A 57,671-nucleotide genomic window follows, 5' to 3' on the forward strand; every position below is an offset into this window, starting at 1 on the left:
GATAAAACTGGTAGAAGATCACTGTTATTAGTGGGCACTTTTGGCATTGCTTTTAGTTTGATTTTATGTGCTTACGGATTTCAAAAAGCCACCTATCAATTGACCACAGAAAAAATAAATTCTTTGACTTTTGAAGATGCACCCAAATTGTTACCCTTAGCAAATACCGTTTTTACAAACGATTTGGATTTTAAAAACGCAGCAAAATCATACTTAGGAAATCGTATATATCAAAAAAATGATGGTGCTATTTTGGAAGTTGCCACAAATATCAATGCAACCTTGGTTTTAGTTGGAATTTTAGGATTTATTGCTTGTTTTGCCTTTTCATTGGGCCCTGTAATGTGGGTGTTATTATCCGAAATTTATCCTATCAAATATCGTGGTTTGGCAATTGGCATTATCGCATTTATCAACTCTTTAATCAGTTCTTTGGTGCAATTGGTTTTCCCTTGGGAATTGTCAAATTTTGGCAACGCATTGACCTTTTTTATCTTCGGATTTATCGCGTTGATTGGGTTTTTTGTGATGCTAAAAATCGTTCCAGAAACCAAAGGAAAATCGTTGGAAGAAATTGAAAGAGAGTTTGTGAAAGCGTAATTGTTCATGCTAAAAATAGCTTTTCATCCTATTTACAAACATTCGTTGCCTGAAGGTCATCGTTTTCCGATGGAAAAATACGACTTGCTTCCACAGCAATTATTGTATGAAGGAACGTGCACAGAAGACAATTTTTTTGAGCCAGAAATCCCAAATAACAAACATTTTTTCTCCGTTCACGACCCAGACTATTTTTTTGATTTGTTGAATCTCAGACTTTCTCAAAAAGCCGTAAGAAAGATAGGTTTTCCCCTTTCTGAAGCATTGATTGAACGTGAAATGATCATTGCTGATGGCACTATGAAAGCATCAGAATTTGCAGTACAATATGGCATTGCCATGAATATTGCAGGTGGCACACATCATGCTTTTTCAAATCGTGGTGAAGCTTTTTGCCTACTCAATGACCAAGCAATTGGCGCCAAATATTTGCAAAACAATCATTTGGCAAACAAAATTTTAATAGTTGATTTAGACGTTCATCAAGGAAATGGTACTGCAGAAATCTTTCAAAATGACTACACTGTCTTTACATTTTCTATGCATGGAAAAAGCAATTATCCGTTTCAAAAAGAAAAAAGTGATTTGGATATTCCGCTCGAAAATGACACAACAGATGAAACTTATTTACAAATTTTAAAAGACACGTTGCCAAAACTCATTCATCAAGAAAAACCCGATTTTATCTATTATTTGTGTGGTGTTGATGTGATTGAAACTGACAAACTAGGTAAACTTTCCTTGACCATGGAAGGCTGCAAAGAGCGTGACCAATTTGTGTTACAAACCTGTTTTGACCACAAAATTCCGGTGATGTGTTCTATGGGAGGTGGGTATTCTCCTGACATCAAAACCATTGTTGAAGCGCATGCCAATACATTTCGTTTGGCGCAAGAGATTTATTTTTAGAAATGATTGGATTGAAAAAAAAACTTTTCTTAAAATAATTTTTCTGCATACTATTGTAAAACGTTTTTTTATTCATTAAATAGTCCTCGAGAAGTTAATACTCCTTTTTTCTTTTCGTTAAAAAGCTTTTCAATACTTTCTCCATTCAGTCCTTTCCAAGTTCCGTTTTTTGTTTTCACTACTGGGTCGAATTGATATTTTTGATGATAGTAATGTCTTTTTTCTTTGTTTAAGGAAATGTATAAAATCACGTTTTTATAATTCTCAAATCCTGGTCGTCCATAATGGTCATATGCAACAAATTCAATCGTATCTGTTTTCAAGTCGTTAAATATATTTTTCACAACTATATATTTATTTTTGAATCCGTTATCCATAACGTAGTTTACTCTCCGAATTGTATCTCCAGTTATAGAGTCAATTTCAATTCGAATGTTATTTTTATTTGGGTCAAATTCAATCACGGATATTTTTTCTCCTATAAAAGCATAAAGGTTTACAGAGTCATCTTCCATTTTAAAATCCGATTCCTGTCCGACTTTAGTTGATTTACAACTAATCAGTATTATTAAAATTCCTAGAATTGAAAGTATGCGATTCATTTCGTCAAATGTTTTACAAGAAGTAATTATCCACAACTTCATATATCCCTTTTTCAATATTTTATTGCGCTCAGTCTTTGCCTAAAGTAGCTATTTTTTATAAAGTACCAAAATCACTTCGCAGAAGAAAGAAACTAAAAACCATTTCAATCAAATCATTGTTTTATTAGCTTTATTAACATAGCATTTTTTGTGTTGGAGTTCGTCTTTTAATTTGGGGATTTTTACTCTATTACTATGGTAATGCTTCTTGTCATTAATCAGTAGTTCATTGTCACTAATCAGTTGTACATTGTCATCAATCAGTTGTTCATTGTCATCAATCAGTTGTTCATTGTCATCAATCAGTAATACATTGTCATCGATTAGTTATACATTGTCATTAGTTAGCAGTACATTGTCATTGATTAGTTGTGCATTGTCATCAATTAGTTATATCTTGTCATTAATGACGAGCAACAACTAACTGATAACAAAAGATAACTAATTGGCGACAAGAAGTATCTACTTAGTTTTGTTCTTTAAATTAGGGGTAATGATTGGTGTTGGATAATAAAAAAACCTGAACGATGTTCAGGTTTTTTTGTTATTACTTATAGATTTTATCTTATAAAGCACTTTTTTAGTTTGTCTTCAATGGAAAAATCACCCCAAAACTGAACTCTTTTTCAATTCTTTTACAAAAGGTTGTTGATAGATTCTTTTCCCTAAAGCAGCATGGATGGCATTGGCAACTGCACCTCCTGCAGGTGGCAAACCAGGCTCGCCCAAACCTGTTGGAGACAAATCGTTTTGCAGAAAATGTACTTCTACTTTCGGAGTTTCTTGCATGCGAATCAATCTGTAAACATCAAAGTTTTTAGCAGTGGGTTTTCCGTTTTCAAAAGACATATCGCCAAACATAGCGTGCCCAATTCCGTCAATGACACCACCTTCTACTTGGTTTTTAGCTCCTGAAAGATTGATGACAACACCACAATCCACAGCAACTGTTACTTTTTTGATGATGGGAAAACCGTCTTTCAGCTCAATGTCTGCAACTTCTGCCACATGCGTATTGTGACTGTAATAGGCCGCAAAACCTTGGTAAATTCCATTTGAAACTTTTCCCCAATTGGACTTTTCTCTGACTAATTTGATGGTATTTTCCATTCGCTCACCAGAATATTGAATTTTTTTATCAGTAGTATTTTTCACTTTCTGTAATAAATCCAATCGCAATTGAATGGGGTCAATTTTGATTGCTGCTGCCAATTCATCAAAAAAACTTTGCTCTGCAAATGCTAAGAAATTGGTGTAAGGAGCTCTCCAAGCACCAGTGGTAATCTTACTATCAACACTTGCAGTGGCTACTTTATAATTCGGAATGCATCCTGCAGGAAAAAAGTGTGCAATAGCTCCATACATATTTCCGTTAAAGGCAGCTTCTTTTAACTGATAGCCAGAAATTTTTCCGTCTTTGATAGCCGCTTTTATTTGATATTTTACAGATGGTTTATACACTCCTGTGGTCATATCATCTTCTCTTGCAGAAACCATTTTTACTGGTTTTTGAATTTTAGCTCCTATTTCTGCTGCTTCTAAAGCGAAATCCGAATACAATCTTCTTCCAAAACCTCCACCCATTCTGGTCATTTCAACCGAAATTTCTTCCACTTTTCTACCTAACAAAACCGCAACTGCTTTCGAAACTTCTTCAGGTGTTTGAGTTGGGCCTACCAATTCTATTTTATCCGCAGTTACATTTGCATAAAAATTCATAGGTTCTAAACAATTGTGAGGCAAAAATGGAGAATGATAGGTTCTTTCAATAATGGTATCCGCTTGTTGAAATGCATCGTTGATATTGCCATCTTCTCTAACTACTTTGAGGGTATCTCCTTCTAAAAGCGACATTAATTTTTTATCATGAAATGCTGAACTTTCTAATTCCGTAGCTTGTTTCCATTGTGCTTTGATTGTTTTTTTTGCTTTCAAGGCTGCCCAAGTAGAAGTTGCGACGACTACAATTTTATCACTTTCGCTCAAAATTGCTGTCCAACTAACATATCCTTTGCTTAAAAAATTTCGTGCTTTTTCTCCAATGGTAAAAACATCAAGCACTCCTGAGATTGATTTGGCTTCAGAAGCATCAAACGAAACCAACGTTTGACCAAAAGCTGGAGGCCTTACTACAGCTGCATACAGCATTCCTTCCGTTTTGAAATCCAATCCAAAAAGTGGTTTTCCAGTGATGATTTTATCGATATCAACATTCACAATTTCTTTTCCAATGATGTGAAAATCTTTGATTTCTTTGAGGGTAACTTTTTCTGGAATTGGTAAAGTCGTAGCTAATTTTACGACATCTACATAATCCAAGGTTTCTCCTTTTGCATTGGAAATGATTCCTTTTGATGCTTTACAAGTGGATGCATCTACATTCCATTTTTGAGCAGCTGCATTGATCAATAGTTGTTTAGCAGTTGCACCTGTTTGACGCAATACATTCCAATTACTTCTGATAGATTGACTTCCGCCAGCAATTTGACCTTTAAAATTTTTGGTATCTAATCCTGCTTGCACAACAGTAACTTTATTCCAATCAACATCCAATTCTTCTGCAACAATCATTGGCATAGACGTTTTTACGCCTTGTCCAATTTCAGGATTTGGTGAAAAAATGGTCACAAAACCTTCATCTGAAATTTTAATGTAGGCATTAAAATTATTGAAATTTAAATTTTCAATTGATGTTGGCATAGCTGCTTTTGGTTTGTAAGCTGCCATAAAATTGAAACCAATCAGCATTCCTCCACTTGCCAAAAGAGACGTTTTTAAGAAATTTCTTCTACTAATATCGATGTTTGTTTGAGATTCCATGTGTTTCTTTTTTGGTGGATTAAGACATTTTTTCTGAAGCAACTTTCACTGCTTTTTCTATTCTGTTATAAGAAGCGCATCTGCAAATATTGCCATGCATTGCCTCTCTAATTTCTTCTTCTGTGGGATTTTTATTTTCAGCTAAAAAAGCTGCTGCTGTCATGATTTGACCCGCTTGACAATAGCCACATTGTGGTACATCAATTTCTTTCCATGCTTCTTGCACAGGATGTGTTCCATTTTCTGAAAGACCTTCAATAGTCGTAATCTTCACGTCTTCTAAATAAGAGATTTGCGTTTGACAACTTCTTGTTGCAATGCCATCTATATGCACTGTACAAGCACCACATTGCGCTATTCCACAGCCAAACTTGGTACCAACCAAATTGAGTTCATCTCTTAAAATCCATAACAAAGGTGTATCTGCATCAGCAGTTACTGTTTGTGTTTTTCCATTGATTGATAAGGTGTAGTTTGGCATAAAAAGAAGGTTTAATTTACCGCAACAAGTTACAAAAAATATTTTGATGATTTATACCTTCAAGGTTTATCAAAATCTTGCAGAAAAAAAAAGAAACAAAAAAAATCCGAACTTCAATTGAAATTCGGATTCTCACAACAAAGAACTATCAATTTACTTTCCCCCTAACATTAATAATTCGTTTACCAATATTTCTGTAATATATCTTTTTTCACCTTCTTTAGTGTCATATGATCTGTTGGTTAATTTGCCTTCAATGGCAATCTCTTGTCCTTTTTTTACATAATCTTCAACCACTTTTGCAAGAGGGCCTTTTACGATTAGATTGTGCCAATAAGCGCGCTCTACTTTATTGCCTGATTTGTCTTTATAGCTATCATCTGTAGCCAAAGAAAATTTTGCAATTTTGTTTCCATCAGGAAAAGTTACTACTTCTGGCTCTTGGCCTAATCTTCCAATCAACTGTACTGAGTTTCTTAACGTATTCATAAGATAAGTTTTTAAAAAATAATTAATTTGTTTTTGTCAATTCGTTTTGACACTGCAAAGATGCGACACTAAAAAAGCTGCATTCGGTTGAAAAACAATTACTTTCGATTGTAAACGTTTGTAGTCGTTTACAAATACATTTTTTTACTATCTTTCAAGCATGGAAAAAAAAGTGTGTTTAGAATGTCAAGAACCTATCAAAGGCAGAATTGATAAGAAATTCTGCTCAGATTATTGCAGAAATACCTACAACAATAGCGTTGCAAAAGACAGCAAAAATTTAGTTCGAAATATCAACAATCGACTGAAAAAAAATTATAAAATTTTATCAGAATTAAATACTACTGGAAAAACAAAAGTTTCCAGAACCAAATTGTATGATAAAGGTTTCGATTTTCAACTGTTTACTTCCATCTATCAAACCAAAACAGGAAACACCTACTTTTATGTATATGATGAAGGTTATTTAGCCTTGGAAAATGATTGGTTTTTGTTGATTAAAAAGGAAATGTAATCAACCAAAAATTATTGACTGATGAAAAAATCAAAAGAAAATATAACTTCCAAAAAGTCAATTATGAAAAATCAAATTGATAAACCAATAAAAAATTGGGAAAATCAATTTAAAAAAATGAATCAAAATAGTGATGATAAATTACTTATCAATGATGTTTTTGAAGATGAGAATTTTTAAGTTTTAAAAAAACCAACGTTGTTGTGTATTGAATGTTGCGGATTTGTGAACGAGGAATTTACTAGATAAATTTAGGAGTTTGCAAAGAAGTAACAAGTTTTAGTTTAGCCAAATATGGCAATATTTATTACACGATACCAGTATTTTTATCCTTCAATTCCAGTTTTTCTACTTTCCATTCACCATTTTCTTTTTTCAATTTTGATGATAAATTAAAAACTCCATTTTCAGAAACGAAAATTAATGATAATTCCGAACTTACAGTTTCAGGACTCCATTGAAAATTAACATTTCGCAAAATTCCATAATGATTTATTTTCCCCGTTATTTTATATATTTCAGAATTGTTTTCACAATAGTTCTGAACGGTTTTTACAGGCTCTGATTGTCCAATTGTTATAAATCCAATAAATACTAAAACCATTGAGAAAATAAGCACTAAAGTGTAAAATTTTAGTAAATTCCTTACCATAATGATAATTCCGTTAAATGGATTTTTTTTTATTTTATTGAGTAAGTCTCTATAAATTTCGAATATTTTCGGATAAAACCCTCTTTTCTCTTTGTAAGATTTCAACCAAAAATAAATTCCTATTCCAGTTAAAAGAAATGAAAAAAACATTCCAAATGTTGATAAAGGAAGTATTCCGTTCAAATCGCCAATCCAAGATAAAATCCATAAAATAAATCCGGTTGTTATAAATAATCGGAATATTGTCTTTGTATTCAAAGGTTCGATTTTATTGCCACCAACTACCAAGTATTCCCTTTCACTTTCAAAGCTGCTTTCAACACATCTTTTTGGCTCAATTGCCCTAAAAGAACACCATGTTCATCAACCACAGGAAAACGTCTTCTACGTGAAGCTAAAAACTTAAAAGCCGCATCAAAAATATTCATGTTTTTATCAATTGTATCAACATCTGTAACCATATTATTCCCCACAGTATTATTGGTGTCTGAAGGCATGTTATAATATTTACTCTCAGAAATATGTTTGATGCAATCTGTTTCTGAAATAATTCCAATCAATTCGTTTTTCTCATTCACAACAGGACCTCCAGAAATTTTGTGTTTGATTAACATGCTAATTACATGATCCAAAGAATCTGCTGCTTTGAAAGTAATTAATTTGGTTGTCATATAATCCGAAACCAAAATTTGTGCTTCTTCTTTATTATTTTGAGATGCGTCACGTTTTCCTTGAAAGCTTTTAATTCCCATATTAGATTGATTTTAAGTGGATTGAAAGTTACATTTTTTTTGAATTGAAGTCAACATTTCAACAAAGTTTTTTTTTCATACATTTATGCAGCCAAATTTCTCTGATGAAAAAAATTCTATCATTCATTCCAATCCTTATAGTTTTAGGGACAATTTACTGGAGTTTTTCCGATTTAAAGCCAAGTATTTCTACTCAAAAAGACTTACTTCAAACAGGTTTTTCATTGGATAATGCATTGATGCATTTAAAAAACATCAGTCAAAAACAACATTATGTAGGTTCTGAAGGTCATCAAGAGGTTCAAAAATACCTTGTGGGCGAACTTGAAAAATTGGGTTTTGAAGTTGAAATTCAACAAAAAGTAGCTGCCAATAAAAAATGGTTTGCAGCCACAACTACCGAAAATATCATTGCCAAACTGAAAGGAACTTCCTCTGGAAAATCATTATTATTACTTTCTCATTACGATGCTGCCATGTTTTCTGCTTTGGGTGCCAGTGATGCTGGCTCAGGAGTTGTTACTATTTTAGAGGGAATCAGAGCTTTTTTAGCAAAAAACACCGACCATAAAAACGATATCATCATCCTTTTTTCTGATGCTGAAGAATTAGGGTTATTAGGAGCACAAGCTTTTGTTGAGCATCATCCTTGGGCAAAAAACATAGGTTTAGTGCTTAATTTTGAAGCTCGTGGAAGTGGAGGTCCAAGTTATATGTTGCTAGAAACCAATGGTAAAAACAGCAAACTTTTGAGTGAGTTTTTAGCCGCAAAACCTAATTTTCCAGCCGCAAATTCATTGATGTATAGCATTTATAAAATGCTTCCTAATGATACTGATTTGACTGTTTTTAGAGCAAATGCAAACATCAATGGTTTTAATTTTGCGTTTATTGGTGATCATTTTGATTATCACACAGCACAAGATTCTTTTGAAAGATTGGATCATGAATCGCTATTGCATCAAGCAGATTATTTGATGTCTTTGCTTCCGTATTTTGCCAATTCTAATTTGGAAAATCTAAACTCAACTGAAGATTTTGTATATGTGAATTTTCCTTTTATAGGATTGTTAACATTCCCTTTTTCTTGGGTTTTACAATTCTGTTTGATAGCCACCTTTCTGTTTTTAATTGTTGTTTTCTTTGGCATTGGATTGCATAAAATTACCGTAAAAGGCTCTTTAAAAGGCTTTATTCCCTTTGTAGTTGCTACTATTTTGTCAGGAGGAATTTCTTATCTTTTATGGAAATTGATTGTTATTCTTCATCCACATTATAAAGATATTTTACATGGATTTACCTATAATGGATATCTATATATTGCTGGTTTTATGTTTTTGAATTTATTTATAATTCAAAAAATGTATCAATCTTTTTTCAAAGAAGAAAAACCTGCAAGTTTGTTGGTTGCTCCTTTGTTTTTCTGGTTGATTATCAGTTTTATAATTAGTGGGTATTTAAAAGGAGCTGGATTTTTTATCATTCCTGTTTTTTGTGCTTTACTCATTTTGACAATTGCTGTTTTCACAAATTTACAGAAACATACACTTCGCATTTTATTTGCAATTATTTCAATTCCAACAATTTACATTTTTTCGCCCTTGATTAAAATGTTTCCTGTAGGGTTAGGTCTTAAAAATATTTTTATCAGTGGAATACTTCTTTCTCTAGTTTTTGGATTGTTAGTACTTGTTTTTTATCAAAAAAAGAATCGATTTTTATTGAATCTTTCTGGAGTTTTAGCGCTTTTTTTCTTTGGATATGCCACTGTGAATAATGGTTTTTCAGATGAAAATAAAAAACCAAATAGTTTGGTTTATGTTCAAAATAACGATGAAAAAACAGCTTATTTTGGCACCTATAATCAAACCTTAGATGATTTTACAGCCCAAGTTTTCAATGAAGGATTTACAAAAGGCAGTTTGCAAAATGCAGAAACAAAAAGCAAATACAATACTCGTTTTCGCTTTTACAAAGCAACTGATTTTAAAGATATTGAATCTTCCAAAATTAGCATTTTAAAAGATTCTGTTCGTGGAGAAAATAGAATGATAGAATTTGTGATAAAGCCTAAAAGAAAAATCAATAAGTTAGAATTCATCACAAATCAAAAAATTTCTTTAACAAACTTTACAGTGAATGATGCATTGATTAATGAAGGTAAAAAATACACCGTTAAAAATGGGACTTTTTTGATTTATTATGTTGCAAATACGGATAAACAAATCACGTTGTCATTTACTATCGACAAAAAAGAAGCGATAGACATCATTGTAAATGAAATTTCATTTGATTTGCTGACACATCCTGAGTTTTCAATCAAACCAAGATCAGCTGCAATGATGCCTATGCCTTTTGTTACCAATGATGCAATCATCATCAGTAAAAAGATTTCTTTATAATTTATTTTATTTCAGAAACTCTTAAGGTATTTACCATTCCACGAGCTTCAGCAGGCATTGATGCTAGGTTGATCACAATATCTCCTGATTTTACAAAACCTTTTTCTTTGATGATGTTATTGATATCATCTACAGTATCATCTGTAGAAAGGTCTTTGTCATAATAGTAAGCTCTAACTCCCCAAAGCAAGTTCAATTTACCTAAAATACGTTTATCTGTAGAAAATGTCAACACGTGAGTTCTTGGTCTCCAAGCAGAAATTTGAAATGCAGTATAACCACTATTTGTCAACGTACAAATAGCTGCTGCATCTGTATTATTTGCCATTAAAGCAGCATGATGACAGATGGATTTTGTAATAAAACGATTGGTTCTAATTGTAGGAGCTTCGTGTGGAACTTTGATCATTTTTGAATGCTCAACACTCATAATAATCTCAGACATTTTTTGAATTACTTTTATAGGATGTTTTCCTACAGATGTTTCTCCAGAAAGCATTACAGCATCTGCACCATCCATGATTGAGTTTGCAACGTCATTTACTTCAGCTCTTGTAGGCACTGCGTTTTCAATCATTGTTTCCATCATTTGAGTAGCAATAATTACAGGAATTCTGGCTCTTTTTGCTCTTCTAACAATTTTTTTCTGAATCAAAGGCACTTCTTGCATTGGAATTTCAACTCCCAAATCACCACGAGCCACCATCAATCCATCACAATAAGGAATCAAGGCATCTAAATTTTTTACAGCTTCTGGCTTTTCAATTTTTGCAATAATCGGAATTCTATAATCAGAATGTTGTGCAATTAAATCGCGTAACATTCTCAAATCATCAGGAGTTCTTACGAAAGATAACGCAATCCAATCTACTTTTTGACCAATGGCAAAAACAGCATCTTCCATGTCTTTTTCGGTCAAAGCTGGTAATGAAACATCGGTATTAGGAAGATTTACTCCTTTTTTAGATTTTAATTCTCCACCAACAATTACTTTCACCACAACTTCATTTTCTTTGTTGGTTGAAATTACTTCAAACATTAATTTTCCATCATCAACCAAAATATTTTCACCAACTTTTACATCTTTTGGAAAACGTTGATACGTCATATAAGCCTTTTCTTTGGTTCCAATACATTTATCCGTTGTAAATGTAAATGTGTCTCCAGCAAATAATTCTACTCCATCTTCCATCACTCCAACACGTAATTTTGGTCCTTGTAAGTCTGCCAAAATTGCCACATTCCATCCGTTTTCTTCGTTGATTTCTCTAATAGTTTTGATTTTGCTTTCTACGTTTGCATAGTCTGCGTGTGAAAAATTTACTCGAAAAACATTTACTCCATTTCTGGCTAATTCTGTTAAAACTTCTTTTGTGTCAGTTGCAGGACCTAGTGTCGCAACGATTTTGGTTTTATTATAATTTGGCATAATTTTTAAAATATTAAAAAATCTTTTGATTTTAAACTGTCTTTATCAATTGAATAAGAAGTGATTACTTGTTCAATGTTTTTAATTTTTTTGATGGTTTTTGAGATGAAAGAAGGTGCTACTTCTCCAGAAATTTTGATGAAAAAATCAACATTTTTTTTCTCAGGTATCAGATATGTTTTGGTTTCTGTGGTTAATAAAAGCTGGTTTTCTGTAGTGCTATTTTCGGTTTTTGAACTGTTTGCAATCAAATGCCAATCATACTCATACGTGGTATTTTGATAATTATAGATTGAAAAAAACGCACTATTTTGATTGTTTTCAACAACTAATTCTTTCTTTGATTTAAAGAAATTGGTTGATAAATTTTTATTCAATAAATACGCTAACTTATAATCTTCTAATGTGGTATGAATCCCGATTAATGAGTATTCGTCTTCAAAATAAGAATCATGACCAAGCGAATGAATTTGCATAAAAATGAATCAATTAGACATTGGGTGCTAAATTACTAATAGTTTGTGAGTTTTGTAAGGATTTTCACGAAAATGATTTCGTAGTTTAGTTTGCTGAGATTTGTTTCTGTAAGGCAAAATAAACTCTTTTTGCGGCTAGCTCCTCCGCTTTTTTCTTGGAAGTTGCTCTTCCTTTGGCTACTTGAACACCATCAATACTAACTTTGACACTAAAATGTTTAATCAATTCATTTCCAGTATCTTCGTAGGTTTCAAACTTGTATTTTTTCTTTTGTTTTTGACACCATTCAATAATCAACCCTTTGTAGCTTGTAATTTTTCCTTCCAATTTTTCAATATCCACATGAGGTACAATCACATTTCTGTAAATAAATCTTTCACAGATATTATAGCCTTTGTCAAGATAAATAGCACCAATTAATGCTTCAAAAATATTTCCATGAATGTTTTCTCCAACATTTGCTTGATCAACATTGCTTTTTACAAATCGAATTAAATTCAATTCTTTACCTAATTCATTCAAATGCTCTCTACTTACAATTTTAGAACGCATTTGGGTCAAATATCCTTCTGAAGCTGTAGGTACTTTTTTATATAAATAAGCTGCAATTACAGAGCCTAAAATAGAATCACCCAAAAATTCAAGACGCTCATAATTCAAAGGATTTCCCTCTAAATCAAGCAATTGAATGGACCTATGTGTAAAGGCTTTTCTGTACTTTGAAAGGTTTTTTGGAGAAAAATTAAGTAATTTTTTTAATTCGTTATAAAATTGTTGATCCTCTTCAGAAAAAGAATGAACTATTTTACTGATAAAATTCATAAACTACTCATCAAGTTTCTTAAAAGCTACACAAGCATTGTGACCACCAAAACCAAAGGTATTGCTCATAGCCACTTTAACCTCTCTTTTTTGAGCTTTATTTAAGGTTAAATTCAATGCTGGATTGATGTTTTCATCAACCGTAGAATGGTTTATTGTTGGAGGAACAATTCCATGTTTGATCGTTAAAATCGCAGCAATAGCTTCAATGGCACCTGCAGCACCCAACAAATGTCCTGTCATGGATTTTGTTGAATTGATATTGATGTTTTTTGCATGCTCACCAAAAACTTCAGATATTGCTTTCAGTTCCGCAACATCTCCTAAAGGTGTAGAAGTTCCATGAGTATTGATGTGATCAACTTCTTCAGGTGTTAATCCAGAATTTTCTAAGCAGTTTTTCATTACTGCAATAACGCCAATACCATCAGGATGAGGTGCTGTCATGTGATATGCGTCAGAAGACATTCCTCCACCTACAACTTCGCAATAAATTTTTGCACCTCGTGCTTTGGCATGTTCATATTCTTCTAGCACAATAGCACCTGCGCCTTCTCCTAAAACGAACCCATCTCTTTCTGCATCAAAAGGTCTTGAAGCAGTTTCTGGACTTTCATTTCTGGTAGATAAAGCGTGCATTGCATTGAAACCTCCCATTCCTGCAATCGTTACAGCAGCTTCAGAACCTCCAGTAACAATGATGTCACAAGTTCCTAATCTGATGTAATTCAATGCATCTATCATGGCATTTGCGGAAGATGCACATGCAGAAACTGTGGTATAATTTGGACCCATAAATCCATTTTTGATGGAAATATTTCCAGGAGCAATATCTGCTATCATTTTTGGGATGAAAAAAGGGTTGAACCTTGGTGTTCCATCACCAGCTGCAAAATCGAGTACTTCGTTTTGGAAAGTTTCTAACCCTCCAATTCCTGCACCCCAAATAACGCCCACACGCAATTTATTGATTTTATCTAAATCCAATCCTGAATCTAAAATGGCTTCATCAGAAGCAACCAAAGCATATTGCGTAAAACGATCCATTTTACGCGCTTCTTTTCGGTCAATAAAATCGGTGACATTAAAGTTTTTTAATTCACATGCAAAACGAGTTTTGAACTTGGCAGCATCATAGTACGTTACAGGTGCAGCTCCACTAACTCCGTTAATTAAGCCATTCCAATATTCTTCTATAGTATTACCAATTGGCGTTAATGCGCCAAGTCCAGTGACTACAACTCGTTTTAATTGCATATAAATATTACTTTTTTGCGCTTTCTATGTAGCTAATTGCTTGACCAACAGTTCCAATATTTTCTGCTTGATCGTCTGGAATTTGAATATCGAATTCTTTTTCGAATTCCATAATCAATTCAACAGTATCCAATGAATCTGCTCCTAAATCGTTTGTGAAGCTAGCTTCTAATGTTACCTCGTTATCGTCAACACCTAACTTGTCTACAATAATCGCTTTTACTCTTGATGCAATGTCTGACATAATATTTTTGTTTTAAAATTTAAATCGGGGACAAAAATACAAATCTTATTAGTTTTATCTAATTTTTGTCCTAAAAATGATGTTTAAAAGTAAATAAAAAAATTTAATCTTTTTTAAAAAATATCTCTTTGTTCATAATTATTGCTTTTTTTTGTATTCTCTTACGATTTATATGATACGAATTGTTGTTTTTGCCTCTGGCTCTGGAACGAATGCTGAAAATATTATCAATCACTTTAACAAGACTGATAAAGTTGTTGTAACAAATGTTTTGTGCAATAATCCGACTGCCAAAGTTTTTGACCGTTGCGAAAAATTGGATGTGCCTTGTTCTTTGTTTGAAAAAACGGATTTTTTTAAAGAAAATACCGTGCTTCATTTTTTACAACAAGAACAAACGGACTTTATTATTTTAGCTGGTTTTTTATGGAAAATTCCTGCAAATTTACTAGCTGCTTTTCCAAACAAAATTATCAATATTCATCCGGCTTTGTTGCCTAAATACGGTGGAAAGGGCATGTATGGAATGCATGTTCACAAAGCTGTCAAAGCAAATAATGAAACCGAAACTGGCATCACTATTCATTATGTAAACGAAAATTATGATGAAGGCGCCATTATTTTTCAAGCTAAAACAGCACTTTCATCTGAAGATACTCCTGAAACGATTGCTGAAAAAATCCATGTTTTAGAGCAAACGCATTTTCCAAAAATAATCGAAAACGTTTTGCTAAGTAATGGCTAAATCTAAATTTTATGTGGTTTGGAAAGGCAGAAAAACAGGCGTTTTTACAAAATGGAACGTTTGCAAACAACAAATTGACGGATTTGAAGGTGCTCAATACAAATCATTTGGCAATTTAGAGGAAGCCGAAATCGCATCCAAAGGAAATTATAACGATTATAAAGGGAAAGACACTCAAAAACCAGTTTTATCAGCTTCAGAAAAACTTCAGTTTGGAACTCCCATTTTAGAAAGCATTGCTGTGGATGCTGCTTGTGCTGGAAATCCTGGAATCATGGAATATAGAGGGGTTTTGACACATAATAAACAAGAAATTTTCCGAAAAGGGCCTTTTAAAAACGGGACGAATAATGTGGGCGAATTTCTGGCTTTGGTGCACGGAATTGCATTACTCAAAAGTAAAAATCAAGAAAAACTTCCTATTTATTCGGATTCGAAAATTGCGATTAGTTGGATTCGTCAAAAAAAATGCAAAACCAAGTTGGATTTTGACCATTCAAACCAAGAATTGAAAATATTGATTGAAAGAGCCGAAAATTGGCTGCAACAAAACACTTTTAAAAATCCTATTTTAAAATGGGAAACCAAGGCTTGGGGAGAAATTCCTGCGGATTTTGGAAGAAAATAAAAAAAAGTTGTTAAAGTTTTCTTAATTTTTTTTAGATTTGGATTTTATAATCATTTATAGCATCGTAAATGTTTCAATCTAGATTTATAATTGTACTATTTTCTAGCTTTTTAATAACTTTTATAAGTTGTAATAAAAACAATGAAAATAAACCAAGCTATCTACTAACTGTTTTATCTCCTGAAAAAACAGGTATTTCTTTTCAAAACCAGCTTACAGAAGACGAAGCTCATAGTATTATCAACTATATTTATTTTTATAATGGTGGTGGTGTAAGTGTGGGAGATATCAATAATGATGGCTTGCCTGATGTATATTTTGTTGCCAATCAAGGGTATAATAAATTGTATCTCAACAAAGGAAATCTTCAATTTGAAGATATTACTGAAAAAGCCAACGTTGGTGGCTCTTCTGATTGGAACACTGGCGCCACAATGATTGACATCAATAATGATGGTTTGTTGGATATTTATGTATGTGCCGTTTCTGGTTTGTTAGATTTTAAAGGTCATAACGAATTATTTATCAATAATGGGGATGGTACTTTTTCTGAAAAATCAGCTGAATATGGACTCGATTTTGAGGGATATTCAACCCAAGCCTATTTTTTTGACTTCGATAAAGATGACGATTTAGATGTGTATATTGTAAATCATGCTGTGCACACCAATTTATCTCATGGTCCTGCATCTGAAAGAAACAACAGAAGCCCTTTTGTTGGTGACGTTTTACTCCAAAATAACGAAGGAAAATTTACGGATGTAAGTGAAAAAGCGGGAATTTTTGGAGGTGTAAATGGCTATGGGTTAAGTGCTTCCATTGCCGATTTTAACAATGATGGTTGGGATGATATTTATGTCTGCAATGATTTTCATGAAGATGATTATTATTACATCAACAATAAAAACGGAACTTTTACTGAAAAGTTGTCAACCGCATTTTCTACAATTAGCAGGTTTTCAATGGGAAGTGATGTTTCCGACATCAATGGAGATGGATTTCAAGATTTGATTGCACTGGATATGTTGCCCAATGACGAACGAATTTTGAAAGAAACAGAAGGTGATGATGTGATGCTAAACATGCAAATAAACCTGAAAAATCTTGGTTATAAAGACCAATATTCCAGAAATGTTTTGCAAATGAATGTGGATGGTGATTTCTTTTATGAAACTGCTTTTTTAAATGGAGTTGCTGATACAGATTGGAGTTGGTCTCCTCTTTTTGCAGATTATGATAATGATGCTCATCAAGATGTATTTATTGCAAATGGAATTCTGAGAAGACCCAATGACTTGGATTTTAAAAATTATGTTTCTAATACTTTCAAAAGATATGGACAAGCAAAAGGCTTGCAATGGCTTTACAAATCCATAGACCAAATGCCAAGTGGAAAAGTTCCGAATCAAATTTTTAGCGGAAATTCCAATCGCTTTTCAGAAAAAACAGGTTCTTGGATAGCAAAAAATCCTTCGCTTTCTAATGGGGCTGTGTATGTTGATTTGGATTTGGATGGTGATTTAGATATCATTACTAATAATGTCAATGATTTTGCTACGATTTATGAAAACACCACTAATGCATCCAAAAATTATATCGCTATAAAACTGAACTATATCAAAGAAAATAAAGAGGCAATTGGTGCAAAAGCATCACTTTATTTCAATCAAAAAAAACAATTGAAACAGGTTTTTAAATCACGTGGATTTTTATCCTCGGTGGAAAGTAAACTTCATTTTGGATTGGATACCATTGGCAAAATAGACTCTCTTGAAATTATTTGGCCCAACCAAAAACGACAAGTTGAAAAAAATCTTGCCATCAATCAATTGCATACCATTTCTTACAAACCAATAGAAAATGCAATCACTTTTCCTATTGAAAATACTAAAAAAGCCTATTTTTCCTCAGAAAATTTGATCAGTTTTATACATAAAGAAGATACATACAATGATTTTTTTGCTACAAAATTAACTCCCTACAAAGTGTCCACATTAGGTCCAGCAATTGCTGTTGGTGATGTTGATAAAAATGGATTTGAAGACGTGTATATAGGTGCTGCCTCTGGAAAAGCAAGTGAATTATACTTGAATACTGGCACAAAATTCATCAAATCTTCTCAAAAAGCATTTGAAATGGATGCCGAATTTGAAGACAATGATGCTGTCTTTTTTGATGCGGATGGTGATGGAGACTTGGATTTATATGTTGCTTCCGGAATTCATTCTCAAAGAGATAAAAACTTTGAAATAGACAGATTGTATATCAATTCAAATGGAAAATTCACAAAATCTTCAAAACAAATTCTGACAAATCCGTTAAATACCTCTTGCGTTATTGCATACGATTATGATGGTGATGGTGATGAAGATTTGTTTGTTGGAAACCTTTCCAATCCTGATTATTTTGGTGCTTTTGTAAATTCAACCATCCTGAAAAATAATGGAAAAGGTGTTTTTGAGGCTGATAAAAATTTTATCATTTCAGGAAAAATAACAGCCGCTGTTTGGATGGACATCAATAATGACAACCAAAAAGATTTGTTGATTGCCTCTGAATGGGATGCTCCAAAAATTTATATCAATAACAAAGGAACATTGACGTTGCAAAAACTTCCTAAAAATATAAACGGTCTTTGGCAATCCATTACTGCTTTTGACATCGATAATGATGGAGATTTGGATATTGTGTTAGGGAATTGGGGAGAAAATAACAAGTTTCAAAAGTTTCTGAACAAACCCATTCGAATGTATCATGGAGATTTAGATCAAAATAATTCCAAAGAAACCCTATTGGCGTATGCAATTGGCGAAGAATATTTTCCGGTAAACTCTAAAAGTGAATTGGTTTCTCAAATGAATTTTATCAGTAAAAAATTTGTAACACACAAAGATTTTGCTTCTCAAAACATCGAAAAAATATTTACAAAAGAAATGCTTGACAAAGCTCAAAAACACGAAATTCATACCTTAGCTTCTGGATATTTAGTGAATAATAATGGTAATTTTGACGCTTTTGTTCCCTTTGATATTGCCTTTCAATTAGCGCCTATACATTCGTTTACAAAGCTGGAAATTCAAGGAAAAAACCACTTATTGATTAGTGGAAACTCTGAAAAAACCAACAATTATCATGGAAATTATACTTCGCTAAAAGGCATTTTAGCGCGAACTAAAAAAGACTATGAATTTGTAAATCGTTTAGGAATAGAACCTTTTAAAAAGCAAATCAAAGAAACCACTGTTGTTCAAATGAAAGATAAAAATGTGCTCTTTGTGCTCGTGAATAATGACACGTTAAAAACCTATACTTTTAAGAATTAGACAATGCGATTTTTAAGAACCCTTTTCTTGTTTTTGAGTTTCCTTTTTATAGTTTCGTGCAAAAAAGAAGGAATTCAAATTGAAACAAACGACTTTCATTTTTTGGTGGATGAAGTCACTGAAGTCATGATTCATGATATTTTTTCACCTCCTGTGGCAAGCAGAATTTATGCTTATCCAAACATTGCAGCCTATGAAGTGTTGAATTCAGAAAACGGAAAATACCAATCACTTTCCCATCAATTGAATGATTTAACAGCTGTTGAATCACTCCCGAAAAATGAACAAACAAACAAAAGGTTAGCGGCATTAATCGCCTATTTGGATGTTGCCAAAGAACTCGTTTTCTCAAAAGAAGAGTTGATTTCTGTAAGAGATAGTTTGTATGAGCATTGGAAATCCATCAATTCCACCGAATTTTTAGCTGCAGAAAAATATGGATTGGCAGTTTCTTCACACATTATTGATTGGATGAAAAAAGACAATTATACAGAAACGCGCAGCATGCCAAATTTCAATGTGCATTCTGATGATCCTGGAAGATGGCAACCAACTCCACCTGCATATATGAACGGAATTGAGCCTCATTGGAGTAAAATTCGTCCTTTTGTATTGGAATCTTCCTCGCAATTCAAGCCTGTTCCACCACCAACATTTTCGATGGAAAAGAACTCCGAATTTTATAAAGAAGTTATGGATTTGTATGAAATGACGAACAAAATAAGAGAAAAAGGAGATGCTTCTGAAGAGGTTGCCATTGCACAATTTTGGGATTGCAACCCCTATGTTTCTGTGAACAAAGGACATTTTATGTTTGCATCCAAAAAGATTACACCTGGAGCTCATTGGATTGGAATTTGCAAAATTGCCACAAAGGAAAGTGCTTCCGATTTTGAAAAAACAATTTTTGCGTATACCAAAACTTCCATTGCTATTTTTGATGCATTTATCAGTTGTTGGGACGAAAAATATCGCAGTAATTTGATTCGGCCAGAAACGCTCATCAATAAATTGATAGACAATACCTGGACTCCTTTATTGCAAACGCCTCCATTTCCTGAATATACAAGCGGACATTCTGTGGTCTCAGGAGCAGCCTCAGAAGTTTTGACGAGTATTTTTGGTGATGATGTTGCTTTTGAAGACACTACCGAAATTCCTTATGGATTGCCAGTAAGAAATTTTACCTCCTTTAGAAATGCAGCCAAAGAAGCTGCCATTAGCAGAATGTATGGTGGAATTCACTACAGTTCCGCCATAAAAAACGGACTTACACAAGGGATTTCTTTGGGGAATTTTGTGAATGGGAAATTGGTTTTTGAAAAGTAGTTTTTAAAAACCAAAAACCCTGAACGATGTTCAGGGTTTTCTATAAAAGTTATAAAAGTTCTTTAAATAGACGCTTTCAATAATTCTCTATTCATACGTGCTATCACATCTAAGGAAATTCCTTTTGGGCATTCCACTTCGCAAGCACCTGTATTTGTACAGTTTCCAAAACCTTCTAAATCCATTTGCGCTACCATGTTTTTAACTCGGTCAGCCGCTTCTACTTGTCCTTGTGGCAACAACGCATATTGCGACACTTTTGCACCCACAAACAACATCGCTGAAGAGTTTTTACAAGTGGCTACACAAGCTCCACAACCAATACAAGTTGCTGCATCCATAGCTGTATCAGCTGCGTGTTTTGAAATTGGAATCGAGTTGGCATCTTGCGTATTTCCAGAGGTATTTACAGAAATATAACCACCTGCATGTTGAATTCTGTCAAAAGCACTTCTGTCAACAACCAAGTCTTTAATCACCGGAAATGCAGTGGCTCTCCAAGGTTCAATGGTAATGGTATCACCATCTTTGAACATTCGCATATGCAATTGACAGGTTGTAATGCCTCTATCAGGACCATGTGCTTCTCCATTGATAAACATGGAACACATTCCGCAAATTCCCTCTCTACAATCATGATCAAAAGCCACAGGTTCTTCACCTTTGTTGATGAGTTGTTCGTTCAAAACATCCATCATTTCCAAGAAAGACATGTGTTCTGAAATATCAGCAACTTTATAATCAACCATTTGACCCTTAGAACGAGTGTCTTTCTGTCTCCAAATTTTTAATGTTAAATTCATTTTTTTATGCTTTAAGCTGTTAGCTTTTGGCAATTAGCGAAAGGCTAATGGCGAAAGGCTAAAAGCGAATATTATTTATAACTTCTCTCTTTTACCTCAATATTCTCGTATTCCAAGATTTCTTTGTGAAGAACAGCGTCTTTTGGTTCGCCTTTGTATTCCCAAGCTGACACATATTGAAACTCTTTTCTTCTTTGTGCTTCACCTTCTGGAGTTTGGTATTCTTCTCTAAAATGTCCTCCTGCAGATTCTTCTCTTTGTAGAGCATCTTTTGCAAACAACTCTCCTAATTCAAGGAAGTCAGCAACTCTAGTTGCTTTTGCCAATTCTTCATTGTATTGTTTGTCAGAGCCTGGCACAGAGACATTTTGCCAAAAATCTTTTCTCAAAGCAGCAATTTCTTCAATAGCTTCTTTCAATCCTTGTTCGTTTCTAGACATTCCACATTTATCCCACATGATTTTTCCTAATTTTTTGTGGTAATAATCTACAGAATGTGTTCCTTTATTGTTGATGAAAAAATCAATAGTATCTTTTACTGATTTTTCAGCTTCGTCAAATTCTGGAGAATCAGTTGGGATTTTTCCAGTTCTGATGTCATCTGCCAAATAATCTCCAATAGTATATGGCAATACAAAATAGCCATCAGCCAAACCTTGCATCAACGCAGAAGCACCTAATCTGTTAGCTCCGTGTTCAGAGAAATTCGCTTCTCCAATAGCATAACATCCAGGAATGGTAGTCATCAAATTATAATCTACCCAAACACCACCCATGGTATAATGCACAGCTGGATAAATCATCATTGGTGTTTCGTATGGATTTTCATCGACGATTTTTTCATACATCTGGAATAAGTTTCCATATTTTGCAGCCACTATTTTTTGCCCTAATTCATATACTTTAGCCGCTGAAGGATTGTCAATGTTTTGAATTTTTGCTTGCTCTTTTCCATATCTTTCAATAGAGGCAGCAAAATCTAAAAACACAGCTTCTCCTGTAGCGTTTACACCAAAACCAGCATCACAACGCTCTTTTGCAGCTCTTGAAGCCACGTCTCTTGGTACCAAATTACCAAAAGCAGGATAACGTCTTTCTAAGAAATAATCTCTTTGATCTTCGGTCAATTGTGTTGGTTTTATCTTTCTTTCACGAATTAATTTTGCATCTTCCAAACTTTTTGGAACCCAAATTCTTCCATCATTTCTCAATGATTCAGACATCAATGTTAATTTTGATTGATAATCTCCTGAACGTGGAATACACGTTGGATGAATTTGTGTAAAACAAGGATTTGCAAAAAATGCTCCTTTTTTATGAATTTTCCAAGCAGCAGTTACGTTTGAACCCATCGCATTTGTAGAAAGGAAATATACGTTTCCATATCCACCAGAAGCAATCACAACTGCGTGTGCGGAATGACGCTCAATTTCACCAGTTACCAAATTACGAGCAATGATTCCTCTCGCTTTTCCACCAACCAGCACAACATCCAACATTTCGTGTCTGTTAAACATTTCAATTTTACCACGTGCAATTTGTCTGTTCATTGCAGAATAGGCACCTAATAATAATTGTTGTCCAGTTTGTCCTTTGGCATAAAATGTTCTTGAAACTAACACACCACCAAAAGAACGATTGTCTAACAATCCTCCATAATCACGCGCAAAAGGAACTCCTTGTGCCACACATTGGTCAATGATATTTGCAGAAACTTCTGCCAATCTATATACGTTTGCTTCTCTTGAACGATAATCTCCTCCTTTTACAGTATCGTAAAATAATCTGTAAGTTGAATCTCCATCACCTTGATAATTTTTGGCAGCGTTGATTCCTCCTTGCGCAGCAATGGAATGTGCTCTTCTTGGAGAATCTTGATAGCAAAATGCTTTTACGTTGTATCCTAATTCTGCCAACGTTGCAGCAGCAGAACCTCCAGCCAAACCTGTTCCAACCACAATAATATCAATATGACGTTTGTTTGCAGGATTTACTAAGTTGATTTTGTTTTTATAATCAGTCCATTTATCTTTTAATGGGCCTTTTGGAATTTTTGAATCTAAAGTCATAGTGTAAGATTAATGGTTAAAATGGTGAAACAATGCGATAAAAATAAACCCTAAAGGAACAATGATTGCGTAGGCTTTTCCAACGTTTTCCAATTTTTTACGCAAAGAAGCAGCTCCTACTGATTGAAAAGCAGACGTAAATCCATGTGCTAAATGCAATCCTAAGAAAACGAATGCTAAGGCGTAAGCAACCACTCGAATTGGACTTACAAATTTGTGTGTTAATTCTTCGTAATAACGCAAACCTTCTACACCTTCCATGGTTCCTGACCAATCGCCTTTGATGAATTTGGTATTGATTTCTGGAAACCAAAAATCGATAAAATGCAATACTATAAATGCTAGAATAACAACTCCACTCCAAATCATATTTCTACTCATCCAAGTAGCATTGGCAGCTCCATTGTTTTTAGCATATTTTGTTTGTCTTGCGTTGTTGTTTTTGATTTCAAGGATAAAACCCATCACAAAATGAAAAACAACTCCAAAAATCAATACGGGCTGTAAAGCAAATTGAACCAATGGATTTGTTCCCATAAAATGAGAAACTTCATTGAACAATTCAGGACTAAAAACCGATAAGGTATTGATAAATAAATGTTGCAATAAGAAAATCATTAAGAAGAAAGCCGAAAGTGCCATCGCTACTTTTCTTCCAATGGATGATTTGAAAAATCCGCTCATTGTAGTTTAGTTAAAAAATTTGACTACAAAAATACGGCGAAACGAATCGCTTTTCAAAGAAATTACAACGTTTTCGAGAGTATTTAGAACAATTTTAAATTAATTTTAAGGAATTTGATTTGAAGCAACCAAACACTTGTTGTTTTTCCATTTACCTTTTAAAGAATCTGGTGAAATTTTAGTACCATCGCAAGTTAAAAAACGGCCGTTTTTATCTTTTTTGATAATTTTCATTTTCCCCTCATGAATGGCATTGATGACTCTATATATCAAACCCGTTTTGGAAATATCGCTGTTTTTTGAAATCAATAACAATCCTTGAGTATTATTAAACAAATCCATTTCCGAAGAAATTTCGTCAGGAACAATTCCGTCTTCATTTTCGTTGTTTTTAAACATCAAATAATTTTCCTTTTCGTGCGCTTTTCCTAAGGATTTTGCAGCCGATTTTCCCATTTCTTGATGCAATCTTGCCATCCAATACGCATGTCTGAACGCATCTACTTGACCTCCAGAAGAATCACCATCTAACAAATTTGTTTTACTGATAGAATCCGAAATTCTTTGGACTTCCATTGATATTTCGTACGCTTTTTTTGCCTTAAATGGATGTGAAAGCACCCAACTTTTTTTGGGTCCTGAAAGCGCAAAAAAACTTTTTAAATCGGTTTGTGCGTTTAAAGAAATTGAAATAAAAAATAATAGTAGTGTCTTTTTCATGAAAATATTAAAAACCTCACAGTCCCGAATTTTCGGGATGAAAACCTGTGAGGTCTTTGTAATTATTTTATTTCAAACGTTGCTTTTTCGTCTCCAATTTTCACTGTGTATGTTCCTTTTGGCAAATAAAACTTTCCGTTTTTTGCTTTGTCTAGTTTTGCGTTTTTATGATTCTTTTCAAAATCATTTCTTCCTTCTTCAGAAAAAGAAAGATCAAATGTAAATTCATTGTAGCCATAAGATGCAAAGTATAATTTTGAATTTACACGAATATCGTTTGAATAAATTTGCACAAACATTTTTTGTAAAACCCCTTTTTTATTCAAACTTGCGTAAAAAGGAATCGTAATTTCTGGTTCAAATGCTTCAGACCAATCATTTCTTGGGGCACCCCAATTGTTTCTTTTTTGAATATCGTTAATTTTAAAAATATGTAATTTTTTGTTCATCAATTCTGATGTAACTAATTGTAAATTTCCAATGTCAGCTTTATACAAACTGCGTCCATGAGTTCCTAAAATCAAGTGTTTTGCTGTGGGCTGAATCACCAAATCATGCACTGCAACATTGGGTAAATTCTTACTGAAAATCTGCCAAGAGTTTCCACTATCAAACGAAACATATGCTCCATTATCTGTACCCACATACAACATATTTTCGTTTGATGGATCTTCTCTAATCACATTTACTGGCGAAGTTGGAATGGAATTTCCAATGTTTTTCCAGGTTTTGCCATAATCATCAGAAACATACACATACGAAGTAAAATCGTCAAATCTGTAGCCATTCAAAGTCACGTAAACACGCTCTTTTTGATGTGCAGAAGCGATCACTCGTGAAACCCATAATCCTTGAGGCAAATTGTCCGAAATTTTTTCCCAAGAACCTCCTCCGTTTTTGGTGACATGCACCAAACCATCATCTGAACCAACATACAGCAATCCAAATTGAAAAGGACTTTCGGAAATAGTCGTCAACGTTCCAAAAGCAACATTTCCTTTTTTCCCTCCCGTAGTTAAATCATCAGAAATGGTTTCCCAATCATCACCTTGATTCAAAGAGCGATGCAATTTATTACCTCCTAAATACAAAATATCTTGGTTGTGTTTTGAAAGTAAAATAGGCGTCTGCCAATTGAATCTGTAGGGAGTTTCTCCCAACGTGTGTTTTGGTTGGATGTAAGTATTTTTTCCAGATGTACGATCAATTCTAAAATAATTCCCAAATTGATATCCTGTATAGACAATATTCGGATTTCTGTCATCAACCTGAACCTGCATTCCATCTCCACCCATAATTGATTCGTAAGGATTTTGTCCTGATTGATGCCAGCTTTTATTGATTCTTGGATTGTTTGGGCCAACCCAAACTCCATTGTCTTGCAAACCTCCATAGACCAAATAATTTTTTTGATTGTCTGCATAGACTGCATAAAATTGACCCACTGAAGGCTCATTTAATTTCGACCAATTTTCCCCATCATCATAAGAAAGATTCAAACCACCATCATTTCCGTTCAATAAATGTCCTGCTTTTTTTGGATTGACCCACAACGCTTGATGGTCTGAGTGCACATTTTCTCTGCTGATAGAAGTGAACGTTTTTCCACCATCTTTTGATTTTAAAATAGGAACACCTAATACGTAAATTCCATTTTCATTTTGCAAATCCACACGAATTTCACCAAAATAATATCCGTAAGAAAAATACAATCCTTCAATATTGCCTGTGTGTGTTTTTTTCCAAGATTTTCCGCCATTGGTCGTTTTAAAAACCTCGGCACCAATTACTGGCGTATCAAAAAGCATGGCATTTGCATCTTCTAAATAATTTGCCAAATCAATTGGTTTTACAGTACCAACTCTCACCATTTGTTTCACATTTTCTGCTCGATATTTTTCTTGAAAACCATTTGTTTTTAAAAATGCATTCAAATCTTTATCAGTCAAATTCAAGAAAACTTCATTCGTCATCGTTTTGAAATCTTCTTTTGTCAAGCCTTTTGCATCCTCTTTTTTGTTGGATTTTTCTTCTCTAAACTGACTATCGTGCAAAGCATAAACTGTGTTTTCATCAAAAACTGCCAACCCAATTCTTCCCACTCCATCTCCATTTGGAAAACCATTATTTTCCGAAATTTTTGTCCAAGAATTTCCTGCATCTGTACTTTTATAAATGGCTGAATTTTTTCCATCTCCATCAAAATCCCAGGCTTTTCGTTCTCTTTCCCAAGAAGCAGCATAGATGATATTGAAATTTTTTGGAGCAAATTCCACATCTATAATTCCTGTATTTTCGTTGATGTATAGGGTTTTTTTCCATGTTTTTCCTCCATCAGTTGTTTTGAAAATTCCACGTTCTTCGTTGGAAGAATACAAATGTCCAATAACACACACAACAACTTCATTCGCATTGTTTGGATTGATGACGATTCTGCTAATGTGATGCGAATCTAACAAACCAACGTTTTGCCAAGATTTTCCTTTGTCTGTTGATTTTAGCAAACCAATTCCTGCATAGGAAGAACGTGAAGAATTTTTTTCTCCTGTTCCAACCCAAATCGTTCCTGATTTCCAATCAACAGCAATATCTCCAATATTTTGAGTAGGCGAATTGTCTAAAACTGGCGTAAAAGTGGTTCCATTATTATTGGTGTACCACAATCCTCCAGATGCATACCCAACATAAAATTCGGTGGTGTTTTCAGGATTTACATCCACATCAGAAACACGTCCACTCATGATGTTTGGGCCAATATTTGTAAACGAAACATTTTTAACAAGAGATGTTTTTTTCAACTCTTCTTGTTGCTGTAATGCTTGTTGAACTTGAGTGGCGCTTGTTGGTTTTTGTTGACTAAAAACGAGTGAAGAACTACATAAAACGAAATAAAATAAACTCTTTTTTAGGAAAGTATTTGGTGTAGACATTTGTACTATTTTTGGTTAAACGTAAATTATTGGTAAATTTCAATAAAATTATAATGATTTTTTACTAAATTGGCACATATTTAACATTTAAATTTAAAATTATGGATAACATTTTATATGTAATTATTATTGGAGCTGTCTGCGGATATATTGCAGATGTATTAATGAGTGATAATGGTTATGGTCTTTTGATTAGTATTATTATTGGAATTGCTGGAAGTTTCGTTGGCTCTTGGGCTTTTGGCGAACTTGGCATAAAAGTAGGAAGTGGTGTAGTAAGTGATATTATTAAAGGAGCTTCAGGAGCAATCATCATTCTTTTTGTTTTAGGGCTTTTCAAACGAGGAACCAACAGAAAACGCTGAAAAAATAGTTGATTTATAAGCAAAAAAAGAGGTTTTGAAAACCTCTTTTTTTTGGTAGATATGATTGCGTTTTGAATTTAAATGGACAATTAATCGTTTTGAAGAAAGAATTCAACCTACTTTTGCAAGATATTTAGAACAACAAGAAGTGTTGTTTCTTAAAAATTATTTATGTCATTCAAATCTTTAGGATTAACAACTGCATTTGTAAAAGCAGTTGAGGAAAAAGGATATACAACGCCTTCTCCAATACAACAAAAAACAATTCCAATTATTTTAGAAGGGAAAGATGTATTGGCATCTGCACAAACTGGAACTGGAAAAACTGCTGGATTTACATTGCCCGTGTTGCAATATTTAACAGAAACCAAACAACAAAAAAACGGTCCTTTGCGTGCTTTGGTTTTAACGCCAACAAGAGAATTGGCTGCGCAAGTGTATGAAAATATCAAGGAATATAGCAAATATACTGATATCAAATCAGGAGTGGTTTTTGGAGGTGTAAACATTGTTTCTCAAAAATCAATGCTCAAAAATGGGGTGGATATTTTGGTGGCAACTCCAGGAAGATTGTTGGATTTGCATGAACAAAATTCGGTATCATTCAAACGAATTGATGTGTTGATTTTAGACGAAGCTGATAGAATGTTAGACATGGGTTTTGCAAGAGACTTGAACAAACTCATCAGTTTTATGCCCGTAAAACGTCAAAACTTACTTTTCTCTGCAACTTTTTCACCAGAAATCAGAAAATTGGCGGAAGGAATTTTAAAAAATCCAGTTTCTGTAGCTGCTGAACCACAAAATTCAACGGCTGTAAAAGTAACTCACAAAGTGTATAAAATAGATAAAAACAAAAAAACTGCTTTTACTATCAAATTGATTACTGACAATGATTGGCAACAAGTATTGATTTTTACAAGAACCAAACATGGAGCCAATAAATTGACTGAAAGTTTGTTAAAAGCAAAAATTACTGCAGCTGCCATTCATGGAAATAAAAGTCAAGGAGCAAGAACAAAAGCTTTAAAAAACTTCAAAGAAAACTCTATAAAAGTTTTAGTTGCTACAGATATTGCAGCTCGTGGTTTGGACATTCCATTATTGCCTCATGTCATCAATTATGAATTGCCAAATGTGCCAGAAGATTATGTGCACAGAATTGGAAGAACAGGGAGAGCAGGCGCTGAAGGTGAAGCCATTTCATTGGTGTGCAGTGAAGAAACTGAATTTCAAAATGAAATAGAAAAACTACTGAAAGAGAAATTAAATTCTGAAATTGTTGAAGGCTTTGAACCTACTGATACTGCTGAAGCTAAAAGAGCGTCAACGCAAAGCAAAGGTTCATTTGCAAAGAAGAAAAAACCTTCAAATTCAAATTCATCAGGAGGAAATTCACCCCAAAAAAAACCATTCGAAAAAAGAAATAAACCAGCAAATTCCTCTGAAAAAGGAAGAAGTGCTGCTCCAAAAAGAAGACGATAAGATTTTTTTTACCGCAAAGAAGCAAAGATTTCGCTGAGTTCGCAAAGAATTCTGCGTGAACTTTGCGAAAAAAACTTAGCGCCTTTGCGTTTAATCCAAATTTTGAGTTGCTAATTTTATTCCTACCTTTGTGTTTCAAACTTATTTGATATGAAATACCAACCCATAAATTCAGCACTTTTTATCAAAAATCGTAAAAACTTTGCTTCGCAAATGAAGCCAAATAGTATGGCGATTTTTAATTCGAATGATATTTATCCCACAAGTGCTGATGGCACTATGCCTTTTGAACAACACAGAGATATTTTTTATTTGAGTGGTGTTGACCAAGAAGAAAGTGTTTTATTATTATTTCCTGATTGCCCAAATCAAGCATTGCGTGAGGTACTTTTTGTAAGAGAAACCAATGATCATATTGCGGTTTGGGAAGGAGAAAAACTCACCAAAGAAGCTGCTTTTGAAAACTCGGGAATTGTCACTGTTTTTTGGTTGCAAGAATTGGAAAAAGTATTGTTTGAAATGGCTTCTTATTGCGACACTTTTTACATCAATACCAACGAACATTACAGAGCAAAAGTAGAAACAGAAACACGTGAAGATCGTTTTACAAAATGGATTTTAGCAAAATATCCTGCGCATTCTGTAGCAAAAAGCAACCCCATTTTACAGCGTTTGCGTTCTGTAAAAGATGTTATTGAATTGGATTTGATGCAGCAAGCTTGCAATATTACTGAGAAAGGATTTCGCAGATTGTTACATTTTGTAAAACCTGATGTTTGGGAATATGAAGTAGAAGCAGAATTGATTCATGAATTCATCAGAAATCGCTCTAAAGGATTTGCTTACACGCCCATTATTGCCTCAGGAATCAACGCAAACGTGTTGCATTATATTGAAAATAATCAGCAATGCAAAACAGGAGATTTATTGTTGCTAGATGTTGCTGCTGAATATGCCAATTATAAAAGTGATTTAACAAGAACAATTCCTGTTTCTGGTCGATTTTCTGAAAGACAAAAAGCAGTGTACAATGCTGTAAATCACGTGAAAAAAGAAGCTACAAAATTATTAGTCCCAGGAACTTTATGGAAAGAATATCACATAGAAGTTGGAAAAATTATGACTTCAGAATTGTTGAAACTAGGTTTGCTTGACAAAGCTGATGTTCAAAATGAAGACCCAAAATGGCCTGCGTATAAAAAATATTTTATGCACGGAACAAGTCATCATATTGGATTAGACACACATGATTATGGTTTACTGCACGAACCTATGCAAGCAAATATGGTGTTCACTGTTGAGCCTGGAATTTACATCCCACAAGAAGGTTTTGGAATTCGTTTAGAGGATGATGTTGTTGTTCAAGAACAAGGGGAACCTTTCAATTTGATGCAACACATTCCTATTGAAGCGGACGATATTGAAGATTTGATGAATCAATAAATACTGAAAAGCGGGTTGTAAAACTCGCTTTTTTTATGTCAGCGAATTGATAAAACGAATTGTTTGCAAATTGAATGTTTCTGGCTGTTCCACATTCACAACATGACCGCAATTGTCCACCACAAAAAGTGTGGAAGTTACGTGTTTGGAAACAATATGTTTGATAGATGGTAAAAACAAATGATCTTCAGCGCCCATAATATATAAGGTTGGGATTTGAATGTCTTTCGCTCTAAAAAATCGCAATAAAGGATTGATTTCTGCAGTCAATTTGAACCAACGCAAAAACTCTTTTTGATACAATTTTTTAGCTTCATTAACGAATAATAATCGTGAATTTTTGTGGTTTTTCTTTGGCATAATGATAAACGCAAACAGCTTATACAATAGCATATAAGGCACTACAGATTTGAAAATGTTACCAATTTTCATTAAAATTTGAGAACGAAAATTCAATTTGATAATGGCACCTCCCATAATCATGCTTTTTACCAATTCTGGTCTCATTTCTGCTAGATTTCGAATCAAAATGGTTCCTAAAGAAATGCCTATAAAATGTGATTTTCGGATGTTCAAATGTTCAATAACTTCTACAATATCATGGGTAATTGAATCAAAAGTATATTTTGGATTGAACGTGTCTTTCAAGGTTGGTTTGCTATTTCCATGACCGCGCAAATCCAAAATCAAGACATTGAATTCTTTTTTAAAATCGCGCAATTGCTTATACCAAATAGAACTACTTCCTCCTGCACCATGCACAAAAGTCACCCATTCAATAGAATTGGAATTAGGATACGTGTAGTAATTTAACAAAAGTTATTTTCCATTTAAAAAAGCAAAAATACGTTTTTTATTAATTGAAGACTTTATTTTAAAAAAAATGCTGTGTTAATGAATGTTTAAAAAAAGATTATGAAACAAAATTTAAAATCCCAAAAAACAAAAACTGTATCAATAATAAAAAAGGCGCAAAGGTATTGAAAGAACCTTTTTTAAATTGAGCCAATGCAAAACAAAAAACAACCCCAATTACATACCAAGCAACATAATTTTGAATAGGGATTTGTCCGTTTGTCCATGTCCAAAAATCATAGGTAATTGCAATGGGTTCAATGAGAAAATCGAGTGTCACCAAAACGAAACTTGAAAAAAGAGCCAAAATCCACTTTGTTTGAATGTACTTTTCTAAAGAATAAACAGTTGCATACGTTAACAAAATCCAATTTACACCAATCATTAATGGCGTTTCAAAAACTTTCCAGCCCAATGTTTTTCCATAAGCATATTCTCCAAAAATAACATCCGTATTTACGCCCAAAACTTCAATAAAATACCCAAGAAAGCCAATCAAAATAAAAATAAATACTTGATTTAGAAATCCTTTTTGATGATTGATGAACAGTAAAATTGCGCTAATTCCCAAATTTAAAGGAGTTAAAGACAAAAATTCGATGGGATTTTTGCTCGCAACAATTCCGATAAAACCTGTGACGTAAATTAAAATCAACAGTGTTATCGAAAATTGGATTTTATTGATCTTAATTTTACGAAACATGATTTGTCGCAATTTTAGCACTTAATAAACATAATGGAATTCCTCCTCCAGGATGCACACTTCCACCAACAAAATACAATCCTTTGATATTTTTTTTAAAATTTGGATGTCTCAAAAACGCAGAAAATTTTGAATTGCTGCTTGTTCCATACAACGAACCTTGATAAGAAGATGTTTTGCTTTCAATGGTTCTTGGATCTAAAATTTCCTCACATTCAATCAAAGATTCAATGTCCATTTTGAAATGAGCGTTCAATTTTTCGATGACATTTTTTTTCGTATTTGCAACCAATTCCTCCCAATTTTGTCCAATATTCGCAGGTGCATTTACCATTACAAACCAATTTTCTGATTGATTTGGAGCATCCTCTTTGCAAATTTTTGACGAAATATTGATGTAAATTGTGGGGTCTTTATACATCGTTTTTTGTTCAAAAATTGCGTCAAATTCCGCTTTATAATCTTCTGCGAAAAAAATATTGTGCAAGTCCAATTCTTTGAATTCTTTGCGAATTCCCCAGTAAAAAACAATGGCAGAGCTTGATCTTTCTTGCGAAAGTGTTTTTATTGGTTTTGGAAAACTTGGCAACAATTGATGATAGGTAAAATAAATATCCATGTTGCTAAAAACAACATCAGCCAATATTTTTCCGTTTTCGGTTTCAATTCCCAACACTTTCTTTTGAGATTTGTCTAAAATAATTTCTTTTACAATTTCATTATACTGAAATTTTACGCCTAAATCCTCAGCCAATTGTACCAAAGTAGTAGTAATACTGTTCATTCCTTTTGTGGGGAAAAAAGTACCGACATTATGTTCATAATGAGGAATAATGCCCATAATTCCAGGAGTTTTATAAGGATTTGAACCATTATACGTAGCAAATCTATCAAATAATTGCACCATTTTTGGATGTTTTACATCCTTTTGATTTGCTTGATGAAGCGTTTTATCAAGATCAAATTTTCCAATATTCAGTATTGATTTCAATGTTTTCAAATTGAAAAAATTGGTTGGTTGATGCAAACTTTGTTCTAAAAATAAATCGCCAATTGCTTCATTGATAAAAGCCGCTTTTTGCAACTTTTTTACAATAACATCTTCTTCAACTTGAAAAGTTTCCTGTACTTTTTCGGCAAACTTTTGAACATCACTTTCTGCATGCAATTGTGTGCCATCTTGCCAAAAATACTTGCATGAAGTTGGATGTTTTACATATTCAAAATAATTGGCTGTTTTTTTTCCTGCCAACGAAAATAATTCCTCCACAAATTGAGGCATTGTGAACAATGAAGGACCTGCATCAAAACGATAATCTCCTAACTGAAAAACGGATAATTTCCCTCCTGGATAAGCATTTTTTTCATAAACAGTTACCTCAAATCCTTTCAATTGCAGGCGAATAGCACTCGCAATTCCTGCAATTCCAGCACCTATGACAACTGCTTTTTTATTCGTTTGAATAGTGTTCATTTTTTGTTTAGAATATCTCTAAATTTATTGAACAAAAATACTATTTTCAAAAGATATTAATTGCTATTTTGTTTGATTTTTTAATCAATTAACAAAATATCTTGTGTTTTACCATTTTACAAAGAAACTTCTAATTTATAACCAACTCCATGAATATTGATGAGTTGAATAGAATCATCATCTTGTAACTTTTTCCGCAATTTAGAAATATACGTATCCAAACTTCTTCCTACAAAAACCCCATGATCTTCCCACACTTTTTTTGTCAATTCTTCTCTTTTGATAATTTGATTAGGTCGTGAAATAAAAATTTCTAACAGCTCACATTCTTTTTTTGAAAGATTAATTTCTAGTGGTTTCTTAACTAATTTATTTTGCTCAGGATAAAACTCAAATCGTCCAATAATTTTAAAGTTATTTGAAGTCAAAATTTCATTCTTTTTGATTTTTTTTCTTGAATAAATTTTCACTAAAAAAAGCACTAAAAATAAGGCTATCAAAAAGTAAAAATAAGTTGTATATCCTGTTGAATCATTTGAAGGAATGTCCAAAAATGTCACCACTATTTTATAACAATTTTTTGGCAATATTCTTCCTGAACATGGAATGATTGTTTTCTCTTGTTTTTGATTCATTTCATAACTATACGCAACTTCGTTATTTGAGCATTGAAGCACTTCAACAATATAATTTGATGACAAAGAAGACGTTTTAAAAACATTTTTAAAAATCGCAACTAAAGTATCTGGGGCAAAAGAAAGAGGATTGTTGAAAGAAATTTGATACTTCAAATCATCAGTTTCTGTTATGGGTAAAATCAATGAAACTGTATCATTATTTGATAACAATAATTGATTGCCAACTTCTCTCAACGAGATTTTTACACGCATAGAAAAATCGTTATGATTGTTTTGAAAAGGAGTAAAACTACTCATGCAAAAAAACAGTACTCCAAAAACCAACATCAAAAAAAGTGTATTATTTCTCTTCATTACTGCAAATAAAACCCTTTTCTAGCAATTTTTACATTCATTGACACTTCTTTTACATTCTTTTGACACTTTTTGACGGGCGTAAAAATAGTTTTGCTGCATAATCATTAAAACAAGAATTATGAAAACCATAGTAATATTATTTACAATTGCGTTACAACTAAACACCACCTTTTTTTCAGAAGAAAAACTTCCAATCGATCTTAAAAAAAGTAGTATCAAATGGATTGGAGAATACACCTTTTATTTTGGTGGACATGAAGGATTTATTAAAATTAAAGAAGGATATTTAGTAAAGAAAAATAACGTAATTAGCGGAGGTGAATTTGTGATTGATATGAATTCAATCACAAATACGGATATAAAGAAAAAAGATGCCAATGAAGGTCTTGTAAATCACTTAAAAGACCCAGATTTTTTTGATGTGAAAAAATTTCCTTTAGCCAAAATTTCGATTACAAAAGTGGAATATTCAGATAAAAATAATGCGCGATTTGAAGCAAATTTGACCATAAAAGGCATTACAAAACCAATTAATTTTCTAGCGGAATTAAACCCCGAGAAAAAAGAATTAAAAACTCGTTTTAAAATTGATAGAACAGCTTGGAATGTAAACTATAAAAGTAAATTTAAAGATGGCGCCATTTCTGATGCCATTGGATTTGAAGTTTTGATAAAATTATAAAAGTTATGAAAAAAACAATAGTGCAATTGCTTTTACTTTTTTCGTTTTTTACTGTTTTAAGTCAGGAAAAAGAAACAATTTCCATTTTAAACAATACCAAAAACTGGAAAACAGAAATCATTAATTTTCCAATAGATTGGGCTCCAAACCTAAAACTTACTGGTTTTGAAGAACTACTTTTTATGCCAAATTGGTCAAATCCAAAAAGTGATGAATTTTGGTCTTTAGTCATTGGTTGGAAAGTAAGTGCAGCCAATCCTTTAAGTTTAAAAGAAATTGAATATCATTTTAAAAGCTATTTTGATGGTTTAATGAAACCAAATCATTGGGCAACTAATTTTCCAGAGCCAGAGGTTCAATTTAAAAAAAACAGTGAAGAAAAATTTGTTGGAGAAATGAAATTTTTTGACGGATTTTATACAGGAAAAATAATTAGTGTTCATATACTTGGTGAACAAATATTCTGTAAAAATTCTGAGAAAACCATTGTGATTTTTCGGTTTTCTCCTCAAAACACTGGGCATGAAATTTGGAAAACATTAAATGAAATTAGACAAAATGAAGAGTTGTGTAATTAAATTAAAACGTATGAAAAATAAAATTAAAGTAGTTTTTTCAATATTCCTTTTTTGTACATTCTTTTCTTTTGGACAAAATATTACTGTCAATTTGATCAAAGTAGATTCAACTTGGGCAAAAGAGGCTTTTGAGTTTCCAATAAATTTTGCACAAAGTATCAACTATAAAGGAGTTGCAGAGATTCGTTTTCCTCCTAAAGGTTGGATACATCCAGAACACCCTTTTTTTTGGTCTTATACCTATGTTTGGAACATTGATTATCGTGAACCATTTACTGCAAATCAGCTAAAAAAAGATTTAGAAACCTATTTTGATGGTTTGAATGATGTTCGCGAAAACCACAATCTCCATCAAAAAGCAAGTGCAACAATAACCCTTATGAAAAAGAAAAAATCAACTACTTTTTTTGAAGGAAAAATAGACACATACGATCATTTTGCAACAAATAAACGAATTATTTTAAACGTAAAAATTGAAAGTCATTTTTGTAACGAAACAAAAAAAACATTCCTTTTTTTCAAGTTTTCGCCAAAAGAATATACTCATGAAGTTTGGGAAACTTTAGATAAAATTGAGTTAAGAGAAGGGTTTTGTAATTTCTAATTATGTTGTTTTTGAAAAATATTCCCCAACAAAAACACCAAAAAAGCAGGCAACACCCAACCCAAATTAAACTTCGCAAAAGGAATCCAACTTTTAATACCAATTAAGTATTCTTCTGAAATAAGATATCCTAAAAAATCAGGAATGCTGAATATAAAAGTGACCAAAACAACCGCTTTAAAAACAAATGCAGAAGCAAATTTTTCTGGAACAACATTCAGTAAAATCAACACAATCGTTATTGGATACAAAAACATCAATGCTGGTACTGCCAAAATGATGATAAAATCAACTTGAAAACTTCCTACTAAAATCCCAATAATTGCGCAAATGGCAGCTGTCATCACAAACGCTTTTTGTGAGTTTTTGCAAATTCCTTTCAGATAATCTGCACAACCTGTAACAACGCCAACTGCAGTCGTAAAACAAGCCAACGCAACCAAAACACTCAATAAAATCCTTCCAAAATCACCCAAAGTTTGCAAACTCAAACTGGTTAAAATGTCAATTCTTGAAGCATTTTCAGAGAATGTTGCGCTAAATAAAAATCCTGATACAATGAGTCCACCATAAATCAATAACAATCCAACACCAGCAATCATTCCCGATTTTTTTATCAATGCTTGTTTTACTTCAAAAGTGTATTGATTTCCAACGTTTAACGAAATAATAATTACTGCGCCAACAACAACGCCTGCAATCGCATCAAACGTTTGATAGCCTTCTAAAATTCCGTCTACAAATGGATTTTCAACTATAGGAAAAAGCATATTTTCTGGTGGATAAAAAATAGCCAAGAAAATGATGATCAGTAAAATAAATACAATGATTGGCGTCAAAAACTTTCCAATAACATCGATAATTTTTGAACGATTAATAGCGAAAACAAATACCAATCCAAAATAAATACTACTTGTTAATAAAGGACTTACATCAAAAAAAGGCTGTACAGACATTTCATGAGTCACTGCAGCTGTTCTTGGTCCAGGAATTGCAATCGCTATTGCATAGATAAAAAAACAAAAAACGGTGCTGAAAATTGGAGACACTTTTTTGCCAAAATCATACAAAGTTCCTTGCAATTTGGCGTGTGCAAAAATGGATAAAATAGGTATTACAACAGCAGTGATTGCAAATCCTAATAAAACGATCCACCAATTTACTCCAGATTTTACACCTAATGAAGTAGGTAAAATCAAATTCCCTGCGCCAAAAAAAAGCGAAAACAACGCAAAACCACTTATCCAAATATCCTTTCTTTTCAATGAATTCATCTGCTATAATTTCGTTAAAAGTAACAATCTTTGGAGTTTTACACTAGTTTTCATTTATATTTGCGGTGATTTCTTTAAAAAATGATGTCTTTCGCAAAAAATTTCTTGGTAAAAACATTTAGTGCAATTTTAATTTTTGCGCTGTTATTGCCTTTTGCGGTAAAATTAGAGCACATTTTTGAAAACCACGAACACTCAGTTTGTAGTAGTAAAATTGAAAGTCATATTCATCAACTCAATGATGATTGTGATTTTTTAAATTATAACATCAATTCATTCAATTACAGCAATAATTTCGTTTATGAAGTTGTTGAAATACCTACTTTTTTAGAAAAAAACTACACCTATAACGTTGCTTTTATTGCTTCACACAAAGCAACTTTTTTTCTAAGAGGACCACCTAGTTTGACCTAAAGTATTCGCTTTATTTCAAACTAAAACAAACAGATGAAAAAAATTATTTTCGTGCTTTTTTGTTTGAATTCCTTTTGGATTTTCAGTCAAAATTGTACGTACACACTTAGTGGAATTGTGGTTGATTTTCATGATGGAACAACCATTGATAACGCAACAATTCAGATAAAAAACACCAACAAATTTGCAGTTACTGACAGCAAAGGAAACTTTGTGATCAGAAATGTTTGTGGTGGAAAAATCGCAATTGTTATTTCTCATATTGGTTGTAAAACATCTGAAAAAAGAATCGTTATTGATGCAAATTATCAAGGAAAATTTCTGTTGGAACATCATTCAGAAACCTTAGAAGAGGTTTCTATTTTGGGAAAAACAAATCCAAAAAAAGTATCTTCAATTTCTGAAACATTGTTGTCTAAAAAAGTGTTAGACAATTATAGTTCAGGTTCTTTGGGTGATGCTTTGAAAGAAATTGCAGGAGTTTCGTCTATAAATACTGGAAATGCGATTGTAAAACCCATGATTAATGGCATGCACAGCAGCAGAATTATTGTGATAAACAATGGTGTGCGTTTGCAAGACCAAGAATGGGGAATTGAGCATGCTCCAAACGTAGATTTGAATTCTTCAGAAAGTATTTCTGTCATCAAAGGTGCAGGAGCTTTGGCTTATGGAAGTGATGCCATTGGTGGAGTTGTGGTGTTGCATCCAAAAAATCCATTTAGAATTGATTCGCTTTTTGGAAGCACCATAACTGGATTTCAAACCAATGGAAATGGGTATAATGTGGCAACTTCATTGCATAAAACCTATCAAAAAGGCTATTATATGGATGCGAATACGTCTTATAAACGATTTGGAGATTTTAAAGCACCTGATTATTTTTTGACAAATACGGGTTCAAATTCTCTTGGTTTTTCCTTAAATGGTGGTTTTAAAACTTTTGAAACTGGTTGGAATGTTTTTATTAGTTCCATTTCTAGTGAAATTGGGATTTTAGTAGCTTCGCATATTGGTGGAATTCAAGATTTGGTCAATGCTTTGAATAGCCAACAACCTTTGATTCAAAAAGAATTTAGCTACACCATTGACAATCCAAGACAAGAAGTCAATCATTTTATAGCCAAAGTGAATTATTTTAAACGTTTTCAAGGTTTGGGAAAACTCACGTTGCAATATGATTTTCAAGAAAATCAACGATTTGAATATGACAGAAGAATTGGCGAGAATCGTTTTATTCCAGCTGTAGATTTGAATTTAAAAACGCATTCTACAACAGCTGATTTTTTGTTTGATGCCAACGATTTATGGACTTTACAAACAGGAACATTGTTTCGTTTTCAAGAAAATTTTGCCAATCCTGCAACGGGTGTTCGTCGTTTAATTCCTGATTATCAGAAAATAGATGTGGGTTTTTATTCGACGATCAAACATCAATATTCAGAAAATCTTTCTTTAGATTTTGGAGTGCGTTATGACTATAATTTCTACGATGTAAAAAAGTTTTATCAAACGAATCGTTGGAATGCTTTGGGATATGATGTCTTGTTTCCTGAATTGGTGATTCAAGATTTAGGAACCCAATTGTTGACAAATCCGAAGTTGAATTTTCACAATTTGGCGATTTCTCTAGGAGGAAAAAGAACGCTTTCTGAAGAAAATTCGCTGTTATTCAATTATACATTGGCAACAAGACCACCCAATATTTCTGAATTGTTTAGTGATGGTTTGCACCATTCAGCTGCACGAATTGAGTTGGGCTCTTTGACCTTGAATTCTGAAAAATCAAATCGATTTTCGGTCTCATTTTTAAGAGAAAACAGCTCCTTCACTTGGCAATTGGATACCTATGCAACCTTCTTAAAAGACTATATTTTCATTGCACCAAATGGCACAGAACAAACCATAAGAGGAGCTTTTCCGAAATGGGAATATCGTCAAACAGATGCTTTTTTAACAGGTTTTGATTTGAATCTACAAAAGCAATTTTCAGAAAATTGGTTCTATTCCTTGAATACTTCCTACATTTTTGCACAAGACACTAGAGAAAATGAACCTATTATTGATATGCCTCCTTTTCAAATGAGAAACTCCATTCGTTATCAAAATGAGAATTGGAAAAATTTTTCAAGTGCTTTGATTAGCGAATTTGTAGGAAGACAAAATCGTTTCCCAGATTTTAATTTTGAGCAATTTATAGCAACCACTAATAGTACCGTTTTGGTAGATATTAGCACACCTCCAAACGCATTTCATCTGTTACATTTAAAAAACACTGTGGATTTTGATTGGGGAAAACATTCAAAAATCCAAGTGAGTATTAACGTTAACAATCTTCTCAATACATCTTACAGAGACTATTTGAATAGACTCCGATTTTTTGCAGATGATTTGGGAAGAAATTTTCAACTTCAAATAAAAATTAATTATTAAAAATTTTAAAAAACAAAAACATGAAAAAATATATTTTAGTATTCAGTACAGTGATTGCAATGACGTTAACATCTTGTTCAAATGATGATCCAGAAATCATCAATGAAGAGGAAGTAATCACCACATTAGAAGTAACTTTAATTCCACAAGGAGGAGGAACAACAGTAACTTTAGTAAGTCGTGATTTAGATGGAGATGGACCCAATGCTCCTGTTGTCTCTGTTTCTGGAGCATTACAAGCCAATAAAACTTATGCAGGTTCAGTTAAAGTGCTCAATGAAACAGAAACTCCCGCTGAAAACATTACTTTAGAAGTGGAAGGAGAAGGTTATGAGCACCAATTTTTCTATACATTTTCTAACAGTATTGCAACTGTAGCTTATACTGATCAAGATAAAAATGGCAGACCAATTGGAATTACTTTTAATCTAACAACAACCTCTGCTGGTATTGGAAACCTGACAGTGACTTTGCGTCATGAACCAAATAAAACTGCTGCTGGAGTTGTTGCTGGAAACATCACCAATGCTGGTGGGGAAACAGATGTAGAAGTAAATTTTTCACTTACAGTAAATTAATTTTTCCAAAATATTTGAATGATAAAAGCGGGTTTTTACTCGCTTTTATTTTTCTTTGCAGTATGTATGTAGAACACAAAGGCGCGCGCATTTTTTATGAAGTTGAAGGCACAGGAAATGCCCTCGTTTTGCTTCATGGCTTTTTAGAAAATTCAACCATGTGGAAATCATTAATTCCTTCACTTTCAAAGAGAAATAAAGTCATTTCGATTGATTTATTAGGTCATGGAAAATCAGATTGTTTAGGATATGTGCATTCCATGGAATTGTTTTCAGAGACCATTGAAGCCGTTTTAAAACATCTAAAAATCAGAAAATGTACGCTTATTGGGCATTCTTTAGGAGGTTATGTTGCATTGGCTTTTGTAGATAAAAATCCCGCAAAAGTTAAAGGATTGTGCTTGCTAAATTCCACTTCAAACGAAGATTCTGAAGAGCGAAAAGACATCAGAACAAGAGCCAATAAAATGGTGCAAACCAATTTTGAAAGTATGGTGAAATTGTCGATTTCAAATTTGTTTTATCAAGAAAATATTTCACTTTTCACCTCAGAAATTGAAATCCTGAAAAAAGAAGCACTTACCACTTCTTTGCAAGGATATATGGCTGCGCAAGAAGGCATGAAAATAAGACCCAATAGAAATCATGTTTTAAAAAATGCTCAATTTAAAAAACTATTGATTATTGGTGAAAAAGATCCTGTATTGGATTCCAAAATTTCTATAGAAGAAGCAGAAAAAACCAATACCAATTTTGTTATTTTATCTGGTGGACACATGAATTATGTGGAAAATTCAGCCGAACTTACAGATGTTTTGAAAACTTTTTTGACACAAAAAGGCTAGCTATTTTTCAACGCATTCCAACCTTGTGCTTTCAATGGAATTTCTTGTCCTCCTCTTGTAATCAACTCCAACCCTTGACTTTTTTCGGTAATATGACCAATTATTGAAAAATTTGGATTCCCTTTTATCTTCTCGTAATCATCAATTGGAACTGTAAAAAGGAGTTCATAATCTTCACCTCCACTCAATGCAATCGTTGTTGAATCCAATTCAAATTCTTCGCAAGTGCTAATAACTTGTGGATCTAAAGGCAATTTATCTTCGTAAATTTTGCATCCTACATTGCTTTGTGTGCAAATATGAAAAAGTTCTGATGAAATTCCGTCAGAAACATCAATCATTGAAGTTGGTTTTACTTGCAATTCTTTTAACAGTCCAGGAATATCTTTACGCGCTTCTGGTTTTAATTGACGCTCAATTAAATACGTATAATTGTCTAAATCTGGCTGATTTTGAGGATTGATTTGAAAGACTTGTTTTTCTCTTTCCAAGACTTGTAAACCTAAATATGCTGCGCCAATATCGCCTGTAAGCACAATCAAATCTGTAGGTTTTGCACCATCTCTAAAAACAATATCTTCTTTAGCTGCTTTTCCAATTGCGGTTATTGACAGCAACATTCCTTTGGTTGATGAAGTGGTATCTCCACCAATCAAATCAATTTTATAAGTTTCACAAGCTAACTGAATTCCTGCATACAATTCTTCAATAGCCTCTAATGGAAACCTGTTAGAAACAGCTAACGAAACTGTAATTTGTTCCGCAACTGCATTCATCGCATAAATATCAGACAAATTGACCATCACAGCTTTGTATCCCAAATGTTTTAAGGGCATGTAACTCAAATCAAAATGAACGCCTTCAATCAACAAATCTGTTGAAATAAGGGTTTGTTTTTGTGATGCATCCAAAACTGCAGCATCATCTCCAATAGCTTTTATAGTGGATGCATTAGAAATGGTAAAATATTTTGTAATGTGGTTGATGAGTCCAAATTCGCCCAAATCAGCCAACGATGTTCTATTTTGATTTTTATCTTCTAACATGTTGCAAAAATAGCAAGTTCTTTGCTTTTAATAGTTTTTTTATGCTTGAAATTTGAGAAACTCATTTTTTTATGGAGACTTTTTTTTATGATTAATTAAGTACATTTGTTGGAAAGCATTTGAGGATTTAAAAAACAACTTATGAGAAAATTATTGATAGTATGTAGCATTATTTTACTGATTTCTTGTTCAAAAGAAGAAGTCAATAATGATATTGATACTGATGGAATTGCAAATAATATTGATAATTGTTTTCAAATTGCAAATCCAAATCAACAAGATACTGATGGAGATGGAATTGGTGATGCTTGTGATGATTTTAATGATTCTGACAAAGATGGCATTGCAGATGAAATAGATAATTGCCCTCAAATTGCAAATCCGAATCAAGAAGATACAGATGGAGATGGTTTTGGCGATGTTTGCGATACAACTCCTGCTAACAAAGTGCCTTGTGTTAATGGATTTGCAGGAAATTTTCCTTGTAAAGAGTATGATTTATTGTTACACATTCCTTTGTCTACTTTTAATGCAAGTTCTGGAAATGATTCTTGGGGTTGGACAGATACCAGAAACAATCGTGAATATGCCATAATAGGTCTGAATAATGGAACTGCATTTGTTGATATTACTGATACAGAAAATCCTGTTTATCTAGGAAAATTACCAACAGCCACTGTAAATAGTGATTGGCGAGACGTAAAAGTATATAACAATTATGCATTTATAGTCAGTGAAGCTACTAACCACGGAATGCAAGTTTTTGATTTAACAAAATTGAGATCAGTAACAAATCCTCCACAAAATTTTTCAGCGGAAACAACTTTTACAGGTTTTGGAAGTGCGCACAATATCGTTATCAATGATTCAAAAGGATATGCGTATCCTGTTGGAACATCTAGAAGTGGCCCTTTTGCAGGCGGACCTTTGTTTATCAACATTCAAAATCCATTAAATCCTATTGACGAAGGTGGATTTAGAAACTATAGTCATGATGCTCAAGTGGTTACTTATAATGGTCCAGATACAGAACATGTTGGAAAAGAAATATTGATTGGAAGCAATGAAACCGAAATTGTCATTGTAGATATTACTAACAAATCAAATCCTATCAAACTTTCTGATATCAATTATTCGAATGTAGGATATGTACATCAAGGTTGGTTTTCTCAAGATATGCGCTATTTTTTATTGGGAGATGAATTGGATGAATTTCGTTTTGGAAATAAAACAAGAACCGTTATTTTTGATTTTTCTGATTTGGACAATCCCAAATTTCATTTTGATTATTTTGGACCAACAGACGCCATTGATCACAATGGATATGTGAAAAATAATACTTTTTATTTGGCAAATTATACTGCAGGCGTCAGAATGATTGACATCACAAATATTGGGAATAAAAGCATTACTGAAATCGGTTTTTTTGATACCTATCCAACAAACAATATTGCTGGATTTAATGGTGCATGGAGTGTTTATCCCTATTTTGAAAGTGGAAATATTGTGATTAGTGATATTGATAATGGTTTGTTTATCATCAAAAAATCCAATTAATGTTTCGTGATTCATGAAAAAATGCTGGTTCTTTTTGGTGCTTATTTCCCTCTCCAATTGCTCTAAAAATGATGGCATTATTTTTCCTGAAATAGACTCAAATCTTACTAAAACTGAACTCATAAAAACCTTTGGAGGAACTAAAAATGATAGTTTTCAGTCTGTTGTCAATACCACAGATGGAGGTTATGCCATTTTAGGATTTACACAAAGCAATGATTTTGACATTTCCGATAAAACTGATGAAAGCTTTGATTTTTGGCTGTTAAAATTTTCCGCAGACGATGTCTTGTTGTGGAGCAAAACTTTTGGAGGTTCAGAGGATGATAGAGGAGCAGACCTCATTGCCACCAATGATGGTGGTTTTGCGCTTTTTGGATTTAGCAAAAGCACCAATGGAAATCTAACAGAAAATGCTGGAAATCAAGATTTTTGGATCATAAAAACCTCGTCAATTGGCGATATTTCTTGGCAAAAAACATTCGGTTTTTCTGGGGCAGATGTTGGTACATCATTGATTCAAACAACTGATAATGGGTTTTTAATTATAGGTGTTTTAGATGTGACTGCTTCTGGAGGTCAAGGAAATAAAACAGCTCAAAAACATGCAGGTGGTGATGTTTGGGCGATAAAATTGGATGCTTCTGGAAACAAAGAATGGCAAAATTATTTTGGCGGAACAAATACTGACACTCCTTTTGGAATCGAAGAAACGGATGACAATTCGTTTATAATTATTGCATCTTCAGACAGCAATGACTTTAATATCACCAACAATAAAGGGCAATATGATTTCTGGATTCTAAAAATTGCTAGTGATGGAACTCTCATTTGGCAAAAAAACTTTGGTGGATCAGAAATTGAAGAACCTAGAGGAATTTGCAAAACCAATGATGGCAATTTTTTGATTGTTGGAGACACTCGCAGTTCAGATCAGGATATTTCTAAAAATAATGGTGCTGCAGATATTTGGTTGATAAAAATATCTCCTGAAGGAGAATTGTTATGGGAAAAAACAGTTGGTGGAAGTAGTTTTGATGCAGCAAGAGCTATTTTTAAATCTAAAAAAAATGGGTATTTCATTGCTGGAAATTCAAGAAGTTCAAACAATGGATTTGAAAATAAAGGTCAAAATGATGCTTGGATTTTGAAAATTGATGAATTGGGAAATCTCGTTTGGCAAAAATTTATAGGTGGCTCTGAAAATGATTTTTTGTTTGATATTACTGAACTTTCAAACAATTCAATCATTGCCGTTGGCGAAAGTTATAGTGAAAATCAAGATATTACTGAAAATAAAGGATTTTCTGATGCGTTATTGATAAAAATAAAATGAAATTTATGAAAAAAATAATGTCTTTTTGTGTTGGCCTTTTTTTGCTGTTGGGATGTGAAAAAAAAGACTGTTGTACCAATTTAGAACCCATTACAGTTACACTACAATTTACTCACAATTGGGATGGAATTCCCATAAATTCAAGTGATTTTACTACTTTCAAATTCACAACTGAACATGGAGAACAAATCAGTATTGAGCAATTGAGATATCTCGTGTCGAGAATAAAAATTGGTAATTTTGAAAAAAACTATCAATTGATAAATGTTGGCGAAAACACAGGTCTTGAATTAGTAATACCCCAAATTCCACAAGGAAATCAATTTCTAAAATTTACTTTTGGATTTACTGATGCTGACAATATTGATGGCATTTATCCCGATTTGAATTCTACATCATTCAATGTTCCAATGATGATGGGAGGAGGATATCATTACATGCAATTTGACGGAAAATACAAAGACTCAAACAATCAAAATGCAAATTTTAACTACCACACAATCAGAGCTGTAAATATGTCAAATCCAATGAATTTGATTTTGGAAGACACTTCTTTTGAAGTTGAAATTGGCACTTTCGAGTTGTCAAAAAACACCACCATCGAAATCAAAATGAATGTGGCAGAGTGGTTTAAAAACCCGAATTTATGGGATTTAAATGTGTTAAATTCGGTTTTAATGCCCAATTTTGATGCTCAAAAAATGATGAGTGAAAATGGTAGAAATGTGTTTTCTGTAGGTACAATTTCAAATTAAGAATGAACAAAAATTGGATTTTCATTACTGCTTTTTTTCTTTTGATGAATTGCTCCTCAAAAGAGGAAGAATTGTATCTTCCAATAACCTATAATTTAGAAATTCCTTCGCTTTTTTCAGAAAAATTGATTGCGCCAGTTATTCCTGCAAACAATCCTTTAACACAAGAAGGTGTTGCCCTTGGAAAAAAATTATTTTTCGAAAAATTACTTTCAGGCGATAATTCACAATCTTGTGCTTCTTGTCACAATCCACAAAATGCTTTTTCAGATTCGCAACAATTTAGTGTTGGAATTGACGGAAAGAAAGGAATCAGAAATGCCATGCCTTTGTTCAATTTAGCTTGGAATTTTGACGAACTTTTTAATTGGGATGGAAGCGAATTTAGTTTAGAAAATCAAGCTTTTGAGCCTGTAAGAAATCCTATTGAAATGCATGCAACTTGGAAAAATGTCGCTCAAAAGTTGCAAAATCATCCTGAATACCCAACGTTATTTAAACTTGCTTTTGGAACTTCAACTATTGATTCTGTCTTAATTACCAAAGCAATTGCACAATTTGAAAGAACATTAATTTCAGGAAACTCAAAATTTGACCGATTTTTACGAGGAGAAACCTCTTTAACTCCTGAAGAAGAAAGCGGTTTTAATGTTTTTATGGACGAAGCAAAAGGCGATTGTTTTCACTGTCATGGAAGCAATAACAATCCACTTTGGACTGATAATTTGTTCCATAATAACGGTTTAGATACAAATTTTACTGATTTGGGTTTGGGTGCAAAAACAGGAGATCCTAAAGATAATGGGAAATTCAAATCGCCATCCATCAGAAATTTAGCGTTTACAGCACCTTATATGCATGATGGACGATTTGCTACTTTAGAAGAGGTGATCAATCATTATTCTGAAGGATTACGATTTTCTTCAACAATTGATCCTTTAATGAAAAAGGTTTCGCAAGGTGGCGTGCAATTAACAACCAAAGACAAAGCAGATTTAAAAGCGTTCTTGCTCACTTTGTCAGATTTTGAGTTTATCAACAATCCCAATTTTAAGAATCCATAAGAAAAATCAATAGTTTTATTAGTGTTGATAATAAATTATTAACATTTTTAAACAGGAATTGTAATATATTTGCAGTCAATTTAGATTTAATCTATTTAAGTTTATGATAAAAGTTTCAGACACAGCAAAAAAGAAAGTCATTGAATTAATGACCGAAGATGGCTTTGATGCCTCAAAAGATTTTGTAAGAGTTGGAGTAAAAAGTGGTGGTTGTTCTGGGTTGTCATACAATTTAACTTTTGACAACAAACAACAAGAGAATGACAAAGTTTTTGAAGAGAATGACGTTAAAATCATTGTTGACAAAAAAAGTTTTCTCTATCTGGTTGGCACTACTTTAGAATATTCTGGAGGTTTAAATGGAAAAGGATTTGTGTTCAATAACCCAAATGCGAATAGAACTTGTGGTTGTGGAGAGAGTTTTTCTCTGTAAAATGCCCATCCCAACCTTCCCAAAGGGAAGGAGTAAAAAAGAAAAATTATGAAGTATACTGAAGACGATTTAAAAGAAGAATTAAAAACCAAACAATATGAATATGGTTTTTATACGGATATAGAAAGCGAAACTTTCGCAAAAGGATTGAATGAAGACGTTGTTCGTGCCATTTCTAAAAAGAAAAACGAACCTGAATGGATGACCAATTGGCGATTAGAAGCCTATCGTGGTTGGACAAAAATGAAAGAACCTGAATGGGCAAACGTGAAATACCAAAAACCTAATTTTCAAGAAATTGCCTATTATTCTGCCCCAAAAAAGAAGCCAAAATTAAATTCCATTGACGAAGTTGATCCAGAAATGTTGGCAACTTTCGAAAAGTTAGGAATTTCATTGGCTGAACAGAAACGTTTGGCAAATGTGGCTGTTGATATTGTCATGGATTCTGTTTCTGTAGCCACAACTTTCAAAAAAACATTGGCAGAAAAAGGCATTATTTTTATGCCAATTTCCGAAGCAATTCAGGAATATCCTGAATTGGTAAAAAAATACATGGGTTCAGTTGTGCCAACTACAGATAACTTTTATGCGGCTTTAAATTCGGCTGTTTTTTCTGATGGATCTTTTTGTTACATCCCAAAAGGCGTAAAATGTCCTATGGAATTGTCAACGTATTTTAGAATCAATGAAGGTGGAACAGGTCAATTTGAAAGAACCTTAGTCATTGCTGATAAAGGAAGTTATGTGTCTTATTTAGAGGGCTGTACAGCTCCTCAAAGGGATGAAAATCAGTTGCATGCTGCAGTTGTGGAATTGATTGCTTTGGATGATGCAGAAATCAAATATTCAACCGTTCAAAATTGGTTTCCTGGTGATGCAAATGGAAAAGGTGGTGTTTTTAACTTCGTAACCAAAAGAGGTTTGTGCGAAACAAATGCCAAAATTTCTTGGACTCAAGTAGAAACTGGCTCTGCAATCACATGGAAATATCCAAGTTGTATTTTGAAAGGAAACAATTCAGTTGGAGAATTTTATTCAATTGCAGTAACCAATCATTTTCAACAAGCAGATACTGGCACAAAAATGATTCACTTAGGAAAAAACACCAAATCAACAATTATTTCAAAAGGAATTTCTGCAGGAAAATCTCAAAATAGTTATCGTGGTTTGGTTCAGATAAATTCAAGAGCGGAAAATGCTCGGAATTTTTCACAATGTGATTCTTTATTGATGGGCAATGAATGTGGTGCGCATACGTTTCCATACATTGAAGTAAAAAATAATACCGCGCAAATTGAGCACGAAGCAACCACAAGTAAAATTGGTGAAGATCAATTATTTTATTGCAATCAACGTGGCATTGATACTGAAAAAGCAATTGCGCTCATTGTAAACGGATTTAGTAAAGAAGTGCTCAATAAACTACCAATGGAATTTGCTGTAGAAGCTCAAAAATTATTAGAAATTTCTTTAGAAGGCTCTGTGGGATAAAACATCCTTTAGAATTTTAATAAAACAAATTATGAAAAAATTATTGATTCTTTTTTTTGCAATTGGAATCGTAAGTTGCAAAAACACTGAAAAAAAATCAGCAGAAAATAGCAAACCAGAAGTTAAAATCTATCAATTAGTTGGGGGTTCCATTTTGGTAAAAAAATTAGAAGTTTTTTCTCAAGATACTACGTATACAGGTCAGTCAAAACAATTTACGGATGCTTATTATGTAATTTCTCATCCAAAAGGAAATTTAATGTGGGATGCAGGTTTGCCTGAACAATTGGTGATTCCTGAGCCTTATGATGAGCCAAGTGGCGTTTATAGAATTCAACGTCCAGATTCTTTGGTAAATCAGTTAAAATCTATCGGATTTAAAATAGAAGATTTTCAATATTTTGCCATGTCACACTCTCATTTTGATCATACAGGACATGCAAATTACATGAAAAATGCTACTTGGATTGTGCAAGAAAACGAATACAATTCAGTTTTGGGTGATAGTTTAGCGCAAAAAGACGCATCAGTTGCAACATTGAAAAAAGTTAAAAAAATTACTGGAGATTATGACGTTTTTGGAGATGGAACTGTGGTTATCAAATACATGCCAGGTCATACCATTGGTCATCAAGTGTTGTATGTTGAAGTTTCTGGATTGGAAAAACCGATTTTATTAACGGGAGATTTGTATCATTTTGAAGAAAATAGAAAAAATAAAGGAGTTCCATCATTCAATTATGATGTAAAACAAACATTGGAAAGTATGGAGAAATTTGAAGCTTTTGCAAAAGAAAAAAATGCAGAAGTCATCATTCAGCATTCACCAAAAGATTTTCAAAAATTAGAAAAATTATTAAACAAATAAATTTGTGTCATGATTTTAAAAATCAACAATTTACATTCAGAAGTAGCAGGAAAATCAATCTTAAAAGGATTGAATATTGAAGTAAAAGCAGGAGAAGTTCATGCAATTATGGGTCCAAATGGTGCCGGAAAAAGTACGCTTGCCAATATTATTGCTGGTAGAGAAGACTATGAAGTTACCCAAGGAACCATTGAATTAAATGGCGAAGACATTAGCGAATTGGCTCCTGAAGAAAGAGCACATGCTGGCGTGTTTTTATCGTTTCAATATCCTGTTGAAATTCCTGGAGTTTCTGTAACCAATTTTATAAAAACGGCTATCAACGAAAATAGAAAAGCAAGAGGTTTGGAAGACATGCCTGCAAAAGATATGTTGCAAAAAATCCGTGAAAAATCAGAATTGTTAGAAATTGATCGTAAATTTTTATCTCGTTCTTTAAATGAAGGTTTTTCTGGTGGTGAGAAAAAAAGAAACGAAATTTTCCAAATGGCAATGTTAGAGCCAAAATTAGCGATTCTTGATGAAACAGATTCTGGTTTGGATATTGACGCTTTGAGAATCGTTGCAAATGGCGTAAACAAGCTAAAATCTAAAGACAATGCTGTAATTGTAATTACACATTACCAACGCTTGTTAGATTATATCGTTCCTGATTTTGTGCATGTTTTATACGATGGAAAAATCGTAAAATCAGGTGATGCTTCTTTGGCTTTAGAACTAGAAGCAAAAGGATATGATTGGATAAAGCAGGAATTGGTAAGCTAAAATTGAATTCAAAATTCAAAATTTGTAATTCAAAGTTGAAAAACTTTGAATTCTGAACTTTGAACTTTAAACTAAAAAAAATGGAATTAAAAGATAAAATACTCTCTTCATACGTGGCTTTTGAAAACGAAATGGACATGAATTCTGACATTCATGAAATTCGTACAAAAGCATTTGAAAACTTTGAGAAATTGGGTTTTCCAACAAAAAAATTGGAGGCTTGGAAATACACTTCTTTAAATCCTATATTAAAAAATGATTTTTGTATTCTTCCAAATAAAGAGGTTTCTGTTGATTTGGCAGAAGTAAGAAAATATTTTATTTCTGATATAGATTCTTATAAAGTTATTTTTATTGACGGAAAATACAGCTCATTCTTATCAGAAACAACGCATGATACCATTGATGTTTGCTTGATGTCTGCAGCTTTAACAAAGCCAAAATACAAAGTTGTTATTGAAAATTATTTCAATAAAATAGCAAAACAGGACAACCTGACTTCTTTGAACACCGCTTTTGCAAAAGAAGGTGCTTACATTTATATTCCAAAAAATGTGGAAGTTCAAAAACCAATTCAAATTATCAATTTGACAACGGGTGCTGAAATTGCAACCATGATGCAACCTAGAAATCTGATTGTTGTTGAAGAAAATGCACATGTTCAAATCATTGAACGTCATCAAAGTTTAAACTCAAATGCGGTTTTATCAAATGTAGTTACAGAAGTTTTCGTGGGAAGAAATGCGACTGTTGATTATTACAAAATCCAAAATGATAATTTGAATGCATCTTTGGTTGATAACACCTATATTGAACAAAAAACAAATAGTGAAGTATCCGTTCATACCTTTTCTTTTGGTGGAAATATCACCAGAAACAACTTAAATTTTTATCAAAGAGGAGAACATATCAACTCGATTTTGAAAGGAATCACCATTATTGAAGAAAAACAACATGTGGATCATCACACTTTGGTGCATCATATTGAACCAAATTGCGAAAGTCATCAAGATTATAAAGGAATTTATGATGAGCGTTCAACAGGTGTTTTTAATGGAAAAGTAATTGTTGAAAAAGAAGCACAAAAAACGAATGCTTATCAACAAAACAATAATGTTTTGGTAAGTGATAAAGCTACTGTAAATGCGAAACCTCAACTTGAAATTTTTGCTGATGATGTAAAATGTTCACATGGTTGTACCATTGGTCAATTGGATGATGATGCATTATTTTACATGCAACAACGTGGAATTCCGAAAAAAGAAGGAAAAGCATTATTGATGTATGCCTTTGCAAATACGGTTTTAGACAGCGTAAAAATCCCAGAAGTTAAAAAGAGAATTACAAAATTAATTGCACAAAAACTGAAAGTAAATATTGGTTTTGATTTGTAAATCGTTGTTTTTTAATAATTTAAAAAACGCAACTAATCCCAAAATTTCGGTATTAATTGCGTTTTTTGTAACCATAAAAGTTTCGTTTTAACTCACTTACAACTAATTTATCAACATAAAATAAATTGAATATTTGTTTTGAGTTTTTTTAAATCTTCAAATTTTAATCATTCCAAAATAGTTGTGCAATTTCAAAATTAATGATAGTGTAATTTCAAAGTTAATTATTATTCAATTTCAAAGTTAATTATAGTGTAATTTCAATATTATTTATATATTTGTTTGATAATAAATGATTTATGAGATTAAACAGAAAGATAAAATACGAAATGGATATCTATAAAAATAAATATCCTATTTTGGCTTTAACTGGCCCAAGGCAATCAGGGAAAACTACATTTTTACAAACCCATTTTTCAGATTATACGTATGTAAATTTAGAAAATTTAGACATCAGAAAATTTGCAACAGATGATCCAAATGGTTTTCTAAAACAATATGATAAATACGTAATTTTTGATGAAGCGCAACGTGCTCCTGAATTGTTTTCATATTTACAAACCAAAGTAGATGAAGACAAAATTATGGGACAATACATTTTGTCTGGTTCACAAAATTTTCATCTGATGCAAAATATTACTCAAAGTTTAGCTGGCAGAGTCGCTTTGTTTAAATTATTACCTTTTGATGTTTCAGAAATGCAAGAGGCAAATTGGCTTGATGATGATTTTGCGGTAAATCTTCAAAAAGGATTTTATCCTGCTATTTATGACAGGGATATTTCATCCAAAGTTTTTTATTCAAATTACATTCAAACCTATGTAGAACGTGATTTATCTGAACTGATGAATGTGAAAGATTTAAAACAATTTCGGAATTTTATTTCTCTTTGTGCTGCAAGAGCAGGGCAGTTACTAAATTTGAATTCCCTTGCAAACGAATGTGGAATTTCGCAACCAACAGCAAAATCTTGGATTTCTGTGTTAGAAAGTAGTTATATTGTGTATCAACTGCAACCTTATTTTTCTAATTTCAATAAACGTGTTACAAAAACTTCAAAATTGTATTTTTACGATACTGGACTCCTCTGTTTTTTATTGAAAATAAACGATGCTGAAAGCGTAAAATTGAGTGCGCTCAAAGGAAGTCTTTTTGAAAACTATGTTATAAATGAGTTCATTAAAAAAAATTATCACCATAATTTATTGTTAGATTTTTGGTTTTGGAGAGATGCTGTAGGGCATGAAGTAGATTTGATTTGGCAAAATTCTGAACTTTTAAATTTAGTAGAAATTAAAGCATCAGAAACCATTATGACTGAAATGTTTAAAGGATTAACCTATTTTGAAAAACTAAAACCATCTTTAATTCAAAGTAAAAGCATTGTACATACTGGGCTTTTTAACCAAGAGCGAACTTTAGGTAAAGTGATGAGTTGGAGAGAAATAATTTTATAAAAGCATTATTGATGTACGCCTTTGCAAATACGGTTTTAGACAGCGTAAAAATCCCAGAAGTAAAAAAGAGAATTACAAAAATAATTGCACAAAAACTGAAAGTAAATATTGGTTTTGATTTGTAATTACATTTTTTTTGTATAAAACTAAGAAACACGCATTTAAGAAATTTTGAATGCGTGTTTTTTGTTATCTTTAAGAAAATAATTTTCCATGAACAGAACCATAAAATCAATATTATTGATTATCGGAATTGCTTTAACATTTTATGGAATTTATACATTAGTCATTCCCGAAACTCAAATTTCTATTGGAGAAATCGATTTGGTAAAAGTTCAAGATAATACAAACTCCTATATTACAATTGGAATTGGACTAGTGGCTATTGTCCTAAGTTTGATAAATCCAAAAAAATAATTTGAAAAGCTGATTTTCCTACGCTTTTTTAGTTGATTGATTGAATAATCCCACTCAAAAAAGCATTTTCATCCATCCCAGAAAGTCCCATTCTAACCACAACTAACTCTTGATCGGGCAAAATATATACACGTTGACCTTGATATCCATCAGCAAAAAACATGTTTTTAGGAACATCTTGAAACGTTGGTGTTGCATTTAGCCAAAATTGTGCGCCATACGTTCCATCTGAAGTTGGTGTTGGTGTTGCAACATAATCTGCCCAAGTTGCATCAAATAATTGTTCGCCATTCCAGTTTCCTTTGTGCAAATACAACAAGCCAAATTTCGCCCAATCTCTAGCAGTTGCCCACGCATAAGAAGATCCTACATAATTTCCTGCCAAATCTGTTTCTAAAACCATGGAATTCATGCCAATTTTATCAATCAAATTGGTGTGCCAAAAATCCAAATATTCTTGATGCGTTTCAAATTGATTTCTGATAATTCCTGACAATAAATTCGTGGTTCCTGACGAATAGTTCCAAGAGGCATTTATCTTGCCTGAAAGAGGCTTTATTTCTTGCGCTTTTGTCATGTCTTTTTCCAAAAAAAGCATTTTGGTAACATCCGATATATTATCATAATTTTCATCCCATTCCAATCCTGAATTCATTTGTAACAAATTATGAATGGTGATGTTTTTACGAGCATCATTTTGCCAAGATTTGATAGGAGCTTTGTCTGAAACATTCAATTTTTTTTGATGTTGTAAAATTCCGAAAATGGTACTTGTGATACTTTTTGTCATTGACCAACCTAAAATTTTAGAATTTTCATCAAATCCATGATCATATTTTTCGGCAATAATTTGGTCTTTATAAATCACAACAACAGCTCTTGTTTTTTCATTTCCAAAAATTGAATTGACAGTTTCCTTCAATTGGTTATAATTTACATTTGCAAAAACAGTGTCCTTTTGGGGTGCATTTCCATAAGGAAAAGGTGTGACATTGTCAGATTTTGCTCTTTTTGGTTTCAAAAAAGGAGCATTTTCATCCTCTTCTGAAAGCGTTAAAACGGCACCCAAACCTTCTCTGTAAATGGCTTTTCGTGTCAACAATCCAAAAACTGAAGAAATCGCCATTTTATGATTATCAAGATGATCAGTTGCCACATTCACAGGCGAAAAATTATTATCTGTTGCATCCGTAAAAGCCAAACTCCTTTCTGCTAAAAAAACAGAAGAAGCAGTATTTTTTGCTGAATATCCAGCAATAATATTTAGTTTTGGATAATTCAACATCACAATCAATAAAACTGCTACTGACAGAAGTACTAAAAAACGCTTTATAATTTTCATAAAATTAGATTTTGACTATGTAAAAGTAAGAAAATGATATGGAGTTTTTGAATCGAATCAAATTTCAACCTTTATCTTTGTAATCTAAAATGATGATTATGTTCAATGTTGCTAAAATTCGTGAAGATTTTCCCATTCTGAAAAGAGTTGTCAATGGCAAACCTTTGGTTTATTTTGACAATGCTGCTACGTCTCAAACTCCGCAAATAGTGATTGATGCCATTGTAGATTATTATAGCAATTACAACGCAAATATTCACAGAGGAGTGCATACTTTAAGTCAAGAAGCTACTGATAAATACGAAGCTGCAAGAATCAAAATTCAACAGCATTTCAATGCGAAACATCCGTATGAAATCATTTTTACTTCGGGTACAACTCATGGAATCAATTTAATCGCTGCTGGATTTTCCGAAATTTTAAATCCAAATGATGAAATCATCGTTTCTGCTTTAGAACATCATTCAAATATTGTTCCTTGGCAAATGTTGTGCGAAAAAACGGGCGCTATTTTAAGGGTAATTCCTATGACTGAAATAGGAACTTTAGAAATGGAAAGGTATCATCAAATCTTGAATAAAAACACCAAATTGGTGTTTTGTAATCATGTTTCGAATGCGTTAGGAACTGTCAATCCCATCAAAGAAATTATTGATGCAGCTCACAAAGTTGGTGCAGCAGTTTTGATTGATGGAGCGCAATCAACACCTCATATTAAACCTGATTTACAAGCTTTAAATGTTGATTTTTATGTAACTTCTGCACACAAATTGTGTGGCCCAACAGGTGTTGGAATGTTGTATGGAAAACAAGCTTGGTTAGAAAAATTGCCTCCTTATCAAGGTGGAGGAGAAATGATTGAAACCGTTACTTTTCAAAAAACAACGTATGCAGGTTTGCCTCATAAATTTGAAGCAGGAACCCCAAATATTTGTGGCGGAATTGCTTTTGGAGTTGCATTAGACTATATGAATTCCATCGGATTTGAAACAATTTCAGGGTATGAACAACAACTTTTGATGTATGCCACAGAAGAATTATTGAAGATTGAAGGACTCAAAATTTATGGAACTGCTCCAGAAAAAACAGCCGTTATTTCATTCAATGTGGGTTCAATTCATCCTTATGATATAGGAACTATTCTTGATAAATTAGGAATTGCTGTAAGAACAGGTCAACATTGTACACAACCTATTATGGATTTTTATAACATTCCAGGAACAGTAAGAGCTTCATTTTCATTTTACAACACAAAAGAAGAAATTGACGTGATGATTGCCGCACTGAAAAAA

At 32.9% G+C, this 57,671-nt stretch carries 54 protein-coding genes (1 of these 54 running past the window's edge); 31 read left to right on the top strand and 23 right to left on the bottom strand.

What is annotated here, in order from left to right:
• Window positions 1-600, top strand: a 600-nt coding sequence (locus IU405_RS06400; RefSeq protein WP_197437780.1) for an MFS transporter, incomplete at its 5' end; no start/stop codon positions are given.
• Window positions 601-606: 6 nt separating this feature from the next.
• Entirely contained in the window at window positions 607-1,509 is a 903-nt protein-coding gene (locus tag IU405_RS06405) for a histone deacetylase (RefSeq protein ID WP_197437781.1), read from the top strand.
• Window positions 1,510-1,577: 68 nt separating this feature from the next.
• Here the strand turns inward: IU405_RS06405 and IU405_RS06410 are convergent, their stop codons facing one another.
• The 4 genes from IU405_RS06410 to IU405_RS06425 all read right to left on the bottom strand — a co-directional run bounded on the left by IU405_RS06410 (window position 1,578) and on the right by IU405_RS06425 (window position 5,943).
• Window positions 1,578-2,153, bottom strand: coding sequence for a hypothetical protein (locus IU405_RS06410; protein WP_197437782.1), 576 nt, complete (start codon window positions 2,151-2,153; stop codon window positions 1,578-1,580).
• 603 nt (window positions 2,154-2,756) lie between these two features.
• Complete coding sequence (locus tag IU405_RS06415) at window positions 2,757-4,973, bottom strand: xanthine dehydrogenase family protein molybdopterin-binding subunit (protein WP_197437783.1); 2,217 nt, start codon at window positions 4,971-4,973, stop codon at window positions 2,757-2,759.
• 19 nt (window positions 4,974-4,992) lie between these two features.
• A complete protein-coding gene (locus IU405_RS06420; protein ID WP_197437784.1) occupies window positions 4,993-5,454 on the bottom strand; it encodes a (2Fe-2S)-binding protein in 462 nt (153 codons plus the stop codon).
• 153 nt (window positions 5,455-5,607) lie between these two features.
• Window positions 5,608-5,943, bottom strand: coding sequence for a single-stranded DNA-binding protein (locus IU405_RS06425; protein WP_197437785.1), 336 nt, complete (start codon window positions 5,941-5,943; stop codon window positions 5,608-5,610).
• Window positions 5,944-6,103: 160 nt separating this feature from the next.
• Here IU405_RS06425 and IU405_RS06430 point away from each other — a divergent pair, with 160 nt between their 5' ends.
• Together IU405_RS06430 and IU405_RS06435 are read left to right on the top strand one after the other, a co-directional pair.
• Window positions 6,104-6,457, top strand: a complete 354-nt coding sequence (locus tag IU405_RS06430) for a hypothetical protein (protein ID WP_197437786.1) — start codon at window positions 6,104-6,106, stop codon at window positions 6,455-6,457.
• Window positions 6,458-6,478: 21 nt separating this feature from the next.
• Window positions 6,479-6,637: a hypothetical protein gene (locus tag IU405_RS06435; RefSeq protein ID WP_197437787.1), complete on the top strand. Its 159-nt coding sequence runs from the start codon at window positions 6,479-6,481 to the stop codon at window positions 6,635-6,637.
• Window positions 6,638-6,764: 127 nt separating this feature from the next.
• Here the strand turns inward: IU405_RS06435 and IU405_RS06440 are convergent, their stop codons facing one another.
• A complete protein-coding gene (locus IU405_RS06440; protein WP_197437788.1) occupies window positions 6,765-7,367 on the bottom strand; it encodes a hypothetical protein in 603 nt (200 codons plus the stop codon).
• A gap of 23 nt (window positions 7,368-7,390) precedes the next feature.
• Window positions 7,391-7,861 carry a CBS domain-containing protein gene (locus tag IU405_RS06445; RefSeq protein WP_197437789.1) on the bottom strand — a complete coding sequence of 157 codons (471 nt, stop codon included), beginning with the start codon at window positions 7,859-7,861 and terminating at the stop codon, window positions 7,391-7,393.
• Window positions 7,862-7,965: 104 nt separating this feature from the next.
• Here IU405_RS06445 and IU405_RS06450 point away from each other — a divergent pair, with 104 nt between their 5' ends.
• On the top strand, window positions 7,966-10,263 hold the full coding sequence (locus tag IU405_RS06450) for a M20/M25/M40 family metallo-hydrolase (RefSeq protein WP_197437790.1): 2,298 nt from the start codon (window positions 7,966-7,968) through the stop codon (window positions 10,261-10,263).
• Between the two features lies 1 nt (window position 10,264).
• Here the strand turns inward: IU405_RS06450 and pyk are convergent, their stop codons facing one another.
• From pyk to IU405_RS06475, 5 genes are all read right to left on the bottom strand, one after another.
• Window positions 10,265-11,692 (bottom strand): pyruvate kinase, encoded by a 1,428-nt coding sequence (pyk, locus tag IU405_RS06455; protein WP_197437791.1) that lies wholly within the window; start codon window positions 11,690-11,692, stop codon window positions 10,265-10,267.
• A gap of 5 nt (window positions 11,693-11,697) precedes the next feature.
• On the bottom strand, window positions 11,698-12,168 hold the full coding sequence (locus IU405_RS06460; protein ID WP_197437792.1) for an IPExxxVDY family protein: 471 nt from the start codon (window positions 12,166-12,168) through the stop codon (window positions 11,698-11,700).
• Between the two features lie 85 nt (window positions 12,169-12,253).
• The gene (gene rnc, locus IU405_RS06465; protein WP_197437793.1) at window positions 12,254-12,991 is read right to left on the bottom strand and encodes a ribonuclease III; all 738 of its coding nucleotides are present in this window, start codon (window positions 12,989-12,991) and stop codon (window positions 12,254-12,256) included.
• Between the two features lie 3 nt (window positions 12,992-12,994).
• Window positions 12,995-14,248, bottom strand: coding sequence for a beta-ketoacyl-ACP synthase II (gene fabF, locus IU405_RS06470; RefSeq protein WP_197437794.1), 1,254 nt, complete (start codon window positions 14,246-14,248; stop codon window positions 12,995-12,997).
• Between the two features lie 7 nt (window positions 14,249-14,255).
• A complete protein-coding gene (locus IU405_RS06475; RefSeq protein ID WP_105046725.1) occupies window positions 14,256-14,492 on the bottom strand; it encodes an acyl carrier protein in 237 nt (78 codons plus the stop codon).
• Between the two features lie 172 nt (window positions 14,493-14,664).
• Between IU405_RS06475 and IU405_RS06480 the strand changes: the two genes are divergently transcribed.
• From IU405_RS06480 to IU405_RS06495, 4 genes are all read left to right on the top strand, one after another.
• On the top strand, window positions 14,665-15,237 hold the full coding sequence (locus IU405_RS06480) for a phosphoribosylglycinamide formyltransferase (protein WP_197437795.1): 573 nt from the start codon (window positions 14,665-14,667) through the stop codon (window positions 15,235-15,237).
• Window positions 15,230-15,865: a viroplasmin family protein gene (locus IU405_RS06485; protein ID WP_197437796.1), complete on the top strand. Its 636-nt coding sequence runs from the start codon at window positions 15,230-15,232 to the stop codon at window positions 15,863-15,865. Before IU405_RS06480 ends, IU405_RS06485 begins: the two co-directional genes overlap by 8 nt.
• Window positions 15,866-15,933: 68 nt before the next feature.
• On the top strand, window positions 15,934-19,188 hold the full coding sequence (locus tag IU405_RS06490) for a VCBS repeat-containing protein (protein WP_197437797.1): 3,255 nt from the start codon (window positions 15,934-15,936) through the stop codon (window positions 19,186-19,188).
• A 3-nt stretch (window positions 19,189-19,191) separates the two neighbouring features.
• Window positions 19,192-20,517 carry a vanadium-dependent haloperoxidase gene (locus IU405_RS06495; RefSeq protein WP_197437798.1) on the top strand — a complete coding sequence of 442 codons (1,326 nt, stop codon included), beginning with the start codon at window positions 19,192-19,194 and terminating at the stop codon, window positions 20,515-20,517.
• Window positions 20,518-20,579: 62 nt separating this feature from the next.
• Here IU405_RS06495 and IU405_RS06500 read toward each other — a convergent pair whose 3' ends face one another.
• The 5 genes from IU405_RS06500 to IU405_RS06520 form a co-directional block, all read right to left on the bottom strand.
• Window positions 20,580-21,320, bottom strand: a complete 741-nt coding sequence (locus IU405_RS06500) for a succinate dehydrogenase/fumarate reductase iron-sulfur subunit (RefSeq protein WP_197437799.1) — start codon at window positions 21,318-21,320, stop codon at window positions 20,580-20,582.
• Between the two features lie 71 nt (window positions 21,321-21,391).
• A complete protein-coding gene (locus IU405_RS06505) occupies window positions 21,392-23,389 on the bottom strand; it encodes a fumarate reductase/succinate dehydrogenase flavoprotein subunit (RefSeq protein ID WP_197437800.1) in 1,998 nt (665 codons plus the stop codon).
• Between the two features lie 9 nt (window positions 23,390-23,398).
• Window positions 23,399-24,073 carry a succinate dehydrogenase cytochrome b subunit gene (locus IU405_RS06510; protein ID WP_197437801.1) on the bottom strand — a complete coding sequence of 225 codons (675 nt, stop codon included), beginning with the start codon at window positions 24,071-24,073 and terminating at the stop codon, window positions 23,399-23,401.
• A 105-nt stretch (window positions 24,074-24,178) separates the two neighbouring features.
• Window positions 24,179-24,793, bottom strand: coding sequence for a DUF6973 domain-containing protein (locus IU405_RS06515; protein ID WP_197437802.1), 615 nt, complete (start codon window positions 24,791-24,793; stop codon window positions 24,179-24,181).
• A 62-nt stretch (window positions 24,794-24,855) separates the two neighbouring features.
• Window positions 24,856-27,723: a WD40/YVTN/BNR-like repeat-containing protein gene (locus tag IU405_RS06520; RefSeq protein ID WP_197437803.1), complete on the bottom strand. Its 2,868-nt coding sequence runs from the start codon at window positions 27,721-27,723 to the stop codon at window positions 24,856-24,858.
• Window positions 27,724-27,824: 101 nt separating this feature from the next.
• On the opposite strand from IU405_RS06520, the gene IU405_RS06525 reads away from it, so the two are divergent.
• From IU405_RS06525 to IU405_RS06535, 3 genes are all read left to right on the top strand, one after another.
• Window positions 27,825-28,088, top strand: a complete 264-nt coding sequence (locus tag IU405_RS06525) for a GlsB/YeaQ/YmgE family stress response membrane protein (protein ID WP_197437804.1) — start codon at window positions 27,825-27,827, stop codon at window positions 28,086-28,088.
• A gap of 171 nt (window positions 28,089-28,259) precedes the next feature.
• Entirely contained in the window at window positions 28,260-29,573 is a 1,314-nt protein-coding gene (locus IU405_RS06530) for a DEAD/DEAH box helicase (protein WP_197437805.1), read from the top strand.
• Between the two features lie 150 nt (window positions 29,574-29,723).
• Window positions 29,724-31,016, top strand: a complete 1,293-nt coding sequence (locus IU405_RS06535; RefSeq protein WP_197437806.1) for an aminopeptidase P family protein — start codon at window positions 29,724-29,726, stop codon at window positions 31,014-31,016.
• 33 nt (window positions 31,017-31,049) lie between these two features.
• Here IU405_RS06535 and IU405_RS06540 read toward each other — a convergent pair whose 3' ends face one another.
• From IU405_RS06540 to IU405_RS06555, 4 genes are all read right to left on the bottom strand, one after another.
• A complete protein-coding gene (locus IU405_RS06540; RefSeq protein ID WP_197437807.1) occupies window positions 31,050-31,832 on the bottom strand; it encodes an alpha/beta fold hydrolase in 783 nt (260 codons plus the stop codon).
• A 97-nt stretch (window positions 31,833-31,929) separates the two neighbouring features.
• Window positions 31,930-32,526 carry a carotenoid biosynthesis protein gene (locus IU405_RS06545; RefSeq protein WP_197437808.1) on the bottom strand — a complete coding sequence of 199 codons (597 nt, stop codon included), beginning with the start codon at window positions 32,524-32,526 and terminating at the stop codon, window positions 31,930-31,932.
• A 37-nt stretch (window positions 32,527-32,563) separates the two neighbouring features.
• On the bottom strand, window positions 32,564-34,048 hold the full coding sequence (gene crtD, locus IU405_RS06550) for a 1-hydroxycarotenoid 3,4-desaturase CrtD (RefSeq protein WP_197437809.1): 1,485 nt from the start codon (window positions 34,046-34,048) through the stop codon (window positions 32,564-32,566).
• 116 nt (window positions 34,049-34,164) lie between these two features.
• Complete coding sequence (locus tag IU405_RS06555; RefSeq protein WP_197437810.1) at window positions 34,165-35,040, bottom strand: winged helix-turn-helix domain-containing protein; 876 nt, start codon at window positions 35,038-35,040, stop codon at window positions 34,165-34,167.
• 121 nt (window positions 35,041-35,161) lie between these two features.
• Here IU405_RS06555 and IU405_RS06560 point away from each other — a divergent pair, with 121 nt between their 5' ends.
• The 3 genes from IU405_RS06560 to IU405_RS06570 are packed head-to-tail and all read left to right on the top strand — an operon-like array spanning window position 35,162 to window position 36,907.
• Complete coding sequence (locus IU405_RS06560; protein ID WP_197437811.1) at window positions 35,162-35,725, top strand: YceI family protein; 564 nt, start codon at window positions 35,162-35,164, stop codon at window positions 35,723-35,725.
• Between the two features lie 5 nt (window positions 35,726-35,730).
• Window positions 35,731-36,303 (top strand): hypothetical protein, encoded by a 573-nt coding sequence (locus IU405_RS06565; protein WP_197437812.1) that lies wholly within the window; start codon window positions 35,731-35,733, stop codon window positions 36,301-36,303.
• Window positions 36,304-36,313: 10 nt separating this feature from the next.
• Window positions 36,314-36,907: a hypothetical protein gene (locus IU405_RS06570; protein ID WP_197437813.1), complete on the top strand. Its 594-nt coding sequence runs from the start codon at window positions 36,314-36,316 to the stop codon at window positions 36,905-36,907.
• On the opposite strand, the gene IU405_RS06575 is transcribed toward IU405_RS06570, so the two are convergent.
• Window positions 36,904-38,181: a branched-chain amino acid transport system II carrier protein gene (locus IU405_RS06575; protein ID WP_197437814.1), complete on the bottom strand. Its 1,278-nt coding sequence runs from the start codon at window positions 38,179-38,181 to the stop codon at window positions 36,904-36,906. The two genes, IU405_RS06570 and IU405_RS06575, sit on opposite strands and share 4 nt — an antisense overlap.
• Before the next feature lie 81 nt (window positions 38,182-38,262).
• Here IU405_RS06575 and IU405_RS06580 point away from each other — a divergent pair, with 81 nt between their 5' ends.
• From IU405_RS06580 to IU405_RS06595, 4 genes are all read left to right on the top strand, one after another.
• Window positions 38,263-38,595 (top strand): hypothetical protein, encoded by a 333-nt coding sequence (locus IU405_RS06580; protein WP_197437815.1) that lies wholly within the window; start codon window positions 38,263-38,265, stop codon window positions 38,593-38,595.
• A gap of 33 nt (window positions 38,596-38,628) precedes the next feature.
• Window positions 38,629-41,028, top strand: a complete 2,400-nt coding sequence (locus IU405_RS06585) for a TonB-dependent receptor (RefSeq protein WP_197437816.1) — start codon at window positions 38,629-38,631, stop codon at window positions 41,026-41,028.
• Window positions 41,029-41,048: 20 nt separating this feature from the next.
• Window positions 41,049-41,606: a type 1 periplasmic binding fold superfamily protein gene (locus IU405_RS06590; RefSeq protein ID WP_197437817.1), complete on the top strand. Its 558-nt coding sequence runs from the start codon at window positions 41,049-41,051 to the stop codon at window positions 41,604-41,606.
• A gap of 62 nt (window positions 41,607-41,668) precedes the next feature.
• A complete protein-coding gene (locus tag IU405_RS06595; RefSeq protein WP_197437818.1) occupies window positions 41,669-42,451 on the top strand; it encodes an alpha/beta fold hydrolase in 783 nt (260 codons plus the stop codon).
• On the opposite strand, the gene thiL is transcribed toward IU405_RS06595, so the two are convergent.
• Window positions 42,448-43,497, bottom strand: coding sequence for a thiamine-phosphate kinase (thiL, locus tag IU405_RS06600; RefSeq protein WP_197437819.1), 1,050 nt, complete (start codon window positions 43,495-43,497; stop codon window positions 42,448-42,450). The genes IU405_RS06595 and thiL overlap by 4 nt on opposite strands.
• Before the next feature lie 141 nt (window positions 43,498-43,638).
• Here thiL and IU405_RS06605 point away from each other — a divergent pair, with 141 nt between their 5' ends.
• From IU405_RS06605 to IU405_RS06655, 11 genes are all read left to right on the top strand, one after another.
• A complete protein-coding gene (locus IU405_RS06605) occupies window positions 43,639-45,054 on the top strand; it encodes a choice-of-anchor B family protein (RefSeq protein WP_197437820.1) in 1,416 nt (471 codons plus the stop codon).
• Between the two features lie 13 nt (window positions 45,055-45,067).
• Window positions 45,068-46,390 (top strand): hypothetical protein, encoded by a 1,323-nt coding sequence (locus IU405_RS06610; RefSeq protein WP_197437821.1) that lies wholly within the window; start codon window positions 45,068-45,070, stop codon window positions 46,388-46,390.
• A gap of 5 nt (window positions 46,391-46,395) precedes the next feature.
• A complete protein-coding gene (locus IU405_RS06615; RefSeq protein ID WP_197437822.1) occupies window positions 46,396-47,145 on the top strand; it encodes an MbnP family protein in 750 nt (249 codons plus the stop codon).
• Window positions 47,146-47,147: 2 nt separating this feature from the next.
• Window positions 47,148-48,209, top strand: coding sequence for a cytochrome-c peroxidase (locus IU405_RS06620; RefSeq protein ID WP_197437823.1), 1,062 nt, complete (start codon window positions 47,148-47,150; stop codon window positions 48,207-48,209).
• A gap of 103 nt (window positions 48,210-48,312) precedes the next feature.
• On the top strand, window positions 48,313-48,642 hold the full coding sequence (locus tag IU405_RS06625) for a HesB/IscA family protein (RefSeq protein ID WP_197437824.1): 330 nt from the start codon (window positions 48,313-48,315) through the stop codon (window positions 48,640-48,642).
• 48 nt (window positions 48,643-48,690) lie between these two features.
• A complete protein-coding gene (gene sufB / locus IU405_RS06630) occupies window positions 48,691-50,136 on the top strand; it encodes a Fe-S cluster assembly protein SufB (protein WP_197437825.1) in 1,446 nt (481 codons plus the stop codon).
• Between the two features lie 31 nt (window positions 50,137-50,167).
• Window positions 50,168-51,004, top strand: a complete 837-nt coding sequence (locus IU405_RS06635; protein ID WP_197437826.1) for an N-acyl homoserine lactonase family protein — start codon at window positions 50,168-50,170, stop codon at window positions 51,002-51,004.
• Between the two features lie 12 nt (window positions 51,005-51,016).
• Window positions 51,017-51,769 carry a Fe-S cluster assembly ATPase SufC gene (sufC, locus tag IU405_RS06640; RefSeq protein ID WP_197438018.1) on the top strand — a complete coding sequence of 251 codons (753 nt, stop codon included), beginning with the start codon at window positions 51,017-51,019 and terminating at the stop codon, window positions 51,767-51,769.
• A gap of 80 nt (window positions 51,770-51,849) precedes the next feature.
• The gene (gene sufD / locus IU405_RS06645) at window positions 51,850-53,163 is read left to right on the top strand and encodes a Fe-S cluster assembly protein SufD (protein WP_197437827.1); all 1,314 of its coding nucleotides are present in this window, start codon (window positions 51,850-51,852) and stop codon (window positions 53,161-53,163) included.
• Between the two features lie 299 nt (window positions 53,164-53,462).
• Window positions 53,463-54,620 carry an ATP-binding protein gene (locus IU405_RS06650; protein WP_197437828.1) on the top strand — a complete coding sequence of 386 codons (1,158 nt, stop codon included), beginning with the start codon at window positions 53,463-53,465 and terminating at the stop codon, window positions 54,618-54,620.
• A 213-nt stretch (window positions 54,621-54,833) separates the two neighbouring features.
• Window positions 54,834-55,037, top strand: a complete 204-nt coding sequence (locus IU405_RS06655) for a hypothetical protein (protein ID WP_197437829.1) — start codon at window positions 54,834-54,836, stop codon at window positions 55,035-55,037.
• A 28-nt stretch (window positions 55,038-55,065) separates the two neighbouring features.
• Here IU405_RS06655 and IU405_RS06660 read toward each other — a convergent pair whose 3' ends face one another.
• Window positions 55,066-56,379 carry a serine hydrolase domain-containing protein gene (locus IU405_RS06660; protein WP_197437830.1) on the bottom strand — a complete coding sequence of 438 codons (1,314 nt, stop codon included), beginning with the start codon at window positions 56,377-56,379 and terminating at the stop codon, window positions 55,066-55,068.
• A gap of 98 nt (window positions 56,380-56,477) precedes the next feature.
• On the opposite strand from IU405_RS06660, the gene IU405_RS06665 reads away from it, so the two are divergent.
• Window positions 56,478-57,671 carry the 5' portion of an aminotransferase class V-fold PLP-dependent enzyme gene (locus IU405_RS06665; protein WP_197437831.1) on the top strand. 21 nt of this gene lie beyond the right edge of the window, so the window shows 1,194 of its 1,215 coding nt (coding positions 1-1,194); it begins with the start codon at window positions 56,478-56,480; the stop codon falls past the right edge of the window.

This window comes from Polaribacter sp. BAL334, from assembly GCF_015767435.1.
Classification (GTDB): domain Bacteria; phylum Bacteroidota; class Bacteroidia; order Flavobacteriales; family Flavobacteriaceae; genus Polaribacter.

Bases quoted from the DNA above. Each gene is read 5' to 3' on its own strand.
- IU405_RS06405 (WP_197437781.1), top strand. From the start codon at position 607: ATGCTAAAAATAGCTTTTCATCCTATTTACAAACATTCGTTGCCTGAA.
- IU405_RS06410 (WP_197437782.1), bottom strand. From the start codon at position 2,153: ATGAAGTTGTGGATAATTACTTCTTGTAAAACATTTGACGAAATGAAT.
- IU405_RS06415 (WP_197437783.1), bottom strand. From the start codon at position 4,973: ATGGAATCTCAAACAAACATCGATATTAGTAGAAGAAATTTCTTAAAA.
- IU405_RS06420 (WP_197437784.1), bottom strand. From the start codon at position 5,454: ATGCCAAACTACACCTTATCAATCAATGGAAAAACACAAACAGTAACT.
- IU405_RS06425 (WP_197437785.1), bottom strand. From the start codon at position 5,943: ATGAATACGTTAAGAAACTCAGTACAGTTGATTGGAAGATTAGGCCAA.
- IU405_RS06430 (WP_197437786.1), top strand. From the start codon at position 6,104: ATGGAAAAAAAAGTGTGTTTAGAATGTCAAGAACCTATCAAAGGCAGA.
- IU405_RS06435 (WP_197437787.1), top strand. From the start codon at position 6,479: ATGAAAAAATCAAAAGAAAATATAACTTCCAAAAAGTCAATTATGAAA.
- IU405_RS06445 (WP_197437789.1), bottom strand. From the start codon at position 7,861: ATGGGAATTAAAAGCTTTCAAGGAAAACGTGACGCATCTCAAAATAAT.
- IU405_RS06450 (WP_197437790.1), top strand. From the start codon at position 7,966: ATGAAAAAAATTCTATCATTCATTCCAATCCTTATAGTTTTAGGGACA.
- pyk (WP_197437791.1), bottom strand. From the start codon at position 11,692: ATGCCAAATTATAATAAAACCAAAATCGTTGCGACACTAGGTCCTGCA.
- IU405_RS06460 (WP_197437792.1), bottom strand. From the start codon at position 12,168: ATGCAAATTCATTCGCTTGGTCATGATTCTTATTTTGAAGACGAATAC.
- rnc (WP_197437793.1), bottom strand. From the start codon at position 12,991: ATGAATTTTATCAGTAAAATAGTTCATTCTTTTTCTGAAGAGGATCAA.
- fabF (WP_197437794.1), bottom strand. From the start codon at position 14,248: ATGCAATTAAAACGAGTTGTAGTCACTGGACTTGGCGCATTAACGCCA.
- IU405_RS06475 (WP_105046725.1), bottom strand. From the start codon at position 14,492: ATGTCAGACATTGCATCAAGAGTAAAAGCGATTATTGTAGACAAGTTA.
- IU405_RS06480 (WP_197437795.1), top strand. From the start codon at position 14,665: ATGATACGAATTGTTGTTTTTGCCTCTGGCTCTGGAACGAATGCTGAA.
- IU405_RS06485 (WP_197437796.1), top strand. From the start codon at position 15,230: ATGGCTAAATCTAAATTTTATGTGGTTTGGAAAGGCAGAAAAACAGGC.
- IU405_RS06490 (WP_197437797.1), top strand. From the start codon at position 15,934: ATGTTTCAATCTAGATTTATAATTGTACTATTTTCTAGCTTTTTAATA.
- IU405_RS06495 (WP_197437798.1), top strand. From the start codon at position 19,192: ATGCGATTTTTAAGAACCCTTTTCTTGTTTTTGAGTTTCCTTTTTATA.
- IU405_RS06500 (WP_197437799.1), bottom strand. From the start codon at position 21,320: ATGAATTTAACATTAAAAATTTGGAGACAGAAAGACACTCGTTCTAAG.
- IU405_RS06505 (WP_197437800.1), bottom strand. From the start codon at position 23,389: ATGACTTTAGATTCAAAAATTCCAAAAGGCCCATTAAAAGATAAATGG.
- IU405_RS06510 (WP_197437801.1), bottom strand. From the start codon at position 24,073: ATGAGCGGATTTTTCAAATCATCCATTGGAAGAAAAGTAGCGATGGCA.
- IU405_RS06515 (WP_197437802.1), bottom strand. From the start codon at position 24,793: ATGAAAAAGACACTACTATTATTTTTTATTTCAATTTCTTTAAACGCA.
- IU405_RS06520 (WP_197437803.1), bottom strand. From the start codon at position 27,723: ATGTCTACACCAAATACTTTCCTAAAAAAGAGTTTATTTTATTTCGTT.
- IU405_RS06525 (WP_197437804.1), top strand. From the start codon at position 27,825: ATGGATAACATTTTATATGTAATTATTATTGGAGCTGTCTGCGGATAT.
- IU405_RS06530 (WP_197437805.1), top strand. From the start codon at position 28,260: ATGTCATTCAAATCTTTAGGATTAACAACTGCATTTGTAAAAGCAGTT.
- IU405_RS06535 (WP_197437806.1), top strand. From the start codon at position 29,724: ATGAAATACCAACCCATAAATTCAGCACTTTTTATCAAAAATCGTAAA.
- crtD (WP_197437809.1), bottom strand. From the start codon at position 34,048: ATGAACACTATTCAAACGAATAAAAAAGCAGTTGTCATAGGTGCTGGA.
- IU405_RS06555 (WP_197437810.1), bottom strand. From the start codon at position 35,040: ATGAAGAGAAATAATACACTTTTTTTGATGTTGGTTTTTGGAGTACTG.
- IU405_RS06560 (WP_197437811.1), top strand. From the start codon at position 35,162: ATGAAAACCATAGTAATATTATTTACAATTGCGTTACAACTAAACACC.
- IU405_RS06565 (WP_197437812.1), top strand. From the start codon at position 35,731: ATGAAAAAAACAATAGTGCAATTGCTTTTACTTTTTTCGTTTTTTACT.
- IU405_RS06570 (WP_197437813.1), top strand. From the start codon at position 36,314: ATGAAAAATAAAATTAAAGTAGTTTTTTCAATATTCCTTTTTTGTACA.
- IU405_RS06575 (WP_197437814.1), bottom strand. From the start codon at position 38,181: ATGAATTCATTGAAAAGAAAGGATATTTGGATAAGTGGTTTTGCGTTG.
- IU405_RS06580 (WP_197437815.1), top strand. From the start codon at position 38,263: ATGATGTCTTTCGCAAAAAATTTCTTGGTAAAAACATTTAGTGCAATT.
- IU405_RS06585 (WP_197437816.1), top strand. From the start codon at position 38,629: ATGAAAAAAATTATTTTCGTGCTTTTTTGTTTGAATTCCTTTTGGATT.
- IU405_RS06590 (WP_197437817.1), top strand. From the start codon at position 41,049: ATGAAAAAATATATTTTAGTATTCAGTACAGTGATTGCAATGACGTTA.
- IU405_RS06595 (WP_197437818.1), top strand. From the start codon at position 41,669: ATGTATGTAGAACACAAAGGCGCGCGCATTTTTTATGAAGTTGAAGGC.
- thiL (WP_197437819.1), bottom strand. From the start codon at position 43,497: ATGTTAGAAGATAAAAATCAAAATAGAACATCGTTGGCTGATTTGGGC.
- IU405_RS06605 (WP_197437820.1), top strand. From the start codon at position 43,639: ATGAGAAAATTATTGATAGTATGTAGCATTATTTTACTGATTTCTTGT.
- IU405_RS06610 (WP_197437821.1), top strand. From the start codon at position 45,068: ATGAAAAAATGCTGGTTCTTTTTGGTGCTTATTTCCCTCTCCAATTGC.
- IU405_RS06615 (WP_197437822.1), top strand. From the start codon at position 46,396: ATGAAAAAAATAATGTCTTTTTGTGTTGGCCTTTTTTTGCTGTTGGGA.
- IU405_RS06620 (WP_197437823.1), top strand. From the start codon at position 47,148: ATGAACAAAAATTGGATTTTCATTACTGCTTTTTTTCTTTTGATGAAT.
- IU405_RS06625 (WP_197437824.1), top strand. From the start codon at position 48,313: ATGATAAAAGTTTCAGACACAGCAAAAAAGAAAGTCATTGAATTAATG.
- sufB (WP_197437825.1), top strand. From the start codon at position 48,691: ATGAAGTATACTGAAGACGATTTAAAAGAAGAATTAAAAACCAAACAA.
- IU405_RS06635 (WP_197437826.1), top strand. From the start codon at position 50,168: ATGAAAAAATTATTGATTCTTTTTTTTGCAATTGGAATCGTAAGTTGC.
- sufD (WP_197437827.1), top strand. From the start codon at position 51,850: ATGGAATTAAAAGATAAAATACTCTCTTCATACGTGGCTTTTGAAAAC.
- IU405_RS06650 (WP_197437828.1), top strand. From the start codon at position 53,463: ATGAGATTAAACAGAAAGATAAAATACGAAATGGATATCTATAAAAAT.
- IU405_RS06655 (WP_197437829.1), top strand. From the start codon at position 54,834: ATGAACAGAACCATAAAATCAATATTATTGATTATCGGAATTGCTTTA.
- IU405_RS06660 (WP_197437830.1), bottom strand. From the start codon at position 56,379: ATGAAAATTATAAAGCGTTTTTTAGTACTTCTGTCAGTAGCAGTTTTA.